The sequence below is a fragment of the Streptomyces sp. NPDC003284 genome (assembly GCF_053589675.1).
Map to the genome: position 1 here is coordinate 57,672 of NZ_JBSFSI010000026.1, position 47,454 is coordinate 105,125.

Annotated in this window: 41 protein-coding genes (1 of these 41 cut by a window edge); 17 read left to right on the forward strand and 24 right to left on the reverse strand. The window is 73.3% G+C overall.

Features of this window, described 5'->3' with window-relative positions:
• The 3 genes from ACWDYF_RS33805 to ACWDYF_RS33815 form a co-directional block, all read right to left on the reverse strand.
• On the reverse strand, positions 1–427 hold the 5' end (the start) of the coding sequence (locus ACWDYF_RS33805) for a hypothetical protein (protein ID WP_389473430.1). It extends 632 nt beyond the left edge of the window; the window shows 427 of its 1,059 coding nt (coding positions 1–427); its start codon is at positions 425–427; its stop codon lies beyond the left edge, outside the window.
• Positions 428–541: 114 nt separating this feature from the next.
• Positions 542–910 carry a darcynin family protein gene (locus ACWDYF_RS33810; RefSeq protein WP_389473428.1) on the reverse strand — a complete coding sequence of 123 codons (369 nt, stop codon included), beginning with the start codon at positions 908–910 and terminating at the stop codon, positions 542–544.
• A 76-nt stretch (positions 911–986) separates the two neighbouring features.
• A complete protein-coding gene (locus ACWDYF_RS33815; protein WP_389473426.1) occupies positions 987–1,880 on the reverse strand; it encodes an NAD(P)H-binding protein in 894 nt (297 codons plus the stop codon).
• A gap of 105 nt (positions 1,881–1,985) precedes the next feature.
• Between ACWDYF_RS33815 and ACWDYF_RS33820 the strand changes: the two genes are divergently transcribed.
• Positions 1,986–3,002: a LysR family transcriptional regulator gene (locus tag ACWDYF_RS33820; protein WP_389473424.1), complete on the forward strand. Its 1,017-nt coding sequence runs from the start codon at positions 1,986–1,988 to the stop codon at positions 3,000–3,002.
• Between the two features lie 207 nt (positions 3,003–3,209).
• Here the strand turns inward: ACWDYF_RS33820 and ACWDYF_RS33825 are convergent, their stop codons facing one another.
• Positions 3,210–3,908 carry an SDR family NAD(P)-dependent oxidoreductase gene (locus tag ACWDYF_RS33825; RefSeq protein ID WP_381741967.1) on the reverse strand — a complete coding sequence of 233 codons (699 nt, stop codon included), beginning with the start codon at positions 3,906–3,908 and terminating at the stop codon, positions 3,210–3,212.
• A gap of 116 nt (positions 3,909–4,024) precedes the next feature.
• Here ACWDYF_RS33825 and ACWDYF_RS33830 point away from each other — a divergent pair, with 116 nt between their 5' ends.
• The gene (locus ACWDYF_RS33830) at positions 4,025–4,903 is read left to right on the forward strand and encodes a helix-turn-helix transcriptional regulator (protein WP_381741966.1); all 879 of its coding nucleotides are present in this window, start codon (positions 4,025–4,027) and stop codon (positions 4,901–4,903) included.
• A gap of 66 nt (positions 4,904–4,969) precedes the next feature.
• On the opposite strand, the gene ACWDYF_RS33835 is transcribed toward ACWDYF_RS33830, so the two are convergent.
• Positions 4,970–5,569 (reverse strand): TetR/AcrR family transcriptional regulator, encoded by a 600-nt coding sequence (locus tag ACWDYF_RS33835; protein ID WP_389473421.1) that lies wholly within the window; start codon positions 5,567–5,569, stop codon positions 4,970–4,972.
• A gap of 133 nt (positions 5,570–5,702) precedes the next feature.
• Here ACWDYF_RS33835 and ACWDYF_RS33840 point away from each other — a divergent pair, with 133 nt between their 5' ends.
• From ACWDYF_RS33840 to ACWDYF_RS33855, 4 genes are all read left to right on the forward strand, one after another.
• Complete coding sequence (locus tag ACWDYF_RS33840; protein ID WP_389473419.1) at positions 5,703–6,443, forward strand: SDR family NAD(P)-dependent oxidoreductase; 741 nt, start codon at positions 5,703–5,705, stop codon at positions 6,441–6,443.
• A gap of 49 nt (positions 6,444–6,492) precedes the next feature.
• The gene (locus tag ACWDYF_RS33845; RefSeq protein WP_389473417.1) at positions 6,493–7,158 is read left to right on the forward strand and encodes an ArsR/SmtB family transcription factor; all 666 of its coding nucleotides are present in this window, start codon (positions 6,493–6,495) and stop codon (positions 7,156–7,158) included.
• Positions 7,155–8,453, forward strand: a complete 1,299-nt coding sequence (locus tag ACWDYF_RS33850) for an MFS transporter (protein WP_389473415.1) — start codon at positions 7,155–7,157, stop codon at positions 8,451–8,453. The genes ACWDYF_RS33845 and ACWDYF_RS33850 overlap by 4 nt, the downstream gene beginning before the upstream one ends.
• A 175-nt stretch (positions 8,454–8,628) precedes the next feature.
• Positions 8,629–11,463: an N-acetylmuramoyl-L-alanine amidase gene (locus ACWDYF_RS33855; RefSeq protein ID WP_389473413.1), complete on the forward strand. Its 2,835-nt coding sequence runs from the start codon at positions 8,629–8,631 to the stop codon at positions 11,461–11,463.
• Positions 11,464–11,740: 277 nt separating this feature from the next.
• On the opposite strand, the gene ACWDYF_RS33860 is transcribed toward ACWDYF_RS33855, so the two are convergent.
• Together ACWDYF_RS33860 and ACWDYF_RS33865 are read right to left on the reverse strand one after the other, a co-directional pair.
• Positions 11,741–12,589, reverse strand: a complete 849-nt coding sequence (locus tag ACWDYF_RS33860) for a maleylpyruvate isomerase family mycothiol-dependent enzyme (RefSeq protein WP_389473411.1) — start codon at positions 12,587–12,589, stop codon at positions 11,741–11,743.
• 165 nt (positions 12,590–12,754) lie between these two features.
• Entirely contained in the window at positions 12,755–13,579 is an 825-nt protein-coding gene (locus ACWDYF_RS33865; RefSeq protein WP_389473409.1) for an SAM-dependent methyltransferase, read from the reverse strand.
• 119 nt (positions 13,580–13,698) lie between these two features.
• Here ACWDYF_RS33865 and ACWDYF_RS33870 point away from each other — a divergent pair, with 119 nt between their 5' ends.
• Together ACWDYF_RS33870 and ACWDYF_RS33875 are read left to right on the forward strand one after the other, a co-directional pair.
• Positions 13,699–14,142: a MarR family winged helix-turn-helix transcriptional regulator gene (locus ACWDYF_RS33870; RefSeq protein WP_381741952.1), complete on the forward strand. Its 444-nt coding sequence runs from the start codon at positions 13,699–13,701 to the stop codon at positions 14,140–14,142.
• Positions 14,143–14,310: 168 nt separating this feature from the next.
• Positions 14,311–15,657: a ricin-type beta-trefoil lectin domain protein gene (locus tag ACWDYF_RS33875; protein ID WP_389473407.1), complete on the forward strand. Its 1,347-nt coding sequence runs from the start codon at positions 14,311–14,313 to the stop codon at positions 15,655–15,657.
• Between the two features lie 79 nt (positions 15,658–15,736).
• Here the strand turns inward: ACWDYF_RS33875 and ACWDYF_RS33880 are convergent, their stop codons facing one another.
• From ACWDYF_RS33880 to ACWDYF_RS33935, 12 genes are all read right to left on the reverse strand, one after another.
• Entirely contained in the window at positions 15,737–17,287 is a 1,551-nt protein-coding gene (locus ACWDYF_RS33880) for an MDR family MFS transporter (protein ID WP_381742355.1), read from the reverse strand.
• 65 nt (positions 17,288–17,352) lie between these two features.
• Complete coding sequence (locus tag ACWDYF_RS33885; RefSeq protein WP_381741948.1) at positions 17,353–17,880, reverse strand: MarR family winged helix-turn-helix transcriptional regulator; 528 nt, start codon at positions 17,878–17,880, stop codon at positions 17,353–17,355.
• A 150-nt stretch (positions 17,881–18,030) separates the two neighbouring features.
• Positions 18,031–18,810, reverse strand: coding sequence for an SDR family NAD(P)-dependent oxidoreductase (locus ACWDYF_RS33890; protein WP_381741946.1), 780 nt, complete (start codon positions 18,808–18,810; stop codon positions 18,031–18,033).
• Positions 18,803–19,462: a TetR/AcrR family transcriptional regulator gene (locus ACWDYF_RS33895; RefSeq protein WP_381741945.1), complete on the reverse strand. Its 660-nt coding sequence runs from the start codon at positions 19,460–19,462 to the stop codon at positions 18,803–18,805. The genes ACWDYF_RS33890 and ACWDYF_RS33895 overlap by 8 nt, the downstream gene beginning before the upstream one ends.
• A gap of 41 nt (positions 19,463–19,503) precedes the next feature.
• Entirely contained in the window at positions 19,504–20,232 is a 729-nt protein-coding gene (locus ACWDYF_RS33900) for an alpha/beta hydrolase (RefSeq protein ID WP_381741943.1), read from the reverse strand.
• A 223-nt stretch (positions 20,233–20,455) separates the two neighbouring features.
• Positions 20,456–21,700 carry an SGNH/GDSL hydrolase family protein gene (locus ACWDYF_RS33905; RefSeq protein WP_389473403.1) on the reverse strand — a complete coding sequence of 415 codons (1,245 nt, stop codon included), beginning with the start codon at positions 21,698–21,700 and terminating at the stop codon, positions 20,456–20,458.
• Positions 21,697–24,126 (reverse strand): glycosyl hydrolase family 95 catalytic domain-containing protein, encoded by a 2,430-nt coding sequence (locus ACWDYF_RS33910; RefSeq protein WP_389473401.1) that lies wholly within the window; start codon positions 24,124–24,126, stop codon positions 21,697–21,699. The genes ACWDYF_RS33905 and ACWDYF_RS33910 overlap by 4 nt, the downstream gene beginning before the upstream one ends.
• A gap of 120 nt (positions 24,127–24,246) precedes the next feature.
• The gene (locus ACWDYF_RS33915) at positions 24,247–26,106 is read right to left on the reverse strand and encodes an alpha-galactosidase D (RefSeq protein ID WP_389473399.1); all 1,860 of its coding nucleotides are present in this window, start codon (positions 26,104–26,106) and stop codon (positions 24,247–24,249) included.
• Between the two features lie 74 nt (positions 26,107–26,180).
• Entirely contained in the window at positions 26,181–27,113 is a 933-nt protein-coding gene (locus tag ACWDYF_RS33920; protein ID WP_389473397.1) for a carbohydrate ABC transporter permease, read from the reverse strand.
• Positions 27,110–28,081 carry a carbohydrate ABC transporter permease gene (locus tag ACWDYF_RS33925; protein WP_381741936.1) on the reverse strand — a complete coding sequence of 324 codons (972 nt, stop codon included), beginning with the start codon at positions 28,079–28,081 and terminating at the stop codon, positions 27,110–27,112. The genes ACWDYF_RS33920 and ACWDYF_RS33925 overlap by 4 nt, the downstream gene beginning before the upstream one ends.
• 22 nt (positions 28,082–28,103) lie before the next feature.
• The gene (locus ACWDYF_RS33930) at positions 28,104–29,417 is read right to left on the reverse strand and encodes an ABC transporter substrate-binding protein (protein WP_389473394.1); all 1,314 of its coding nucleotides are present in this window, start codon (positions 29,415–29,417) and stop codon (positions 28,104–28,106) included.
• A gap of 151 nt (positions 29,418–29,568) precedes the next feature.
• Entirely contained in the window at positions 29,569–30,819 is a 1,251-nt protein-coding gene (locus tag ACWDYF_RS33935; RefSeq protein ID WP_389473392.1) for an ROK family protein, read from the reverse strand.
• A 197-nt stretch (positions 30,820–31,016) separates the two neighbouring features.
• Between ACWDYF_RS33935 and ACWDYF_RS33940 the strand changes: the two genes are divergently transcribed.
• Positions 31,017–33,161 carry an alpha-galactosidase gene (locus tag ACWDYF_RS33940; RefSeq protein WP_389473390.1) on the forward strand — a complete coding sequence of 715 codons (2,145 nt, stop codon included), beginning with the start codon at positions 31,017–31,019 and terminating at the stop codon, positions 33,159–33,161.
• A 136-nt stretch (positions 33,162–33,297) separates the two neighbouring features.
• The gene (locus ACWDYF_RS33945) at positions 33,298–34,149 is read left to right on the forward strand and encodes an alpha/beta fold hydrolase (protein ID WP_389473388.1); all 852 of its coding nucleotides are present in this window, start codon (positions 33,298–33,300) and stop codon (positions 34,147–34,149) included.
• Positions 34,150–34,191: 42 nt separating this feature from the next.
• Here ACWDYF_RS33945 and ACWDYF_RS33950 read toward each other — a convergent pair whose 3' ends face one another.
• Both ACWDYF_RS33950 and ACWDYF_RS33955 read right to left on the reverse strand, forming a co-directional pair.
• The gene (locus ACWDYF_RS33950; protein ID WP_018570036.1) at positions 34,192–34,917 is read right to left on the reverse strand and encodes a response regulator transcription factor; all 726 of its coding nucleotides are present in this window, start codon (positions 34,915–34,917) and stop codon (positions 34,192–34,194) included.
• A complete protein-coding gene (locus tag ACWDYF_RS33955; protein ID WP_389473384.1) occupies positions 34,914–36,218 on the reverse strand; it encodes a sensor histidine kinase in 1,305 nt (434 codons plus the stop codon). The genes ACWDYF_RS33950 and ACWDYF_RS33955 overlap by 4 nt, the downstream gene beginning before the upstream one ends.
• Positions 36,219–36,491: 273 nt before the next feature.
• Between ACWDYF_RS33955 and ACWDYF_RS33960 the strand changes: the two genes are divergently transcribed.
• From ACWDYF_RS33960 to ACWDYF_RS33970, 3 genes are all read left to right on the forward strand, one after another.
• Positions 36,492–39,017 carry an FtsX-like permease family protein gene (locus tag ACWDYF_RS33960; RefSeq protein WP_389473382.1) on the forward strand — a complete coding sequence of 842 codons (2,526 nt, stop codon included), beginning with the start codon at positions 36,492–36,494 and terminating at the stop codon, positions 39,015–39,017.
• A 104-nt stretch (positions 39,018–39,121) separates the two neighbouring features.
• Entirely contained in the window at positions 39,122–39,727 is a 606-nt protein-coding gene (locus ACWDYF_RS33965) for a TetR/AcrR family transcriptional regulator (RefSeq protein WP_381741928.1), read from the forward strand.
• Positions 39,728–39,867: 140 nt separating this feature from the next.
• Positions 39,868–40,521, forward strand: coding sequence for a maleylpyruvate isomerase N-terminal domain-containing protein (locus tag ACWDYF_RS33970; protein ID WP_389473379.1), 654 nt, complete (start codon positions 39,868–39,870; stop codon positions 40,519–40,521).
• A gap of 52 nt (positions 40,522–40,573) precedes the next feature.
• On the opposite strand, the gene ACWDYF_RS33975 is transcribed toward ACWDYF_RS33970, so the two are convergent.
• The 3 genes from ACWDYF_RS33975 to ACWDYF_RS33985 all read right to left on the reverse strand — a co-directional run bounded on the left by ACWDYF_RS33975 (position 40,574) and on the right by ACWDYF_RS33985 (position 43,942).
• Positions 40,574–41,212 (reverse strand): class I SAM-dependent methyltransferase, encoded by a 639-nt coding sequence (locus tag ACWDYF_RS33975; RefSeq protein ID WP_389473377.1) that lies wholly within the window; start codon positions 41,210–41,212, stop codon positions 40,574–40,576.
• A gap of 64 nt (positions 41,213–41,276) precedes the next feature.
• Complete coding sequence (locus tag ACWDYF_RS33980; RefSeq protein WP_389473375.1) at positions 41,277–42,482, reverse strand: hypothetical protein; 1,206 nt, start codon at positions 42,480–42,482, stop codon at positions 41,277–41,279.
• A gap of 20 nt (positions 42,483–42,502) precedes the next feature.
• The gene (locus tag ACWDYF_RS33985) at positions 42,503–43,942 is read right to left on the reverse strand and encodes a pyridoxal phosphate-dependent decarboxylase family protein (RefSeq protein ID WP_389473373.1); all 1,440 of its coding nucleotides are present in this window, start codon (positions 43,940–43,942) and stop codon (positions 42,503–42,505) included.
• 298 nt (positions 43,943–44,240) lie between these two features.
• On the opposite strand from ACWDYF_RS33985, the gene ACWDYF_RS33990 reads away from it, so the two are divergent.
• The 4 genes from ACWDYF_RS33990 to ACWDYF_RS34005 form a co-directional block, all read left to right on the forward strand.
• Positions 44,241–45,317: an aldo/keto reductase gene (locus tag ACWDYF_RS33990; protein ID WP_389473371.1), complete on the forward strand. Its 1,077-nt coding sequence runs from the start codon at positions 44,241–44,243 to the stop codon at positions 45,315–45,317.
• A 60-nt stretch (positions 45,318–45,377) separates the two neighbouring features.
• Complete coding sequence (locus ACWDYF_RS33995; RefSeq protein WP_389473369.1) at positions 45,378–46,130, forward strand: SDR family NAD(P)-dependent oxidoreductase; 753 nt, start codon at positions 45,378–45,380, stop codon at positions 46,128–46,130.
• 70 nt (positions 46,131–46,200) lie between these two features.
• A complete protein-coding gene (locus tag ACWDYF_RS34000) occupies positions 46,201–47,019 on the forward strand; it encodes an oxidoreductase (RefSeq protein WP_389473367.1) in 819 nt (272 codons plus the stop codon).
• Between the two features lie 64 nt (positions 47,020–47,083).
• On the forward strand, positions 47,084–47,454 hold a 371-nt coding region (locus ACWDYF_RS34005; protein ID WP_389473365.1), incomplete at its 3' end, for a TetR family transcriptional regulator.

Below are 47,454 nucleotides of genomic sequence, written 5' to 3' on the forward strand. Positions count from 1 at the left end.
TCTGCTGCGCGGAGGGCGAGATGGTGGGATGCGGCGTGGGACCGGGTCCGGCCTCGTCGTCCTTGCCGCCGAGCACGGCGTAGCCGGTCACCCCCGCGGCGACCACGACGGCCGCCGCCGCGACGACGGCGACGAGTGCCGTGCGGTTGCGGCCGCCGCCCGGAGGACGCGGAGGTCCGGGCGGACCGGAGGGGCCCTGCGGTCCCTGAGGCGGCCCGCCCATCGGCCGCGTCGGGACGTCCCACGGCTGGGGCCCCTGCTGGTACGGGTTCGGCTGCTGGTAGGCATTCGGTTGGTGGTATCCGGGCTGCTGGTACGGGTTGGGCTGCTGCCCCGGTACCGGTTGCTGTCCCGGTCCCGGCTGCTGCCCCGGTACCGGTTGCTGCGGATGCTGCCCGCCCCCTGGCGGCTGTTCTCCTGGCCACATGGGCGGTAACCCTATGCGAGCGGCGGAGCGGGCCCGCAGGAGGGGCGGTGGCACCGGCCGCCCGCCGCGCCGGGGGTGCGCGGAGGGCGGCCGGGGTCCGGGTGACGCGGTGCGTCAGGTGGCGATGGTGGCCACGTCCTCGAATCCGTAGGTGCGCGCGTATCCGTTCTCGGTGCCGACGAGGAGGTCGACGATCTCGAAGTAGCGGTCCCAGAAGGGGGTTTCGCGCAGGGCGTCGATGAGGAGCTGGTAGGCCCGGTGGTCGTCGGCCTCCCAGACCCAGACGTCGGTGACGCGCGCGGAGTAGAACTCCGTGTCGTAGAAGCGGGACCGTACGCCGCTGGTCTTCGCCTCTATCGCGGGGACGATCTGGGTGGTGAAGGCTTCCAGACGCTCGCGGGGGGTCAGGGCCAGCCACTCGGGCGTGGTCTTGACGAGCAGGAACGCGGTGACCGGCGGGTCGGTGTTCTCGGTGGTGGTCATGGCGGGACGCCTTTCGGGAGAGGGGCGTTCGGGAAAGGGCGGCGGAGCGGCTTCAGGAGAGGACGGCGGAGCGGCTTCAGGAGAGGACGGCGGGCCCGAGGGTCCGGGCGCACCACTCCTCGAAGGTGGTGGGGGTCGCGGTGGCCGGGGTGCGGGTGACACCGGCGTCGAGGCCGTCGTCCTTGGCCCGCTTCATGTCGACGATGCCCTGGACGAACGACGCGTCGAGGCCGTAGCCGACCAGGGTGGCGTGGACCTCGTCGAGGGGCTGGTGCACGTAGCGGACGGGGCGGCCGAACTGCTCGGTCATGATGCGGGCCAGGTCGTCGGGCGACAGGTCGCGCGGGCCGAGGACCGGGACGTCGGCGTTGCCGGTCCAGGAGCGGTGCAGCAGCAGCCCGGCGGCGACGGCGGCGATGTCGGCGACGGCCACCATGGGAGCCCTGCGGCCGGGGTCGACGCAGTCGGTGAAGAAGCCCTGGTCGCGGATCGAGTCGGCCTCTTCGAGGAGATTCTCGAAGAAGGACGGGTTGGCCAGGGCGCGGTAGGCGGTGCCGGTGCCCGCTATGAGGTCGTCCATGGCGAAGGAGGCCGTGACGAGTCCGGCGCGGCCGGCGACCGGGGTGCCGCGGCCGAGCGCGGAGACGCCGACGACATGGCCGACGCCGTGGACGGCGAGCGCCTTCGCGGCGGGGCGGGTGAAGCCCCGGTAGGCGTCCTCCGGGGGCAGCGAGGAGTCCGGCGGGACGAGCCAGAAGACGGCGTCCGCGCCGTCGAAGGCGCGGTCGACCACCTCGGGGTCGCCGTGCGAGCCGGTGATCACCTCGACGCGCTCGCGGACGTCCTCGGGCAGGCGGGCGGGGTCGCGCACGATCACGCGCAGTTCCTCGCCGAGGGTGGGGGCGGACTCCAGGAGCAGCGGCAGCAGGTGGCGGCCGATGTTCCCGGTGGGGGCAGTGATGACGATCATGCAAACCTCGTGGATCGTGCCGGATTCGGTACGTCCCTCATCCTGCGGAGGCAGCAGGTGTTGCCACAATGGGAACTTCAGCACGGAATCCTTGCCTGAAATGGAATGACGCCGTTGAACAGCGCGCACAGCACAGAACCCGTGATCGACGCCCAGCTCGCCGTCGCCCTGGACGCGCTGCTGGCCGAGCAGAGCGTGACCCGGGCCGCCGCCCGTCTGCACACGTCGCCCGCCGCCATGAGCCGCACCCTCGCCCGGCTGCGCCGCGTCCTCCAGGACCCGCTGCTGGTGCGGGCCGGGCAGACGATGGTCCCCACGCCCCGCGCCCAGGCCCTGCGCGACGAGGCCGCGACCGTCGTACGGCGGCTCGGGGCGCTGCTCACCCCCGGCGCAGGCGCCGACCCCGCCACCCTGCACACCACCTTCACCCTCCAGACCGCCGACGTGATCGGCGCGGCGCTGGCTCCCGGGCTGCTGCGGCTGACCCGGCGGGAGGCGCCGGGGATCTCCTTGCGGTTCCGGGCCGAGGAGCTGGAGGCCGGACCGGCGCTCCGCGACGGCCGGATCGACCTGGAGGTCGGGCCCATCGACCACGTCGACCCCGAGACCCAGGTCGAGGAGCTGGTCACCCTGAAGATGGCGGCGGCCGTGCGGCCGGGGCACCCCCTCACCGAGGGGACGCTGACCCCGGCCCGGCTCGCGGCGGCCGAGCATGTGGCGGTCAGCCGCCGGGGCCGGTTCAGCGGCCCCCTCGACACCGCGCTGGCCGAGCAGGGGCTCAGGCGGCGGGTGACGGTGGTCCTGCCCAGCCATCTCGCCGCGATGACGCTCGCCGCGCGCAGCGACGTCGTCTGTCTCCTTCCGGCCGCGCTCCCCGGCACGGCCCCCTCACCGCTCACCGAGGCCGCCGCCGTGCTCGGTCTGCGGCTCCTCGGCATCCCCCTCCCGCTCCCGCCCCTGACCATCGGCATGGCCTGGCACCCCCGCCACGCCGCCGACGGCGCCCACCACTGGCTGCGCGGCGCGGTACGCCGCACGCTCACCGCACCAGAGGAAACGGACCGCGGACCGGACTCTTCGTCACCGTGCTCGCCGGGGTCCTGGAGTTCCAGCGCGACCTGATCCCGGAGAACACCGGAGAAGGCGTCGCCGCCCCCTCGACGCCGCAGGCGCCCGCGGCCCGCCCGCCGCCCCCGGGCCGGGCCGCGCCCCGCCGCCGAGCAGCACCGGCCCGAACCGAACACCACGGTCACGGGACCTCGGCGTTCGATCCGCCGGTGACACCGGCGATCCGCCGGTGACACCGGTGAGACCTCGGCGCGGCTGGTCTCACGACCAGGCGATCTCGCCATGCCGGTCGACGAAGCGTCCGCTGCCGGCGCCGGGCCCCTCGGTGGCGAGGGCGACGATCGCGTCCGTGCCCTCGGTGACGGTCTGGGGGCCACTGTGACCGTTGATGTCGGTCGCGGTGTAGCCGGGGTCGGCGGCGTTGACGCGGATGTCCTTGAGCCCCTTGGCGTACTGCGTGGTCAACATCGTCAGCGCTGCCTTCGAGGAGGTGTACAGCGGCGCGACGACACGCGACTCGGACCGGGCGGGGTCGTGAGTGAGGGCGAGGGAGCCCATGCCGCTGCTGACGTTGATGATCACGGGGTCGTCCGAGCGGCGCAGCAGCGGCAGGAACGCGGTGGTGGTGCGGACGACGCCGATGACGTTGACGTCGAGGACGGCGTGGGCGTCGGCGGCGGTGAGGTCGCCGGGATCGCCGAGGGGACCCTGGACCCCCGCGTTGTTGATCAGGACGTCGATCCTGCCCTCGTGCTCGGCGACGTCCGCGGCGGCGGCGGCCACGGACGCGTCGTCGGTCACGTCGATGGGGACGAAGCGTGCGCCCAGCGCGGCGGCTGCCTCCTCACCCCGCGCACGGTCGCGGGCTCCCAGGAGAACGGTGTGACCGCACGCGATGAGGCGGCGGGCGGTCTCGCGGCCGATGCCCTTGTTGGCTCCGGTGATGAAAGTGATCGTCATGCCTTCGATGGTCGCCTGGACGAGGGAGCCGGACCAGGGACGCTTCGACGGTGGGAAGACCAGTACCACCCTCGCGTCCCCGCGTGTGATCGGGGACGCGGGAGGATGGCGGGAGGATGGAGAGCATGACGACGACACCCCCCGGAGCTGGACTGGGCGCGATGATCCGCGCGTGGCGTAACCGGCTGCCCCCGTCGGCCGCCGGGCTGCCGGTCGTCCGCAAGCGCCGGGCTGTCGGGCTGCGGCGTGAGGAACTGGCCGACCTGGCCGGAGTGTCGGTCGACTACGTCGTGCGTCTGGAGCAGGGGCGGGCCACGACGCCCTCGGCGTCGGTGGTGGCGTCCCTGGCGCGCGCCCTCCAGCTGTCCACCGCCGAGCGGGACCACCTCTACCGGCTGGCCCGGCTCGTGCCGCCGGCGGACGGCACGATCTGCGACCATCTCCCGCCCGGTATGCAGCGGGTCCTCGTGCGCCTCGGAGACGTACCGGTGGCCGTGTTCGCGGCGGACTGGCAACTGGTGTGGTGGAACCACGGGTGGGCCGCCCTGCTGGGAGACCCCCTGGCCTCGCCGCCGCGGATGCGCAACTTCGCCCGCGCCAGGTTCCCGGTGGACGCCGGTCACACCCCCCTCGTGCTGTGGCCGGTCACCGATACGGACCCCGGCACCACCGACGCCGCCCTCGTCTCCGATCTACGCCGCGCCACCGGCCGCTTCCCCCGGGACGGTCGCCTGGCCGCGCTGGTCCGCGACCTGGACGCAGGCAACGAGAGGTTCGCCGAGCTGTGGGCGAAGGGAGAGGTGACCGCGAACCGCGAGGTCCGCAAGACGGTCGACCACCCGTCGGTGGGTCCGGTCACGGTGGACTGCGACGTCCTGAGCGACGGCGACTCCGAGCTCAAGATCGTCATCATGACCGCCGAGCCCGGCAGCGAGGACGAGACCAAACTCCGGCTCACCGCCGTCGCCGGCCCACTGGCCGCCACGCGCGACTGATCCGGCCTGCGCGTCGGTCGACCGGCCGCGTGTGCGTGGCGAGCACGGAACCACCCGATGCCGGGTTCAGCCCGCGGCCGGTCTCAGTACGGCGTCCACCAGGGCGTCCACCAGGTCGCCCGGCAACTCCGCCCCCGTCAGGGCGCGGTAGACGAGCGGGCCGATCAGGGCGTCGAGCGCGGCCTCGGGGGCGAGCCGGGGCGCGAGGGCGCCGGTGGCGATGCCGCGGGCGAGCATGGCGCGTTCGCGCGCCCGGCGCGGTTCCAGGTAGCGCTCCTGGAAGCCCTTGGCCGTGGCGGGGTCGTGCTGCGCCTGGGCGAGCAGGGCGAGCAGGACCGCGCCCGCGGTGTCATCGGTGAGGAAGTGCGCGTAGCCGCGCAGGTAGTCGCGGACCGTCCCGGCCGTGATCTCGTCCGCCGGGACGGGCAGGCGCTTCGCGCTGTCCTCGATGAGGGTGTCGAGGAGGATGTCCGTCTTCGAGGACCACCAGCGGTAGATCGTCTGCTTGGCGACGCCGGCCCGCCGCGCGATGGCCTCCACGGTGAGCGCGCCGAAGCCGTGCTCGACGAGCAGATCGTCCGCGGCGTGCAGTACGGCGAGGCGCGCGGCCTCGTCGCGCCGGTTGCCGGAGCGCGGCCGACGGGGTGGGGAACTGGCGGCGGACATGCGGCACACATTACCGGCCCTTCGTCCCGGCCCCGCGGAACACCATTGATTAGACGCGACGTCGCGTCTAATCTGAGTCGAGCCCCACCGCCGACCGAGCCCGCCTCGCGTCCCGCCACCAGAAGGAGCACCCATGTCCCCCTCGCCTCCCTCACCTTCCTCACCCCCCTCGTCCGCCGAGTCCCCCGCCCCCCGCCGCCTGGCCCTCGTCATCGGCGCCTCGCGCGGCCTCGGACTCGTCCTCGTCGACGAACTCGCCCGGCGCGGCTGGCAGGTCGTCGCCACCGCCCGCGGCGGCGACGGCGAGCTGCGCGGCCGGGCCGCCGCGCACGACGGCCGGCTGGAGATCGAGTCCCTGGAGATGACCAGCCCGGAGCAACTGGCCGCGCTGCGCGAGCGCCTGGCCGGCCGACGGCTCGACCTGCTCTTCGTCAACGCCGCCATCGACCGGGGCGACCTCACCATCGACGAGGTCCCCACCGAGATGTTCACCGAGGTGATGATCACCAACGCGCTCGGTCCGCTGCGCGCCCTGGAGGCCCTGCGCGGGCTCGTCGCCCCCGGCGGCACCGTCGCCGTGATGTCCTCCGAGCAGGGCAGCGTCTCGCTCAACACCGAGGGCGGCTACGAGCTGTACAAGGCGAGCAAGGCCGCGCTCAACCAGCTGATGCGCAGTCACGCCACCCGGCACGCCGACGACGGCCTGACCAAGCTGCTCATCGACCCCGGCCACAACCGGACGCGCCTCGGCGGCCCCGACGCGCCGCTCGATCCCGGCGAGAGCGTGCCCGCCGTCGTCGACGTCCTGGAGGCCCAGGCGGGCGTCCCCGGCCTGCGGTTCCTGGACCGGCACGGCGAGACCGTCCCCTGGTGAGTCACAACAACTCTTTCAAAAGAGTTGTTGTGAGCCTACGCTCGGCCCCATGACCGATCCCTCGACCACTCCGCCCGCCCAACCCTCCGCGCCCGAGATCGAGTTGGACACCGCCGCGCTGCGCGTGCTGGCCCATCCCGTACGCATCGACGTGCTCGGGCTGCTGCGTCGGCGCGGTCCGTCGACCGCCACCCGGCTCGCCGCGGAACTGCGCGTCAACCCGGGCGCCGCCAGCTACCATCTGCGGCGCCTGGCGGCCGGGGGCCTGATCGAGGAGGAACCGGGGCGCGGCAAGGGGCGGGAGCGGTGGTGGCGGGCCTGCCACCACCGCTCGGTCCACGATCCGGCGGCGGGATCCCCCGAACAGCGGGAGGCCGGGCGCGCGTACACGCACGCGGTGGCCCTCGCCGCCGCCGAACGCCTGCGGGCCGCCGCCGCCGAGGTGCCGCTGCTGCCCGAGCCCTGGACCGGGGTCAGTGCCTACGGCGACTTCGTGCTGCGGCTGCGCCCGGCCGAACTCGCCGAACTGCGCGACGAGTTGTTCGCGGTGATAGCCCGCCACGGACAGCCGCGCACCCCGCTCCCGGCGGCGGCCCGGGCACCGGCGGAGGAGCAGCCACCGGCACCCGTCGCCGCGGACCTCGCCCCGGTCATGGTGCAGGTGCAGGCGTTCCCCGTGCCCGGCGCGGTCGCGCTGCGGGACGCCGGCTCATGACGGTCCGGGAGGCGGAGACGGCCGTCGCGCGACCGGCGTACCGGGACGGCAACGTGTTGCGCTGGCTCGCGGCGCACACCGCCTCCGTCACCGGTGACGTGGTCTACTTCCTCGCCCTGTCCTGGTCGGCCGCCCGTGCCGCGGGCCCGTCCCAGGCGGGCCTGGCCGTCGCGGCGGGCGCGCTGCCCCGCGCGGTGTTCATGCTCGCCGGAGGCGTGGTCGCGGACCGGTTCGGCCCGCGCCGGGTCGCCGCGGTCAGCGACGCGACCCGCTGCCTGGTGATCCTGCTGACGGCCGCCGTGCTGGTGTCGGCGGCGCCGGACATGCGGCTGCTGATACCGCTCGCCCTCCTCTTCGGTGTGGTGGACGCGGTGTTCATGCCGGCGGTGGGCGCGTTCCCGCCCCGGATCACCACCCGGGAGCAGCTCGCGCGGGTCCAGGGCATGCGGGGCCTGTCGCTGCGGCTGAGCAACGCCGCGGGGCCCGCCGTGGGCGGCGTCGTGCTGGCGGCGGGCGGGGCGGCCGGGGCGTTCACCGCGGCGGGGGCGCTGTTCGCCGTGTCGCTCGCCCTGCTCCTCACCGTCCGGGTCACTTCCGCTCCCGCCCCGGTCCCCGTCCGCGCCCCCGCCGCCGCTTCCCGCTCCGCCGCCCCGGCCGTCCCCGTACGCCGGGGCTCCCTGGGGGAGTTGGCCGACGGGCTGCGGTACGTCCGGCGGCACCGGCTCCTCGGACCGCTCACCGCTGTGATCGGGCTGAGCGAGATGTGCTTCAGCGGCCCGGTCGCCCTGGGCCTGGTGCTGCTGGCGGACGAGCGGGGCTGGGGCGCGGCGGGCACGGGCTGGCTGGCGAGCGCCTTCAGCGTCGGCGCGGCGGGCGCCGCCCTGTGGATCACCGTGTCCCCCCGGATCCCGTACGCCGGTCCGGGCGTCGCCGCCGCGCTGCTGGTCACCGCGGCGGCCACCGCCGCCCTCGGACACGTGCCGTCCCTGGGTGCCGCCGTCGCCCTCACGGCCCTGGCCGGCCTCGCCAGCGGTACGACGGTGACGCTCACCGGCGCGCTGGTGCAGGCGACGGCCGACCCGCGCTACCTCGGCCGGGTCACCTCCGTCAGCACGCTGTGCACCCTGGGTCCGGCGCCCCTCCTCTTCCCCCTGGCGGGCCTGACCGCGCAGCACTGGGGAACCGCCGCCTTCTTCACCGGCTGCGGCACCGTCAGCCTGCTGGCGGCGGTACCGGCGCTCGCGGTTCCGGCGCTGCGCCGGGCCCGGTTGCGGGGTGCGGGCGCCCCGGACTGACGCCGCACCGCCGGGCCCGGTGCAACACCCCGGTCGTACCGGGCGATTGTGCCCCGGCCCGCCGGGTGAACCCCGCCCCGGTGCCGGGAACATGATCTTCGTTGGTAGCGTCCACCCCGAAGTGTGCAATGCAACGATGTCATGTTGCGTATCCAGCACTGATCAGGGGTGGAATGTGAGCGCGGACCATCGCAGAGGCCGCAACAAGAAGAGACTGCTCGCCTGCACCGTGGCCTCGGCCGTCGCCGTCGTCGCCGCGGCCGGCACGCCGGTCATGGCGGCGCCCGGACCGGGGGGAACGGAGGGCCTCGCGGCCGCCCGTCCCGGTGCCCGGTTGCAGACCGAGTTCGAGAAGGCGGCCGAGGAGTTCGGCGTCCCGCTGAGTGTGCTGATGGCGGTCTCGTACCGGCAGACGCTGTGGGAGGACCACGACGGGCTGCCCAGCACCACCGGTGCGTACAACGTCATGGGGCTCACGGACGTGGATCCGGGCAGCCTCGCGGGCGGCCCGGACGCGCGCGCCCAGCAGCTCGACCGGATGAACCGCAGCGGCGATCCGGCCGTGGCGAAGCACTTCGACGCCGCCAAGGCCCTCAAGGGTCTGGGCAAGGCGTCCGTCGACACGAGCGACCCGCGGCTGCACACGCTCGACGAGGCCGCCTCCCTCATCGGCGTCGCCCCGGACAAGGTGCGCGCCGACACCCGGCAGAGCATCCGGGCGGGAGCCGCCCTGCTCGCCAAGTACCAAAAGGACGCCGCCGGTTCGCTGCCGAAGGACCCGGGCGCCTGGTACGCGGCCGTGGCCCGCGCCAGTCAGGCCACGCAGACCCAGGGGGCGCGGCTCTTCGCCGACCGCGTCTACGACTCGGTCCGCACCGGCGAGCGGCGGGTCACCGCGGACGGCCAGTCCCTGACGCTGCCCGCCGATCCGGCCGTGCGGCCCGCGCGGCAGTCGGCCCTCAAGCTCGCCGGGCCGGCCGTCGCCACGGTCGGCGCCAACGCCACCGCCGACTGTCCGTCGGCCCTGAAGTGCGACTTCAAGCCCGCCGCCTACCAGCAGAACAGCGGTCCGGACGACTGGGGCAACTACAACATCGCCAACCGGCCCACGGCCGGCGGTGACATCAACTCCATCGTCATCCACGACACCGAGGGCACCTACGACTCGGCGCTGAACGTCTTCCAGAACCCGGCGTCCTACGCCAGCACGAACTACCTGATCCGGGCCTCGGACGGCCAGGTCACGCAGGTCGTCGAGAACAAGAACGAGTCCTGGCACGCCGGGAACAAGAGTGTCAACATGCACTCGATCGGCGTGGAGCACGAGGGCTACGCGGTCAAGAAGGGCAGCTGGTACACCGAGCCCGAGTACGAGTCCTCGGCGACCCTGGTCAAGTACCTGGCCGCCGAGTACGGCATCCCGCTGGACCGTGAGCACATCCTCGGCCACGACGAGATCCCGGGCGTCCTGGACGCCAACGTGAAGTCGCAGCACTGGGACCCGGGCCCGTTCTGGGACTGGAACCACTACATGCAGCTGCTGGGCGCCCCGACCGGGGCGAGCGGCTCCGGCGGCCTGTACCAGCCCGGACAGGTGATCCGGGTGGTGCCGCCGTTCACCACGGCCAACCAGCCGACCGTCACCAACGGCGGTGCCGCGGTCGACAAGCAGCCCGCGAACTTCGCCTACCTGTACACCTCGCCGTCCACCGGCTCGGCGCCGCTGTCGGACCCGTACCTGGGCAGCCAGACCGCCACCGAGGCCCCGAACTGGGCCAACAAGGTGGTGGCCGGGGGCGAGTACGTGGTCGCGGAGGCGCAGCGGGACTGGACGGCCATCTGGTACGGCGGCCAGAAGGCGTGGTTCTACAACCAGGGCGGCCAGTTCGCGACCGCCGTGGGCACACCGGACACCGTCACGCCCAAGGCGGGGGCCGCTTCGATCCCCGTGTACGGGCGGACGTACCCCGAGGACGCCGCGTACAGCGGCACCGGCGTGCCGGTGCAGAACCAGAACGGCGCGTCGCTGACCAAGTACAGCGTCCCGGCCGGGCAGAAGTACGCGCTGGCGGGTGCCGCCATCAAGGGCTCCTACTACAACAGCGGTCTGATCGACGGCTCCGGAACCGGGTCGCGCGTGACGGTCGTGGGCAGCAACACCTTCTACCCGATCCGCTACAACCACCGGATCGCCTGGGTGCGTGCCGAGGACGTCCAGGTCGTCAAGGGCACCGCTCCCGACGCGGCCACCGACCGGTACAACGTGCTGGGCCGGGACGCCTCGGGTGTGCTGTGGCAGTACCAGGGCAGCGGCAGCGCCTCCGGTCCTTTCCTGCTCCGCTACCGCGTCGGCGGCGGCTGGGACACGTACGACCTGGTGACGCCGCTGACCGCGCTGCGCGCCGACGGCACCGGCGACATGGTCGCCCGCGACAAGAGCGGGGTGCTCTGGTACTACAAGGGCACCGGCAAGCCGTCGGCGCCCTTCGCCGGGCGGACCAAGGTCGGTTCGGGCTGGAACACGTACAACGCCCTGACCGGTGCGCGGGACGTCACCGGTGACGGTGTCCCGGACCTCATCGGCCGGGACGGCTCCGGTGTGCTGTGGCTCTACCGGGGCACCGGCGACGCCACCGCGCCGTTCGCCGCCCGGACCCGTGTCGGGCCCAGCTGGAACACGTACGACAACCTGACGTCCACGGGTGATGTGACCGGCGACGGCAAGGCGGACCTGATCGCCCGGGACACCTCGGGTGTGCTGTGGCTCTACCAGGGCACCGGCGACGCCACCGCGCCCTACGCCACCAAGTCGCGTGTGGGACCCGGCTGGAACACGTACAACGTGCTGGTCGGACCGAGCGACCTGGACAAGGACGGCAAGCCCGACCTCATCGCCCGGGACGCCTCGGGCGGGCTCTGGTTCTACAAGGGCACCGGTGACGCCGCCGCGCCGTTCGCCACCAAGTCCAGCGTCGGCGGCGGCTGGAACACCTACGACACCATCATCTGACGCCCGCGGCCGCAGCGGCTGAACCCCGCGACGGCCGCACGGCGGTATGGCCTCCCGTCCGCCCGCGGCGCCGCGACCGTCCCGATCCCGGGGCGCGCCGCGGCGCCGCGGGCGGACGCATGCCGTCCAGGGGACGGAACGGGTCTGAACGGGCCTGCCGGAACAGGCGGGCGGCACCACCACCGCGGCCCCCGGGAGTTCCTTCCGACCGTCGTCCCCACCCCGCACCCCGCACCCCGGCCCCGGCCCCGGCCCCCGGGGCACCGCTCGCCGGGTGTCAGGTGGCCACGGCGCGCAGGCGCGCGAGCTTCTCCACGGCGGCGGGGTCGGAGCCGGTGAGCACGGCGGCGACCTCGGGACCGCGCCCGGCGAGGCTGTCCAGCACCTCTTCGCAGACACCGGACAGATCGCTCGGCCCGGACGTGGACCAGCCGGTCACCCGGATCGCCCCGTCCTGCTGCGCCACGCTGTAGCGGGCGTCCGGGCCGCCCTTCAGCTCCAGTGACGTGACCACGTGCTCGCCCGACCAGGCCGAGGGCGCCGCGGCGGCCATCAGCCCGTAGCGGGCGACCACGCGCAGCTCGCTCTCGGGGCATGCGGGTGAGACGCCGCGCGGCAGCAGGATGTCCCGCTCGTGCATCCAGGCGTCCCACAGGATGTGCACCGCCGCCACGGACCAGTGCAGGCGTCGGCGCAGCGGCCCCGGGACCGTCTCCTGCGAGCCGGCCTCCGCCTTCTGGCGCAGCAGCGTGTCCTCCAGCTCCACGACGCGGGCGAGGGCGCGGACGGTGTCCTCGGGGGACTCCGCCGAGGAGAACTCCAGCCACTGCGCCGGTGTCCGCGCCGGATGGAAGCGGAACCGTTCGGAGACCAGGAAGTCCGGTCGCGGGCCGCCGAGCTGGTGGACACCCATGGCGGCGACGTCGCGCACATGGCGCACCACGTCGTGCACGTTCCATCCCGCGCACCGGGTGTCCGCGTGCCAGGTGTCGGCGGGGAGGTCCGACACCTGGGCGAGGAAGCGTCCGCGCTGGGAGCGGATCGCCTCGACGGCCTCGGCCGCCCCGCCGTCGAATCCCTGCTTCTCGTCGAGCACCTGGTACGCCGCACGGCTCGGGCGCGTCATCGTTCCCCTCCTCGGGCAGCTCCGGAAGTGTGCCGGAGCGGCTGTTCGTCCGCTGTGGGAGTGTGTCCGCCTGCCCGGCGCAGACACACTACACGGCACATGTCTCGCCACCCGGGTGGGCCTCAGGTGTGCGCGGGAGGGGCCGTACGGGCGGGTGGCGGGGAGTCAGCCGGTACGTTCCGCGGTGAGGAAGCCGGAGGCGGAGGCGGCCGCCGGGCCGGACGGCCTGCCGTATCCGGCGGACACGGCGGCCAGGTCGCTGATACCGACCGACCAGCCGTCGCGGGCGAGCCAGCGATCGGTCCCGGGGCCGAGGCCGCCCTTCCACAGGTCGGTCATGGGGGTCAGTGTGTCCTCCCGGGGTGTGGTGGTGACATCCCGGCCCTGTTCCAGCAGGAGCAGGCTGCCGGGGGCGGAGAGGCTGCCCACGGCCGACAGCAGGTGTGCGGCCTCCCGCGCGGTGAGGTAGACGAGCAGTCCCTCGGCCAGCCAGGCGGTGGGCCGTTCCGGGTCGAGACCGGCCCGGACCAGTCCCCCGGCCCAGTCGTCGCGCACCAGGTCCGCCGCGACGGTGGCGCGTTCGCAGCGGGGGACGGCGCCCTGCTCGTCCAGCACCCGCTGTTTGAACGCCAGCACGGGTGCGAGGTCGACCTCGAAGAGGCGGGTGCCCGGCGGCCACGGGAGCCGGTGGGCGCGGGTGTCCAGGCCCGCGCCGAGCACGACGACCTGGGTGCGCCCGGCCCGGCCGCCCGTGGCCTCGACGAGCCGGTCGTCGTAGAAGCGGGTCCGGATCACGCCCTGGAGGACCAGCCTTCGGGCGAAGTCCCCGGCCGGGCCGGACGTCGGCAGCGGCATGCCGGACGCCCGCACGAAGGCCATGGCGTACGGGTCCTGGAAGAGCGGGTCGGGGCGGCTGCTCTCGTAGGCGCGGACCAGGGCGACGGACAGGGCCGTGCGGGAGACCGGGCTGAGCGGTTCTGGAGTGGTCATGGCGCCAAAGTAGATCGGCGCAGATGCATCTGTAAAGATGTATCGGCGAAGATGCATCACTGGCGATGTATCGATCGTGATGCATCACCGGCGATGGGGATTCGCTATATGGTGTCGGCATGGATGGCGTCCAACTCCTGAGACTCGGCAAACGCCTCACCGACCTCGGGCGGGACGTGGTGGCCGATCCCTCCGGCGGCACCCTCACCCCGGGCGAACTGGCGGTGATCGGGGACGTGTTCAAGCACCCGGGCGCCTCGGTCCAGGACATCCGCGCCCGTACGGGCTTCGCGCAGAGCCATGTCTCCACCTCCGTCCAGCGGCTGCGCGACCGCGGGATCCTGCTGGCCGCGCCGGACCCCGCCGACGGGCGCCGCACCCTGCTCACCCTGGCCGACCAGGTGCGCCGCGTCGTGCACCAGCGGGCCGCCATGCCCGCTGAACAGGTCCTCTCCGCCGCCCTGTCCGACCCCGGACAGACGGCGCGGGCCGTCGCGCTGATCGGGGAACTCGCCCGGCTGCTGGGCATTCCGCCCACGGAGCCACCGGCCGCCGAAAGGTGAGAACCGGCTGAACTTTGCGGGGGGCCGCCTCCGTTACCAGTGTGCGGGGTCTGTGTCCGGCCGCCCGCGGCCCCATCGGGCCACGGGGGCGCGTACCCCCGCTCCCGGTCCGGCGACCCGCGCGGTGCCGGACCGGCGCATGCCGCAGCGCCCTCCGAAAGGAACTCCATGAAGTCCCCGCACCCGCCGCCGGACCGCGAGGTCCCCCGGGAGGTTCCCGTGGCCGCGCCACCCGGCGAACCGGCACCGGATGCCCTGTCGAGCCGGACGGAGGTCCTGCCCATCAGGTCCCGCACGGACCGGCGGACGGGCGCCGACGGCCCGGTCACGGGCGGCGGCCTGCCGAAACGCCGCAGGGGCGCGCCGGACGACAGGTTCGGGAGCGGACCCGCGGGCGGTGGCAACGAAAGCGGCGACCATCGCAACAACAGCGACAACGGCGACAACAGCGACAACAGTGCCGACAGCAGCAATAGCGCCGACGACTCCGGGCGGGCGGGCGCAGGCCCGGCCCGTGAGCGGGGCACCCTGCCCCGGCTGACGCAGTTCTCGTCCCTGGGCCGGGTGCGCGGCTCCGCCGCCCGGGGCACCGCGGCCTTCGACCGCCTCGGGGCCCCCGAACCCGCCGGACACGACGGGGGCGAAGCGCCGGGCGGGCGCCGCGGCGGGGCGGACCCAGCCGGACCGTCCGGTCCGGCACCGGGCGGCTTCGGCCCGCGTACGCCGCCGCGCGGCAAGCGCCGGGGCCTCCTGATCGCCGCCGCGGCAGTCGCTGTGGCCCTGATCGCGGGCACCGCCGTCACGCTGGCCAGGGGCGGCGGCGACTCCCCCGAGCGCGGCTCGACGGGCGGGGCCTACGGCGCACACCGCCCGGACGTCGAGGATCTGCTGCCGGATCTGCCCGGGAGCTCCTCCCCGTCCGCGTCCTTCGGCGGACCGTCGAAGGGCACGGCGTCCGCCTCCCCCTCGGACGGGAAGCCCCGCCCCACGTCGAGCGGCAGCGCGACGGCGAAGGACGGCGGTTCCGCACCGGACGCCTCCGGCGCGGCGACCGCTCCCGCCGCCTCCGGTGACCCCGGGGCCGGCCCCGGGGCCGGGGGATCCGGCCCCGGCCCGGACGCCGGGGCGGGGGCCGTGCGCCTCCGCAGTCACTCGGCGAGCGGCCGCTGCATCAGCGTCGCGGGCGGCCAGGGCAAGGACGGTGCCCCGCTGGACATCCGGGACTGCTCGGGCGCGGCCGCGCAGCAGTGGACGTTCGCCCCGGACGGAACCGTACGGTCGATGGGCCTGTGCATGGACGCCGCCGGGGCCCGGACGTCGGACGGCACGACGGTCCAGCTCGCGAACTGCAACGGCAACCCGGCCCAGCGGTTCGCGCTCAACTCGCACCACGACCTGGTCAGCGGCCTGGCCGACAAGTGCGTGGACATCCGGGACAACCGGACCGCCAACGGCAGCAGGCTCCAGCTGTGGACCTGCGCAGGCACCCCCAACCAGAAGTGGTCCAGCGCCTGACGCGGTACGCGGCCGGGGGCCGGGCGGTTGCCCGGCCCCCGGTGCCGTTCCGCGCTCCCGCGCGGTGGCTCCAGCGGGACTACTGCCCGCTCTCCCCGGTTCCTTCGGCCTGGGCCGCCTGGGCGAGGCCGCTGGAGGCGCGCAGCGGGACCTCCTTGATGAACAGGGTCACCAGGAACGCGAGCAGGGCGACCGGCGCGATGTAGAGGAAGATGTCGCCGATGCCGTGGCCGTAGGCGCTCTCCAGCCAGGTGCGGACCGGGACCGGCAGCATGTGCAGGTCCGGCAGACTGCCGCCGCCGGACGCCTGGGCGGCGGCCGCCCGGTCCTGCGGGCCGAGGGCGCCGATGGTCTCGCGGGCGTAGTGGCCGATCCGGGTCGTCATCACCGAGCCGAGCACGGAGACACCCACCGCACCGCCGAGGGAGCGGAAGAAGGTCACCACGGAGGACGCGGCGCCCAGGTCGCCGGGGTCCACCTGGTTCTGGGTGCACAGCACCAGGTTCTGGAGGGTCATGCCGACGCCGAGGCCCATCAGGGCCATGCAGAGGGCGATCTCCCAGTACGGGGTGTCGTGGCGGAGCATGCCCAGCAGGGCGACGCCCGCGGTGAGCAGCACACCGCCGGACAGCAGCCAGCCCTTCCACTTGCCGGTGGTGGTGATGACGCGTCCGGAGACCGTGGAGGAGATGAACAGGCCGCCGATGAACGGGATCGTCATGACGCCCGAGCGGGTCGGGGAGTCGCCGCGGGCCAGCTGGAAGTACTGGCTGAAGAAGACGGTGCCCGCGAAGAGCGCGATGCCGACCAGCAGCGAGGCGAGCGAGGCGAGGGTGATGGTGCGGTTGCGGAACAGGCGCAGCGGGATGATGGGTTCGGCGGCCCTGGTCTCGACGAACAGGAAGACGAGCGTCAGCAGCGCGGAGGCGCCGACCAGTGTGTACGTCTGCCAGGACAGCCAGGCGTACTTGTCGTCGGCGAAGGTGACCCAGATCAGCAGCAGACAGACGGCGGCGGTGACGAAGAACGCCCCGGCCCAGTCGACCTTGACCCGGCGCTTGACCAGCGGCAGGTTCAGCGTGCGCTGGAGCACGAACAGGGCCACGAGGGCGAACGGGATGCCGATGAAGAGGCACCAGCGCCAGCCGAGCCAGCTGGTGTCGGTGATGACACCGCCGAGCAGCGGGCCGCCGACGGTGGCGACGGCGAAGGTGGCGCCCAGATAGCCGGAGTACCGGCCGCGTTCGCGCGGGGAGATCATCGCGGCCAGCACGACCTGCGAGAGCGCGGAGAGGCCGCCGCCGCCCAGGCCCTGGATGACGCGGGCGGTGATCAGGGTGGCGGGGTCCTGCGCCAGACCGGCCACCAGGGAACCGGCGACGTAGATGACGAGCGCGGCCTGGACGAGGATCTTCTTGCTGAACAGGTCCGCGAGCTTGCCCCACAGCGGGGTCGACGCCGTGACCGCGAGGAGCGAGGCGGTGACCACCCAGGTGTAGGCGCTCTGTCCGCCGCCGAGGTCGCTGATGATCCGCGGCAGGGCGTTGGTGACGACGGTCGAGGAGAGGATGGCGGCGAACAGTCCGAGCAGCAGCCCGGACAGGGCCTCCATGATCTGCCGGTGGGTCATTCCCCCGGCGGCGGGGTCCTCGCCGGGGCCTGGATGCGCCCGTACACCGTCCGGTGTGGTCGTGGTCATGGTCTTCCTTCGTCTGTGCGTCGGTCTGAGGCGTACGGGTGGCTGGGCGAGGGCGTACGGTGCGCCGTCACGGCGGTGAGCCCGGCCGGTTCGCATCCGGTGCTGTCGAAGCTGGACCGGAGCCGCGCCATGAGCCCGATGAGCCGGCCGACCTCGTCGTCGGTCCAGTCGCTCAGCCGGTCGGCCAGCAGCCGGGTGGTCCGTTCGGACAGCTCGTCGAGCTGGTCGCGGCCCTCGGGGGTCAGGCGCAGGATGCGTGAGCGGCGGTCCGCCGGGTCCGGGGACCGGTCGATCCAGCCCTGTGCGGCCATGTGCGCGACCTGGCGGCTGATGACGGACATGTCCACCGCCAGCAGCTCGGCGAGCTTGCCCATACGTATGTCGCCGTACCGGCTCAGCAGGGCCAGTACGGCGGCGGACGCGTGAGAGCAGCCGTCCGGCAGGATGCGGCCCAACTCGCGCTTGACCAGGCCGAAGGCACTGAACTGGCGTACCAGTTCCTCGTACTGAGCCCGTTCGGCCACATCCGCCTCCCATGTCATTGCTTGAAGCAACTATATTTGCTTGGTTGCCACAGGCAAATAGATATGTGTGTTTGAGTGGCAAAGATTCGACAAAGACATGTTTCTTCTCTGCCGCTGCACACATATCTCACCCGCCGACGTACCGGTCCGTCACCGCTGCACGGCGATCCACCCTCCGTCGACGCTGAGGATCTGCCCGGTGACGAAGGAGCTGGCCGGTGAGGCGAAGAAGAGCACCGCCTCGGCGATGTCCTCCGGCCGTCCCATCCGGCCCAGCGCGTACTGCGCGGTCAGCGCCCGCTCCAGATCGGGGTCGGCGAAGACGGCGGCGGACATGTCGGTGTCCGTCACCGCGGGGCGTACGGCGTTGACGCGGACGCCCCGCTCGCCCCACTCGGCGGCCAGGGAGCGGGTGGCCCCGTCGACGGCGCCCTTGGTCGCCGCGTACAGGCTCTGGTTCGGGATGCTGCGCACGCTGCCGACGTCGGAGGAGATGTTGACGATGCTGCCGCCGCCGCGGGCGGCCATGTGCGCGGCGGCGAGGCCGCCCAGCAGCAGCGGGGTGCGCGCGTTGAGCCCCCAGAGCTGGTCCGCCTCGGCGGGGGTGAGTTCATGACTGGCGGTGAAGTTCTCCGCCGCGGCGTTGTTGACGAGGACGTCCACCCGGCCGAAGCGGGCAAGGACCGCCTCCAGTACCTGGGCCGGTGCCTCGGGCAGACTCAGGTCCGCCACCACGACCGCACTCTCCGCGGGGAGTTCACGGGCGGTGCGGGCCAGGGTCTCCTCGGTGCGGCCGACCAGGGCGAGCCGGGCGCCGGCACGGGCCAGCAGGACCGCGACGGCGGCGCCGATGCCCCGGCCGCCGCCGGTCACGACCGCCACCTTGCCCTCCAGCGGGCGGGTGGGCAGGCCCTCGGGCTGTTCACTCATGGGGTATGTCGTCCTTCTGTGTCGGCAGTGGCGGGCGCCGGTAGGCGCCGTACCACCAGATCTGTCCCAGTTCGTGCGCGAACGCGGCGTCACCGCTGCCGTCGTCCACGCGGATGTGATGGGCGATCGCCTGCGCGCCGCCCCACACGATGACCCGGCTCGCCGCCCCGGGATCGAGGCCGGGCGTGGTCGCCCGTCCCCGCTGCTGCTCGACGAGCGTGGTGTGCACGGCCTGTTCGAACTCCTCCAGGTCCGCGGTGTAGAAGTCGCCGACGGTCGCGTCGTACGCCGCCAGTTCCCGCAGCGCGGCGAGAACGGCGCCGTGGTCCCGGTGGATGGCGATGACCTGGCGGAAGAAACGTGTGAACCGCTCCGCGCCGTCCTCGCCCGCGGCCGGGTCCCAGTCCCGGGCCAGCCCCAGCAGCCGCTCGCGCAGCCCGTCGGTCAGGGCGACCAGCAGATCCGCCTTGTCGCCGAAGTAGTTGTAGAAGGTGGCGCGTGCGACGCCCGCCTCCTCGATGATCTCCCGGACGCTGATCTCGGTGAAGACCCGTCCGGACCGCAGGAGCCGCTCCAGGGCCCGGGTGAGCTGCTCGACGGCCGTGGACCGGCCGGCGGCCCCGGTCCTGCTCGGCCGGGTGATGGATGCCATGGCCGTGTCTCTCTTCCCGCGTGCCTCTCCTCCCGTGCGGCTCAGCGGGCCGTGGCCTGCTCGCCGATCTCCATGAGTTCCCGGGCGAACTCCTCGGGGTGCGAGTAGAAGGGCGCGTGGTGCCCGGGGACCCGGCGGACGAAGTCGGCGCGGGCCGCCATCCGCTCCGCGACCGTCCCGGTGAGGGACACGTCGTCGTCGGGGACGACGTAGGTGGTGGGGACGGTGTGCCAGCCGGCCCGGGTGACCGTCTCGTAGTCGGCGCGCACGGTCTGCGGCACCAGGCGGGCCACCGCCTCCTTGGTCTCCGGGCTGTCCGGGTCGCCGTCGTAGAAGGCGGCGGGCAGGTTGAGGTCCGGGTTCTCCGGGGGCCGCAGGCCCGCCAGGGAGTCGGGCACCGGCACACCGTGGGTCTGGAACATGCCCTCGCCCGCCTCCAGCAGATAGGCCGCCACGTACACGGCGTGCACCACGCCGGACGCGTCGGCCAGGGCCTCGGTGAGCGGGACGCCGCCGTAGGAGTGGGCCACCGCGACCACCGGTCCGGGGATCTCGGCGAGGGCGGCGCGGATCACCTCGGCGTCGTCGTACATGCCCGGCAGCGGCTCGGCCGCCTCGCTCTCCCGCACCGCGCTGCGCAGGGTCACCGTGCGGCTCTGCCATCCGTGGGCGTCGAGGACCGCGCGGAGCCGGTCGTAGACCCAGGGACCGTGGTGGCCGCCGGGGACGAGAAGGAACGTGGGACGGGACTGCTCGGCTGTCTCCGGCAAGGGAACTCCTGGAATCGGGTACGCACACGGGCCGGCACACCTGCCGGGCGCGGGATCGGCGCTCTCGGCGCCCTGTGGACATCCGGCCCGCTCGAAGGGGGCCGACCGCGCCAGCATACATGTTGTCTGGACACCTTGTTCAGACACATCTGCGCACTCTGACACACATATCGCTATGTGTGTCAGAGTGCACAGAAGAGGGCGGCGGTGCCGGGGCCGTCCGTCAGCCGGTGGTGTGCGGGCCGCCCGCACAGTCCAGGGCGGTGAGGTCCACCGCGTCGGCCATCGCCTGCATGCCCTTGTCGTCGGGGTGCAGATGGTCGCCGCCGTCCAGGGCGGGCAGGATGCGCTCGGGGTCGTAGGGGCTGCGCAGGATCCGGTCGAAGTCGGTGACCGCGTCGAACGCCCCGCCGGTGCGCACGAAGGTGTTGACCTCCTGGCGCACGGACTCGGCGGCGGCGTCCCACTCGCCCCAGCCCTTGAACGGCCCCACGGTGGCTCCGACCACGCACAGGCCGGCGGCGTGCGCCCGCGCGACGACCTCGCGGTACCCGGCGATCAGGTCGGCGGCCGTGACCCCGGTGTGCGCCTTGAGGTCGTTGACGCCCTCGAAGAGGAACACGGTGCGCACACCCGGCTGGGACAGCACGTCCCGGTCCAGGCGGTGCAGGGCGCTCTGCCCGGCGCCGTCGGCGAGCACCTTGTTGCCGGAGATCCCCTCGTTCGCCACGCCCTGGACGCCGGTGCCGGCCTGCCGCAGACGGCGTGCCAGGTAGTCGGGCCAGCGCCGGTCGAGGTCGGCGCTGGAGTGCCAGCCGTCGGTGATGGAGTCGCCGAGCGCGACCACGGCCCCGGTGCGCGGGGCGGCGGTGCGCACGGAGACGGCGTCCAGGTAGAACCAGGAACCGGTGGTGGCCGTCCAGTGGTCCGCGCCCTCCTCGGCGGTGTGGTCGCCCTGGGTGGTGTACGAGGTCTGGAGGGCCATGCCGTGGCCGGTCGCCGGGCCCGCGGCGTCCGGGCTGTGCAGGCTGACGACCAGGTCGGTGGCGGCGGGCAGCGGGCCGGGCAGCGGATCGCTGAGCACGGTGTGCCCTGCGGGTACGGTGACGGCGGCGGCGCCGCCGAAGGTCAGCCGCCGGTTGCTGCCGGGGCGCAGCGCGGCGCCCGACTCCCGGATCCCGGCGTAGACGCTGTCGAGGGTCAGCGGGCGGTCGCCGAAGGCGTTGCTCAGCCGGACCCGCGCGGCGCTCCCGGCGACGCTGGTGTGCACGACCAGCCGGTAGGCGCGGTCGGGGACACCGGTTCCGGCCCGGTCGGCGCTCGCCGCCCAGGTGACCACCTGGTGCGGCCGGGCGCTGCCGGAGGCCGCCCGCGCGGGGGCGGGGGCGGCGGTGTGCACGGCGGTGGCGGCCAGGAACACGGCGGCCAGGGCGGCGACACGGGTGGGCCGGTTCCGCGTCTTCCTCATCGGTGGAATCCCTTCAGCGTGACGGACGTCCCCGGTGCGAGGGAGACCGTGCGGGAGGTGTCGCCGTGGGTCACCGTAGTGGTGCGGCCGCCGGTGCTGTGGATCCTGGCCGCCACCGGCGTGCCGTCGCGCCAGCTCAGGTCGACGGTGAACCCGCCGCGCACCGGCACACCGGTGACCGAGCCCGACCCGGCCCAGGCGGCGGGCAGCGCGGGCAGCAGCTCGATGTGGCCGGGGCGCGCGTACAGCAGCATCTCGACGACCGCCGCCGGGGTGCCGAAGTTGGCGTCGATCTGGAAGATGCCCCGGCCGGGTCCGGTCTCGTAGATGTCGAAGAGGTTGAAGGCCGTGCCGTTGCCGCCGTCGGTGGAGGGGCGCAGGTTGCCGACGACGAGCCGGTACGCCTGCTCGGCGTTCTTCAGGCGGGCCCAGCACAGCGCGCGCCAGGCGTTGGCCCAGCCGAAGCTCTCCGTGCCGCGCGCGGTGAGCAGGGCGGTGGCTCCGGCGACGATGTCCTCCGGGGTGGAGGTGTCGGGGCGGATCCGGTCGCCGGGGAAGAGGCCGACCAGCGGGGAGAGATGGCGGTGGGTGGTCTCGCCGAGGTTGTCCGGCGACATCCACTCCTCCAGCCAGCCTGTCCTCGGACTCACCCGGGGCAGGTACAGCCGCTCGCGCAGCGCGCCGATCCGCTCCGCGTGGGCGGTGTCCTTCTTCAGCTCCTGGCAGCATGCCTGGTAGTTGCCGAACAGCGCCCACACCAGTTCCTGGGCGTAGGTGATGCCCTTGGCGTCCAGCGGTCCGTGTTCGGGCGACCAGTCGCTGTCGGCGATCAGCACCTCGCCGGGGGTGCCGGGCACGGTGGTGGCGACCAGCCGGGCCTCCCAGAATGCACAGGCGCCCTTGAGCAGCGGGTGGATCTTCTCCAGGTGGGCGCGGGAGAGGGTGTACTCGTAGTGCTCGAAGAGGGTGATGCACAGCCAGGCGTTGCCCGCCGGGTGCCACCACCAGCCGCCTCCGCCATGGGGGTTGGTGGAGATGGCGACGGTCCAGCCGGCGGTGCGGCCGCTGCTGTTGCGGTAGCGGTTGCGCGGGTCGCCGAAGAGCCGCCCGGTGGTGTCGGTCCAGGCCGGGAGCTGGGCGAGGCAGTAGTCGGTGAGGGCGTCGAAGCACGGGGACAGCGCGGTCCGGTCGGCCATCCAGTAGTTCATCTGGACGTTGATGTCGGTGTGGTAGTCGCCCATCCAGTCCGGGTCGTTGCCGTCCAGCCAGAGGCCCTGGAGGCCCAGCGGGAGGCTGCCGCGCGATCCGGAGATCATCAGGTGGCGGCCGAACTGCACGTAGGCGGCCTCCAGTTCGGGGTCGGGTACGCCGCTCTCGGCGCGGTACCGGACGCGCTCCCAGGTGTCCAGGGCGCGCTGCTGCGGGGTCGAGGTGCCCAGGTCGAGGGCGAAGGTGCCGTACAGGGCGCGGTGGTCGGCGACGTGGGTGCGGCGCAGGGCGGCGACCGGGTGGCCGGCCGCCGCGCGGGCCTTGGTCCGGGCGAGGTGTTCGGGGTCGAGGGCGGGATCGCGGTAGCCGGTGCGGGCGTCGGGGGCGTAGTTCGTGCCGCCGCTGAGCACGACGGTGAGTTCCGGGCAGCCGTCGAAGTCGATCCGGGTGTCCCGCACGCGCACCCGGCCGCCGCCGTCCGCGTGGACGGTGACGGCGGCGCCGTAGCGCAGTCCGCCCGGCAGGGCGCCGCCGAAGGAGGGCGCCGGGGCCTCGCCGTGGGTGCCCTCCAGGGTGACGGTGCCGGTGTGGCGTCCGCCGCCGCTCTGGGTGAGGTGTACGACGATGACGTCGTCGGGGCGGCTGGCGAAGATCTCCCGGCGGTGGACGACGTTCCCGCGGGTGTAGGTGGTGGTGAGGACGCCCTGTGCCAGGTCGAGGGTGCGGCGGTAGCCGTGGACGGCGGACAGGTCGTGGCCGGGGAGGTCGACGGTGAGACGGGCCAGCAGGGTGAGGGAGCCGAAGTCGTCGCGGCCGTACGGGAACTGGCCGTCGGCGTCGAGGGTGTCGTTGCGGCCGCCGGTCCACATCGTGGCGTCGGTGACGAGGAGGAGTTCGCGGCCGGGGTCGTTGCTCGCGAGGGCGCCGAGCCGCCCGTTGCCGACGGGCAGGCCCTGGCTGATCATCGAGTGTTCACCGGCGGGCGCCTGCCACCACAGGGTGTGGCGGGGGTCGGCGGGTGTGTCCTCGGTGGCGGGCGGGCGCCGGGGGGCGGCCGAGGCGGTGAAGGCGGGCAGCGCGCCGAGGGCGCCGGTGAGGGATGCGGTGGCGGCCAGGGAGAGGAGTGTTCTTCTGCCGGGCCCGCCGGGTGCGGGTGAACTGCCCTGCGATGAGGGGGCGTCGGCGGCCTCGGACGACTCGGGGCGGTCTGCGGTCATGGCGGCTCCTGGGTTCGGGGACGGCCCGGCCGGCACTGGGGACGGGTGCCGGCCGGGCCTTGCGGGGTTCAGGAACGTGCTCGCGGTGCGGTGGGTCTTCTTCAGAGGGTGCGGGCCGGGTCAGGACGGGCGCGGTACGTCGACGCGGTCGATGTCGGGCGCGTAGTCGGAACCGCTGTCGAAGGTGAGCGTATTGCCGCCCGCCTTGAGGACGACCGGGACGGTGACCGTGCCGGGGGTGCCCCAGTCGCCGGTGGAGGGGAACCGGTGCCGGACCGCGCCGCCGCCGTTGGCCGAGACCTGGACGGAGCGGGCGTCGCCGCTGACGTAGGCCACCTTCACCTGGTAGGTGCCCGGCCGGTCCACGACGACGTCGTTCACGGTGAGCCTGCCGCCCAGGTAGAGGTTGCCGACCTTCTTGCCGCCGGAGCAGGCGGCGCAGTCGGCGACGGAGGCGCTGCCGGACAGGGTGTTGGCGCTCGCCTCGGCCTCGTGGGCGGTGGAGGTGACGGCGGTGGTGCCGCGCGGGGTGAGGGTGAACAGCCGGGAGCCGTGCGCGGGCAGGGCCTCGGTGATCTTGTCACGGTGGGTGCCGAGGTCCTGGTGGTTCCACAGGTCGCGGACGGCGGCCCGGCCGGTGAAGCCGAGGGCGGCGAAGTCGGCGGTGACGGCGGCGGGGGCGTCGGCGAGGTTGAACAGGGCGACGGTGTAGGTGCCGTCGGGGTTCTCGGCCGCCCACACCTGCTGCGGGTCCAGGGCGGTCACGGGGTGCGCGGGCGGGCCGTCACCCTGGTCGACGGCGATGACCTCGCGGTTGGTGAGCAGCGAGAGGCCGTAGGAGTCGAGGCGGGTGAGGTCGTCGCCGGTGTAGAGCGGGGACTTGGCGACGGCCCACAGGGTGGCGTAGGTCTGCCGCTCGGCGTCGGTCAGGCCGTCCATAGGGCCGTTGCCGACGTCGAGGGAGTCGAGGTCGCTCCAGCCGCCGGGGCCCGCGTGGCGGGTCCAGGCGGGCGCGTCGTCGAAGCGGTCGTCGACGGAGTTCTCCCAGCTGACCAGGGTGTTGCAGTAGCACTCGACGTCGGTGTCGATGCGCCAGCCGTCCGTGTACTTCTTCCAGTCGGCGGCGTGGCCGATGTCCAGGGACCAGGACACCTCCAGGTGCACCGGGCGTCCGGTGGCGGCGAGCGCCCGGTGCCAGGCGGCCACGTCGGCAACGTTGTCGTACTGGTCGCCGCCCTTGCCCGAGCCGGGTCCGACGCCGTCCAGCTTGAGGAAGTCGTAGCCCCAGTCGGCGAGCAGCCGGGCCTGGGAGTCGATGTACTTCTGCGCGCAGGGGCGGGAGAGGTCGAGCTTGTACGCGCTGTCCCAGCCGTTGGTGGTGCGCAGGTCGGCGTAGACGATGTCGGCGGTGGTGCAGCCGTCGGCGTGCCAGACGGGTGCCCGGCCGCCGTCGTACGCCTCCTTCTCCAGGCCGACGGGCAGATAGATGCCCGCCTTGAGGCCCTTGGCGTGGACGGCGTCGGCGACGGCCTTCATGCCGTGCGGGAAGCGGACCGGGTCGGCCTGCTGGCGTGCGTACCGGTCGAACCCGGGCTTCCAGGCGTTGTCGCGCCACCAGCCCGCGTCGATGTTCACGTACGTGTAGCCGTACTTCTTGAGCTTGGCGGCGAGGGCGTTCGTCTGCTTGAGGACGTTGGCCTCGGTGAGATAGCTGTAGTCGCCGTCCGGGTTGAGGCCGGGGTACTTCGAGGACTGCATGCTCCAACTGGACCAGCCCATGAAGGGCTTGGCGGCGAGGGCGGGGGCCGTTGCGGCTGCGGCTGCGACTGCGGTGTGGTGCGCGGGGGCGGCCGGTTGGGCCGGTGCGGAGTGCGCGCGGGCCGCCGTCTGGGTGGTCGTCGCGAGGCCCGCGGCGAGGGCCAGGACGACCACGGCTCTCAGGCCGCGCGCGGGCAGGGCGGAGTACGAGGGTGACCGCATGGGTCGTGCCTCCTGGAGTGCGGTGGGGTGGGCCGGAGCGGCTCGGGGGCTTTCCTGGGCGTTCCGGGGGCGGTTCAGCCCTTGCCCGAGCCGATGGTGAGTCCGCTGACGAACTGGCGCTGGAGCGCGAAGTACACCAGCAGTGTGGGGACGGCGGTCATCAGCGCGCCCGCCGCGATCAGGTTGGGGTTGGTGAAGTACTGGCCCTGGAGATTGGCCAGCGCGGAGGTGACGGGGCGCTTGTCGCCGGTCTCGATGAGGGTGAGCGGCCAGAAGAAGTCGTTGTAGATCCAGATGGATTCGAGCGTGGCCAGCGCGGCGAACGCGGGGCGGCACAGCGGCAGGATGATCTGGAGGAACTGCCGCCACACGGGCGCGCCGTCGACGAGGGCGGCCTCGGAGATCTCCTTGGGGATCGTCTTCATGTAGTTGCTGAGGACGAAGGTGCAGAAGCCGCACTGGTAGGCGATGTGGATGACGATGAGGCCCCAGGCGGAGTTGTACAGCAGCAGCGAGTCGCTCATCCAGGCGGGCAGCGGGACCTGGAGGTAGAGCCGGTACAGCGGGGTGATGAGCACCTGGGCGGGCAGCAGGTTGCCCGCGGTGAACAGCATCAGCAGGGCCAGGTTGAGCCGGAAGTCGAAGCGGGTGACGAAGAAGGCGACGGCGGCGGAGAAGAGCAGGGTGCCCAGGACGGCGGGGACGGTGATGAGCACGGAGTTGAGGAAGAAGTGCGGCATGCCGGACCGGGTCCAGGCATCGGTGAAGTTGCCCGGTCCGAAGCTGTGCGGCAGCGAGAAGTAGCCGTGGCGCGCGGTGTCGTCGTAGGAGCGCAGCGAGGTGTAGACGGCCCACAGCAGCGGGACGAGCCACAGCACGGAGACGGTGCCGAGCAGCAGGTGGCGGCCGGTGTGCCGGGGCGGGCGGCGGGCGCCGCGGGCCGGGGCGGGCCGCCGGGCGGCGCGGACGCGGGTGCGGGTGTCCGGGCGGGACGCGGTCGTCGTCATGTGTCCTCCTTGCGGAAGGTCTGCACGAGGAACGCGCCGATCGCGGCCAGGGAGACCAGCAGCAGTACGACGGCGAGCGCGGAGCCGTAGCCGATGTGGCCGGACTCGCCGATGATGTTGTCGGTGATGAGCAGGGACAGCAGTTCCATGCCGGGTTTGCTGCCGGTGCCGCCGCCGAGCACGTAGACGATGTCGAAGGCGCGCAGCGACTCCATGGCGGTGACGACGACGATGATGACGTTGACCGGCTTGAGCGCGGGCAGCACGATGCGGAAGAAGGTCTGCCGGCCGTTCGCCCCGTCGAGGGCGGCGGCCTCCTTGAGGGCCGGGTCGAAGCTCTTCAGACCGGCCAGGTAGAGGATCATGATGTAGCCGGTGTGCCGCCAGCCGGAGGCGACCAGGACGGCCCACAGGTTGAGGGAGGGGTCGCCGAGCCAGTCGATGTGGTGGGCCGGACCGGCCGCGCTCAGCAGGCTGTTGAGCAGTCCGGTGTCCGGGTTGTAGATGATCTCCCAGATGAAGCCGACGACGGCCAGCGAGAGCACCATCGGCAGGAAGACCGCGGTCTGGTAGAAGCGGGTGAACCGGATCTTCTGGTCGAGCTGGTAGGCGAGGAAGACCCCGAAGGGGGTGGGCAGCAGGGCCGTGAAGAGCAGCCAGAGCACGTTGTGCCGGACGGCGGGCCAGAACGGCGGGTAGTTGGTGAGGATCTGGGTGTAGTTGTCGAGGCCGGTCCAGTGGATACCGGACAGGTCCAGGCCGTCCCAGGTGGTGAAGGACAGGGCGACCGAGGCGAGCGCGGGCAGCCAGACGAGGACCAGCAGGGCGGCCAGCGGCAGCCCGATGACGGCGGCCAGGAAGAGGCGGTCGCCGCGGCCGAGCCGGGAGGCCGGGGCGGTGCGGGTCCGGCCGGTGGCCGGGGTCTTCGGCGCGAGAGGCGAGCGGGAGGCGCGGGAGGCGAGGGACACGGCGGGAGCCTTTCCGTCCCGGTCAGGCCGCGAAGAAGCGGGAGCGCTGGGACTCGATCCGCTTCAGCGTGCCGGAGCCGTCGTCGGGGTGGCCGAGCCAGGCGGTCAGGCCGGGCAGCAGGACGGTGGAGACGAAGCCGGGGTCGCTGTCGCGGTCGGCGAACTGGCTGATGTGCTTGGCCGAGGCGATCAGTTCGGCGGACTTCTTCTGGAGCGCGTTGTACGCGCTGGTGTCGGCCTGCTCGTGGACGGCGAGGTTGCTCGGGTCGACGCCCATGTAGGTGTGTTCGGCCCGCGCGCCGCCCAGGAACTCCAGGAACTTCCGCGCGCCGTCGGCGTTCTTCGGCTTGCGGCTGAGCATGAAGCCGTCGGTGGGCGCCTCCACGGTGTCCTGGCCGTGGGCCGGGTCGACCTCGGGGAACGGGAAGAAGTCGAGGTCCGAGCGGAGGGACTCGTCGGTGATCTGCTGGCCGACGAAGAGCCCGATGACCGCCATGCCGGACTTCTTGTCGAACAGCGACTGCGCGGCGTCCTGCCAGGACCGGCCGCCACCGCTCGCCTGGTGATACGGCGTCAGTTCGCGCCACAGGTCCAGGACGCGGGCGGCGCGCGGGTCGGTCCAGGACACCTGGCCGCGCAGCAGGGAGGTGTGGAACTCGTAGCCGTTGGCGCGCAGGTTCAGATAGTCGAAGGCACCGAGGACCGACCAGCTGTCGCCGCCGCCGTAGCCGGCGGCCACGGGCGCCAGGCCGTCCTTCTTCATCCGCTTCGCCAGTGCGATGAACTCGTCCCACTTCCTGGGGACCTGGTAGCCGCGCTCCGCGAAGAGGCTCTTGCGGTAGAACACGGCCCACGGGTAGTTGTACAGCGGCACGAAGTAGTACGTGCCGTCCGCGCCGCGCGCCAGTTGCCGGGTCGCCTCGCTGAAGCCGCCGCCTATCCGCTTCCACACGTCGTCGAGGGGGCTGCACAGGCCCTTCTCGGCGAAGTACTCCATGCGGTACCCGGCGAACCAGGTGAACACGTCGTCCGGGGTGCCCTGGAGGTAGCTGGTGATGGACTTCTGGAACGTGTCGTGGTCGACGGTGTTCGTCCTCACCTTCAGCCCCGAGTCCGCGGTGAACGCCTTGGTGAGGGCGGCGTAGGCGGACTTCGGGGTGGCGTCGGCGCCGTTGGAGCCGAAGGTGACCGTCTTCGGGTCGGCGCCCGCTCCCCCGCCGCAGGCGGTGAGGACGGGGGCGGCCAGGGCGGTGGCGCCCAGACCGAACAGTCCGCCGACGAGGGTGCGCCGACCCGGGCCGGGCGCAGCCAGGGGTGTGCGGCTCTGCTGCGTCATGGTTGCTCCTCATACGTGCGTGTGGGACCGATCGGTCAAGTGTGAGGGGGGCGAGAGCGCGGTGGGTGTTCCGGACGATCAGTAGGTGTGCTGGGCGATCAGCGGGTGTGCCGGGTGATCAGTGGGTGAGGGCCAGTGGGTGTGCTGGGGATCAGTGGGTGTGCTGGGCGGTGAAGGACTGGATGGCGGTGGCCGCCGCGCCGCGGGCCCACTCCTCGAAGGACAGCGGACGGGTCTGTACGTCGCACCGGGCGGCGGAGCCGAAGGCCGCCTCGGTGAACGCCTCGCGGATCTGCTCGGCGAACAGGTCGTAGGCGGCCAGCCCCTCACCGGAGATGATCACCCGCTCGGGGCCGAGCAGATTGGCCACGGTGGCGATGCCCCGGCCGATGGCGGCACCGGCGCGCGCGTAGGCGTCCCGGGCCCCGGCGTCGCCCCGGTGGGCCAGGGCCGCGGCCGCGGCGGCGTCGGCGACCTCCGCTCCGGTGGTCTCCCGGATCCGGCGCACGATGGCGTCGTCCCCGGCGATGGCCTCCACGCAGCCGCGGTTGCCGCAGCGGCACAGCGGTCCCGCCGGATCCACGGTGACATGCCCGATCTCACCGGCCACACCGTGCGCCCCGGCGACCACCCGGCCGTGCACGACCAGCCCGCAGCCGATGCCCGCGCCGACCGTCACCACGGCGAAGTCGGAGAGCCCGACACCCGCGCCGAACCACTGCTCGGCGACGGTGAGGGCGCGCACGTCGTTGTCGACGGTCACCGGCAACCCCGTGGTCATCCCGGCGAGTTCGGCGAGCGGCACCTCCCGCCAGTCCAGGAACGGCGAGTACCGTACGACGCCCTCGGCCCGGTCCACGTCACCGGAGACGGCGATGCCGAGCCCCATGACGCGCACCCCGAACCCGTCGGCCTCGGTGAGGAGTTCACCGACCAGCGCGGCCGCGGAGGCCAGGACCGCCTTGGGCGCCCGGTCGGCGAGGGGCAGATGCCGGGCGAGCAGGACGCGGCAGCACAGGTCGGTCAGCACGCCGATGATCTCGTCGCCGGTGACCTTGACCCCGATGAACAGGGCGCGTCCGCCGTCCACCCGGACCAGGTTCGCGGGCCGGCCCAGCGCGGGGCGGGCCTCCTCGTCCGCGTCCTCCACCAGGTAGCCCGCCTCGATCAGGGGCCGTACCGCCTTGGTGACGGCCGCGGCGGACAGCCCGGCCCGCCGACCGGCCTCGGCGCGGGTGAGCGGCCCCTGCGACAGCAGCGTGGTGAAGATCTGCGCGGCGGCGGGGGTGCCCGCCGGGAACGTCCCGGCGGGCGGCGCGGCGGCGGGCCGGGGGGCGGGCGAGGAAGGCGGGACGGGCGAGAGGCGTGGAAGCGGCGGGAGGGGCGGGAGCGGCGAGGGCATGGCCGGGAACCTAGGTCTCTTATTTTCCGCTGTCAATGAAAGAAGCAGGAATGCTCCGAAGACTGCCCAGGAGCGGTGATCGTCTTTCAATGGCAGGCGATATCGGGGGTGTTGACATGTGACCGAAGGTGGCGCTTGGCTCTTGCGCACGCGCCGCCCTCTGCCGCCGTCACCCCTTCTCGTGAACGTGAGGCCCGATGCCGATGATCTCCCATGCCCCGGACTCCGGGGTCTGGCTGCTGACCACGCCCCGTACGTCCTACGTCCTGCGTGTCGACGGCACGGGCGCGCCCTGCCATGTCGCCTGGGGGCCGCGGCTGACCCTGCGGGAGGCGGCGGATCTCGCCGTCCCGGCCCCGGCGGCGGCCAGCAGCTTCGAGGGACGGCCACCGGTCGGCGAGGAACTCCCGGTGGACGGCGGCCCCCGGTACGGGCCGCCGTCCCTCCAGGTGCGCTACGCGGACGGCACCCGCGGCTTCGAGTGGGAACCCGTCGGGCACCGCGTCCTCGCACCGGCGCCCGGCCGCGCCGAACTGGTCCTGGAGTTCCGCGACCGCCTGCACCCCCTGCATGTGGCGCTGCACTACACGGTGCGCGAGGACACCGACGTCATCGAGCGCCGCGCGGTGCTGCGCAACGCGGGCGAGCGGCCGCTGACCCTGCTGCGGGCCGACTCGGCCGCCTGGTCGCTGCCGCCGCTGCCCGGCTGGCGGCTCAGCCATGTCACCGGCCAGTGGTCGGCGGAGAACCAGCTCGCCCGCGAGCCGCTGCCGCGCGGCGAGACGGTGCTGACCAGCAGGCGCGGCATCACCAGCCATCACGCGGGACCGTGGCTGATGCTGGACGGTGGCGAGGCGTCCGAGGAGCACGGCAGGGTATGGAGCGCGGCCCTGGCCTGGAGCGGCAGTTGGCGCATCACCGTGCAGCGCACCCCGGACGGTCGCGCCGGGTTCACCGGGGGCGCCGGGCACGAGGGCACCTGTGTGCCGCTGGCACCGGGCGAGGAGTTCCGCACCCCGGTGTTCGCCGGTCTCTTCACCGAGGGCGGCTTCGGCGCGGCGAGCCGGGCCTGGCACACCTATGTCCGCCGCCATGTGCTGGCGCACGCCGACGAGGTGGCGCCCGTGCTCTACAACTCCTGGGAGGCCACCGGTTTCGACGTCGACGAGGCGGGTCAGAAGGCGCTCGCCGAGCGGGCCGCCGCGCTGGGTGTCGAGCTGTACGTCGTCGACGACGGCTGGTTCGGCGCGCGGCGCAGCGACCGGGCGGGCCTGGGCGACTGGACCCCGGCCCCGGACCGCTTCCCCGCCGGGCTCGGACCGCTGGCCGACACGGTGCACGGACTCGGTATGCGCTTCGGCCTCTGGGTGGAGCCGGAGATGGTCAATCCGGACAGCGACCTGTACCGCGCCCACCCGGACTGGGTGCTGCACCTGCCCGGCCGCACCCGCACGGAGCTGCGCCACCAGCTGGTGCTGGACTTCGCCCGCGACGATGTCGCCGAGTGGGCGTACGGCTGGCTGACGCGGCTGGTGGGCGAGTACGGCGTCGACTTCCTCAAGTGGGACATGAACCGCCCCTTCAGCGAGGCCGGCCGACCGGGGGCCCGGGGCGAGGCGGAGCAGGGGCCGGACGGCGGCGACCGGCTGTGGACGGCGTACGTGGAGCGGCTGTACGGCGTCCTCGACCGGCTGCGGGCCGATCACCCGGGGCTGCGGGTGGAGACGTGCAGCGGCGGCGGCGGCCGTGTCGACCTGGGGATTCTCGCCCGTACCGATCAGGCGTGGGTGTCGGACAACACCGACGCGGTGGACCGGCTGGTGATCCAGCACGGCTTCGGCCAGCTCCATCCGGCGCGTGTGCTGTCCGCCTGGGTGACGGATGTGCCGAACCAGCTCACCGCGCGCACGGTGCCGCTGCGCTTCCGCTTCCATGCCGCGATGTCCGGGCTGCTGGGCATCGGCGGCGACCTGGCCCGCTGGTCGCCGGCCGAGCTGGCGGAGGGCGCCGAGCTGGTGGCCGCGTACAAGAAGGTGCGGCATCTGGTGCAGCAGGGTGACCTGTACCGGCTGTCCGGTCCGCACGGCGAGGGCGCGACGGTCGTGCAGTACGCGGCCGCGGACGGCGCCGAGACCTTGGTGCTGGCCTGGCGGCGCGGGCCGCGCCACGGGGTGCCGCAGCTTCCGGTGCGGCTGCGCGGGCTCACCGCCGGGGCCCGCTACCGCGACACCGGCACGGGCGAGGTGCACCATGCCGCGGTGCTCACCGAGTACGGCTTCCGCCCCGGCCTGGCGCCGGGCGACTGGGCGAGCTGCGCGGTGCACCTGGTCCGGGTGGCCTGACGGGCACCCTCCCCATTCGTCACTGGCTTGACAGGTGACGGCACCCATGGAACATTAATCACCAGTTAGAGCGGTGACGGGCGCCGAGGTGCCGGTCTCGATTCCCGAATCGAATCTCCGTGAAGGGTGATTTCTCATGGTCGGTATCAAGAATCTGCGGGGCCGGCGGTTCGTGACGGCGGTCGCGGCCACGCTCACGGCGGGCATCGCGGGTACCGCGTTCGCCGTGAACGCGAGCAGCACACCCCAGCACACGGACACCGCCGGCCGGCACGCCAGGCCGACGATCGTCCTGGAACACGGCGCGTTCGCCGACGCCTCCAGCTGGAACGGCGTGATCACACGACTGCGCGCCGACGGCTACCCCGTCGTCGCCGCCGCCAACCCCCTGCGCAGCCCCAGCGGCGACGCCACCGCCCTGCGCAGCCTCCTCGACCACATCAAGGGCCCCAAGATCCTCGTCGGCCACTCCTACGGCGGCTCCGTCATCAGCCAGGCCGCCACCGGCAACCACGACATCAAGGCCCTCGTCTACGTCGCCGCCTTCCTCCCCGCCCCCGGCGAGACCGCCCTCGGCCTCACGAACAAGTACCCCGGCTCCACCCTCCCCGACGCCCTCGACCCCGTCCCCTACAAGAACGCCGACGGCACCACCGGCACCGACCTCTACATCCAGCAGGACAAGTTCCGCCACCAGTTCGCCGCCGACGTCCCCCGCGACCAGGCCGCCCTCGCCGCCGCCGGCCAACGCCCCATCGCCCAGGCCGCCCTGGAGGAGAAGGCCACCACCGCCGCCTGGAAGACCATCCCCAGCTGGGACATCGTCACCACCCAGGACCTCAACATCCCCGCCGCCGCACAGCGCTTCATGGCCCAGCGCGCCCACGCCCACACCACCGAGATCGCCGCCTCCCACTCCGTCGCCGTCTCCCACCCCGGCCTCGTCACCAACGTCATCGAGAAGGCCGTACACGCCACCGCCAGGTGAGTGAGGCGAGGGAACCGCTCTCCGGGACGAGCAGGACAGGCCCTACGGCCGGTCCTGCTCGTCCCGTGCCGTGCACACGCCGTTCTCCCAGGCCCAGGCCGCGATCTCGACCCGGTTGCGGGCGGCGAGCTTGCGCTGCACGCTGCCCAGATGCGTCTTCACCGTGGAGAGCGAGACGTGCAGGTCGGCCGCCAGTTCCTCGTTGGTGCGCCCCCGGGCGACCAGGCGTACGACGTCCATCTCGCGGGCGGTCAGCGGGAGTTCGGGTGCCGTGCGCGCGGCGGGGGCGGCGGGCGGCGCGGGCGGGGCGGGCCGGGGGCGCGCGGCGGCGTCGGAGGCGGCGTCCGTCATGTGCTTCAGCAGCCGGACGGTGATCGACGGCGAGATGAGGGCGTTGTCGGCGGCGACGGCCCGTACCGCCTCCACGAGCAGCGCGGGCGAGCCGTCCTTGAGCAGGAAGCCGCACGCGCCGTTGCGCAGCGCCCGGTACACGTACTCGTCCACGTCGAAGGTGGTCGCGATGAGCACGTTCAGCGGCTCGGCCGCGTCCGGGCCCGCCAGCAGCCGGGTCGCCTCCAGACCGTCGAGTCCGGGCATCCGGATGTCCAGCAGGCACACGTCGGGGCGCAGCCGCCTGGCCTCCTGGACCGCGGTGGCGCCGTCCGCCACCGACGCGACGATCTCCATGTCGGGCTGCGAGCCGAGGATCATGCCGTAGGCCGAGCGGATCATCTGCTGGTCGTCGGCGAGGAGAATTCTGATCGTCATGGGTCCAGGGTGTCAGCCGCCCCGGACTCGTCCGTGCCGTGGGGCGGCGCTCCGGACGTCGGACCTTCGAGCGGGCCGGGCAGCGGGATGTCCGCCTCCACGACCCAGCCGACGCCGGTGCGCGGGCCCGCGGTGACGGTGCCGCCGACCAGGGCGGCGCGTTCCGCGAGCCCGACCAGGCCGTAGCCGCTCCCGGCCCCGGTCCCGGCGCGCCGGGCGGGCGCGGGCGACCGGGCCGGGGCGTCGGCGGCGGTTCCGGCCGCCGCCTCCGCGTCGTCGCACACCGACACCCGTACGACGGGCCGGGCGGTGTCACCGGCCACGCGGACGTCCACGGTGACCCTGTGCGCACCGTGCGCGTGCTTGCGTACGTTGGTCAGCGCCTCGCGCACGACCTGGTGCACGGTGGTGGCGATGCCGGGCGGCAGCCCGCCCGTGGTCAGGCGCGGGTCGAGGGTGAGGGCGGTGCGCGGGCCGGAGGCGGAGAACCGCTCGGTGAGGGTGCGCAGTCCGGCCAGGCCGCCACCGGGCCCCGTCGCCGCTCCGCCGCCCCGCGGGTCCCGCAGCACGGCCACCATGCTCCGCATCGACTGCATGGCCTGCGAACCGGCCTCCTCGACGGCCGCGAGCATGCCGTCCAGTTCCTCGGGGCCGGGCGGCCGCCCGGCGGCGGTGGCGAACCGTACGGCCTTGGTCTGGGCGATGATCGCGGTCACGTGGTGGCCGACGAAGTCGTGCAACTCCCTTGCGTAATCAATGCGTTGTTCTTGCAGTGCGGCCTCGTGCTCGCGCTCGCGGAACCGGTCGAGCAGCCGCAGGTACAGGCCGAGCACCGCAGCGAGGGCCGCCGCGCACCACAGCACCGGGACCGTGAACGAGCCCGCCCGGCTGTACTCCGCCGACGGCAGCCGCAGGAAGATCACGGTGAGCGCGGCCACCGCTCCCGAGGCCACGGCGACGGCCCGCAGCGGCGGACCCAGGCGCAGCGCGCGGGCGACGACCAGGAGCAGCGCGCACGACTCGACGACGCCGAAGGTGTGTTCGGCGCGGACATCGGTCAGGACGGCGAGCAGGGTCACCAGGCCGGAGGCGACGACGGCGGCGAGGGCCACCGGGCCGAAGCGGTCGCGGGGGACGGCGACGGCGGCCAGGGCCAGGGCGCCGGACAGCGTCCAGGCCACGGCCGACCACACGGACCCCGCGTCGGTGCTCTCGGCCACCACCGCGGACAGCGACAGCACCGCCGCGCAGCGCGCCGCGCTGCGCCGGCCGCTCACCGGGACGTCGAAGAACTGCTTCATGTCTGTGCAGGTTACGGGCCGGTGGCGGGCGGCGCCTCGACCGTTCGGCCGAGGCGCGGCGCGCACCGGAGCGCCGGATTCGGTCCTCCGGCCGATCCGCCGCCGCCCCGCGCCGGGCGATGATCGGGACACCGGGCCGCCCCGCCCCCTCCGCACACACACGCTCCCACACATGTCACGTGTCTCCTCACGTTTCTCCCCCCTCCCTGCCCACGTTCCTCTCCTTGCCCCCGTCCCTCTCCTTGCCCCCGTCCGGCAGCCCTGGAAGGCGTCATGTTCCGTACCGTCCTGCGCTCCGTCCACCGCGATCTGCGGCGCTTCGTGCTGCCCGCGCTGGCCGTGCTGATCGGTGTCGCGTGTGTCAGCGGCTCGTTGCTGTACAGCCGGTCGCTGGCCGAGGGCGCCGACCGGCTCCAGCGGGCGTCACGGCCCGATGTGTCGGTGGAGGTGCGCGCGACCGGCGCCCCGGCGGCGGGCGGCGCCCCGGCGGTGCCGGACGAGGCGCTGCGGCGGCGGCTGGCCGCGCTGCCGGGGGTGGCCGCGGCGCGCGGCACCCTGGTGGGCCGGGCGTTCCTGGTGGCGCGCGACGGCACGCTGGTGGGACCGGCGTCCGGCGCGGCCGGGGTGGACTTCACACCGGACCGGCACGGGTCCGACCCCCGCTACGCCCTGACCGGCGGGCGCGGCCCGCAGGGTCCCGGCGAGGCCGCCGTCGACCGGTGGTCGGCCGCCCGCGCCGGCTACCGGGTCGGGGACCGGGTGCGGGTCGTCGTGTCCGGCGAGGTCCGCTCGGTGCGGCTCACCGGGGTGTTCACCGTGGACGACCCCGTCGTCGCGGCGGGCGGCACGGTCACCGCGTTCGACCGGGCCACCGCGCGCACCCTGTTCGCGCCCGCGCCGGGCGCCTACGCGTCGGTGACGCTCGCGGCCGCTCCCGGCACCGCCCCCTCAGTGCTCGCGGAGCGTGCGGCACGGGTGCTGCCCGCCGGTCTGGAGGCGGTCTCCCGCCCGGAACTCGACGCCGAGGCCGCGGCGGCGCCCGACCGTGCGAAGCTCGGCACGCTGCTGCTGGTGTTCGCGGGGATCGCGCTGTTCGTCTCGGCGTTCCTGGTGGGCAACACCTTCACGATGCTCAGCGCCGCGCGGGCCCGGGAACACGCCCTGCTGCGCGCGGTGGGCGCGAGCCGGGGCCGGGTGCTGCGGACGGTGCTCGGCGAGGCGGCCCTGGTCGGCGCCGTCGCGGCGCTGGCCGGATATGTGACCGGCATCGGGGTGGCCGCCGCGCTGGGCACGCTGTTCGGCCCCGGCGCGGGCCCGGGGGCCGCGGCCCCGCTGCGGCCGCTGGCTCCCGTGCCGCTGCTGACCGCACTGGCGGTCGGTGTCGCCGTCACGGCCGCCGCCGCGTACGTGCCCGCGCTGCGCGCCTCGGCCGTCGCTCCGGTCGCCGCGCTCCGTACCGACCTGCCCGCCCCCGCCCCGTCGCTGCGCCGCCGCACTCTCGCCGGGGCTCTGGCCACGGGCGCGGGCGCACTGCTGCTGGCCGTCGCGGGCGGCGAGCTGGCGGTGCTCGCGGCGGGGCTGCCGGTGCTGCTCGCCGGTCTGGTGCTGCTCACCCCGGTGATCGCGCCGCCGCTGACCCGGGTGCTGCGCGCACCGCTGCGGCGGGCGACCGGCGTACGCGGTGTGCTGGCGCTGGCCAATGTGCGCCGCAACCCGCGGCGCACCGCGGCGACCGCCGGGGCGCTCACCGTGTGCGTGGCGCTGGTCAGCGCGGTCACCGTGGCGCTGTCCTCGCTGAGCGCCACGGCGGCCCGGAAGGCCGGGGCGGAACTGCCGACGGACCTGCGGATCGGCGCGGTCGACTTCGCCGAGGTCGGCGCGGACACGGCGGGCCGGGTCGCGCGGCTGCCGCACGTGGCGGCGGTCACCGCGGTCCGGGAAAGCTCCTTCGGGCTGCGCGACGGCTCGACGCTGTGGGCGGCCGTCGTCGACCCGGACGCCGTGGGCCGCGGGCGCCTGGGCGGCCTCACGGTGCGCGCCGGTTCCCTGGACGGCCTGGCGCGGGGTGTCGCCGTCACGACCGGGCTGGCCGCGGCGCACGGCTGGAAGCCGGGCGACCGTCTCACCGGCCGGGAGCTGTCCGCCGCCGGGGTCCCGGACGGCCCGGCCCTGGACCGGCCGATCGTCGCGGTCTACGACGGCCCCGAGGCGCTGGGCCCGGCCCTGCTGCCCGAGAGCGCGCTCGCGGGGGCCGGGGCGGCGCGCGGCGGCCCGGTCACCTCGGTCCTCGTACGGGCCGAGCCGGGCCGTACCGAGGAGCTGAAGGAGGAGGTCCGCCGCGCCCTGGACAACCCGCTGCTGGTGGTCCAGGACCGGGCGGACGCGCAGCGGGACGCGGCCGAGTCGTTCGGTCCGCTGCTGTCCGTGCTGTACGCGATGCTCAGTGTCACCGTCGCCATCGGGGCGCTGGGGGTCGCCAACACCATGGGCATGGCGGTGTTCGAACGGGTGCGGGAGATCGGCCTGCTGCGCGCCGTCGGCCTCGACCGCGCCGGGGTGCGGTCCATGCTGCGGGTCGAGTCCGTCGTGGTGTCCCTGCTGGGCTCCGGTCTTGGCGTCCTGGCGGGCGGCGCGGCGGGGGTGGCGGCGGTGTCCGGCCAGCCGGGCGCGGTGATCTCCCTGCCCTGGCTCTCCCTGGCGGCCTTCTTCGCCGGTGCCGCCGCGATCGGCCTGCTGGCCGCCCTCGGCCCGGGGGCGCGGGCGGCGGCACTGCCCATCACGCGGGCGGTGGAGGTCTAGGGTCGCCCGTCGGACCGGGGGGCGGGCGGGCGTCCTCCTGTCCGTGGCCGGTGGCGGCGGCGGTCGTAGAATGGACCACCGGTCCGGTGAAGGGGAGCTGGAGTATGGTCCACGTTCTGACCCCCAAGGGGCAGGCGACACGCAAGCGCATCGTCGCCGGGGCCTCCGAGGTCCTGCGCGAGGAGGGCCTGACGGCCACGCTGGACGACATCCGCGAGCGGACCCGGACCAGCAAGAGCCAGTTGTTCCACTACTTTCCCGGCGGCCGGGACCAACTCCTGCTGGAGGTGGCCAACTTCGAGGCCGGCCAGGTCCTGGAGGACCAGCAGCCGTATCTGGGGAACCTGGACAGCTGGGAGGCGTGGGACCGGTGGCGCGACTCGGTCGTCGCGCGGTACCGGGACCAGGGCGACACCTGTTCGCTGGGCTCCCTGCTCCGCCAGGTCGGCCCCGCCTCCCCCGGTGCGCAGGCGGTGGTCGTCGAGCTGATGCGCAAGTGGCAGGAGCACATCGCCGAGGGCATCAGGGCGCTCAGGAGCAGGGGGCTGCTGCCGGACACCTTCGACGTCGACACGGCCGCGGCGGCGCTGCTGGCCGGTATCCAGGGCGGGGTGGCACTGCTGCTCGCCACGGGCCGGATCAGCCATCTGGAGGCCGCTCTGGACTGGGGGATCGCGCAGTTGCGCGCGGCGGAACCGAAGGCCACCTGAACCGGGCGCCGTGCCCTGCCCGTTGGCCGTGCCCTGCCCGTTGCGGGAGCACGGCGGCGGGAGCCGGGGCCGCGCCGCGTCCGGGCCGGGGCCGCGCAATGCCGTCGCGCCGCCCGTGCGACCGGTGCTAGCTTGCGGACGTGGATCTCTTCACGCGCTCCTGGACGGCGCTGCTGTCGGCGGTCGCCGAGCTGGCCGACGAGGACTTCGCGCGCCCGTCGGGCTGTGCGGGCTGGCTGGTGCGGGACCTGGTGTGCCATCTGATCATCGACGCGCAGGACGTCCTGATCACCCTGGTCACTCCCACCGACGCGGAACCGACCCGGGACGCGGTGACCTACTGGGACATCGTGGAGCCACCGTCCGGCGACGATCCGCTGGACGCGCTGATCGTCCGCCTGGCCGCCGCCTACGAGCAGCCGGGGCTGCTCACGTTCCACCTGGACGACGTCGGTTCGGCCGCCGGACGCGCCGCGCTGCTCGCCGACCGCGGGCTGCGGGTCACCACCCAGGGGCAGGTCCTCACCGCGGGCGACTACCTCGACGCGTACGTCCTGGAGTGGACGCTGCACCATCTCGACCTCGTGGCACGTCTGTCCGGCGCGGCGCGGCCGCCCGCCGAGTCGCTGGCGCGCTCGCGGGAGCTGCTGGAGAAGATCGCCGGGCTCGTGTTCCCGCCGTCGTTCTCCGACCGGGACGTCCTGCTCGTCGGGACCGGACGGCGGCAGCCGACCCCGGCGGAACGGACCGCGCTGGGCGCTTCGGCCGCGCGGCTGCCGTTCCCTGTCAGCTGACCGACCGGCTTCCCCGTCGGCCGGCCGATGGGCTTCTCCGTCGGCCGGCGGGTCAGCCCAGGCGCATCAGCAGGTGGCCGCGGCGGAAGCGCTCCTCCTCGCCGGGCTCGCGCAGCATGCGGCCGATCTCGGTGAACCCGGCACCGGCGGCGATCCGGGCCAGCTCGTCGACCGGCCACCGGTAGGCGGTGGTCACCTTGTGGTCGAACGCCGTGACGGGGCCGCCCTCCGCCTCGAAGAAACCGAGCAGCAGCCGGCCGCCGGGGGCCAGCACCCGCCGGAACTCGGCGATGTACGCGGGCACGTCCCGCGGCGGGGTGTGGATCAGCGAGTACCAGGAGACGACACCGGCGAGACTCCCGTCCGCGAGGTCCAGAGCGTCCATGGAGCCGACGTCGAACCGCAGGTCCGGGTACGCCTCGCGGGCCAGGCCGACCATCACCGGTGACAGGTCGATGCCGCGCACGTCCAGCCCCAGGTCTCTGAGGTGTGCGGTCAGATACCCGGGTCCGCAGCCGAGTTCGGCGACCGGACCGGCACCGGCGGCGCGTACGGAGTCGGCGAACGCCGCGATCACCGCACGGTCCAGCGGCAGCCCGGCCAGCGAGTCGCGGACCAGATCGGCGTAGCGGACCGCGACGGCGTCGTAGGCGTCGGCGGTGGTGGTCAGGTGCGGCGCGGGTTCGGTCACAGGCGAGGACCCTAGCCGCTGCCCGGCCTTCGCCGTAAGGGGCCGCAGGCCCGCCATGACCTCGTCACTCGTCAGGGGACAGCGGCATGGTGGCCGGGAAGGAGACGGTCCGCCGGAGGTGCCGCCGGGCGGGCCGTGGGACATGGCCGGCCGTCGGGCGGATGGCGGCCACCGGGTGGACGGGGAAGCGGAAGTACGTGGTCAGGTCCGCGCGCTGCCCGACCACGCGGTAGCTGACCAGTTCCTGGAGACCGACGAAGGCTTCGAGCGGCCGGGGTGCGAGCGCGTCGACCAGCTTCCGGTACGGACCGGCGGGGATGCCCTCGCTCGCCATGAGCGCCGCCACCCGCTCGGTCGTGTCCCGTTCGCACCGGGACAGGCTCGCCACGCGCAGATACGTGGTCGCCTCCTCGGCCCGGTCGCAGCCCTTGCGGAAGGCCAGACAGGTCAGAGGGGCCTCGCCGGCGTCCCCGTGTTCCCCTCCGACAAGGACGGAGTAGGCCCGGCCGGCCCGGGCCGCGTCGTGCGATCCGGCCAGCCCGGCGAGGGAGTTCAGCTCCTCCACCGTGGCGGCGGCACCGCGGTAGTAGACCTTCGCCCTGCTCTGCGGTGCGTCGGAGAGGTCGAGGGCGAAGAATTCCAGCTCATGCTTTCCGGTGTTCACTCCGGAAGATGCCGCGGCCCATGCCGCGCCCATTTCCAGGATTTCCATGGCGGCCCCGACCGCTGCCTCGCGTTCGTCCGTCCCCCAGCGGTACAGGCCGAAGTACGCCTTCAGGGAGACGGGTTCGCCGGGGCGCAGGACGAGGGAATGCCACAGGGGAGCCGGCGGTCCCGGACGGCCGGCGAAGAAAACGCCACCCACTCGTTCGAAATGATCGAGTGCGGCACCCAGTCGCACGGCCAGCCGATCCGTGGCAGCCAATGCCACCAAATCGGGCCGCACGGCGGCGAATCCGATGTCGAAGAGAACCCGGAGTTCCGGACCGGAACCCGTCCACTTCACAGAGATTTCGGCCGGGAACCCGTCCTCTGCCACGTACGACGGGTGACGGCACTCCCGGCCGATCTCGATGGCGAACCACGGATCAAGGACTTCCCTGAGCAGATCACTCGACGCCGCGGCCTCGCCGGGCGGAAGGTCCAGAGCGTCACACGCTCTCTCCCATTGTGTGCACAGAAACTCACCCACAGTTTCGTCGCACACATCATAAAGACCGAAACGAGCCATCACGCTTCCCTGTTGCTTTTTCAGTGTTTCGTTCTGCATCACTTCATCGGCCAGCCGGATCAGAGCGCGGCGACGGCAGCCGCTATCTCGTCCAGCGCCTCGTCCACGTGCTCCCTGTGTGTCGCGTACGCCACGACGCACATCCGGATGGCCTGGCGGCCTTCGATGACGGTGCTGTAGATGAGGACGCGGCCACTCGCGTTGATGTGCTGAGGGAGCTTCCGCGTGGCCTCGTCGGCCTTCTCGACGGCTTCGGGGCTCGCGTCACGCGGACGGATACGAAAGGTCACGGTGCTCAGTTCCGGGCGCCAGGGGACGTCGAGCGCAGGCATGCCGGTGAGCTGTTCGTAGGCGTGCTCGGCGAGGTCGAGTTTCTCGTCGAGTGCTGTGCGGAAGGCCGCGACACCGTGCAGATGCAGGGGTAGCCACACGCGTGTCCCCCGGTTCTCCCGGCTCAACTCGATGCCCCGGTAGGCGTAGTCGGGAAGCGCGTCGGACGAACCGACGTCCTGGAGGACGCTGCCGGTGCCCTGGTGCGCGGCGGCCAGCGCGCCAGGGTCACGTACGACGAGCGCTCCGGTGCCGAACGGCAGGAACAGGGTCTTGTGCGGATCGAGGGTGACCGAGTCCGCCCGTTCGACACCGGCCAGCCGACGGCGCCCGCGCTCCGTCAGCCGGAAGAAGCCTCCGTAGGCCGCGTCCACATGGAACCAGAGGTTCTCCTCCTCGGCCAGATCGGCAAGGGCCGGCAGCGGGTCGATGGTCCCGGCGTCGGTGGTCCCCGCGGTGGCCACCAGGAGGAAGGGACGCAATCCGTCGCGCCGGTCGCGCCGTATCGTTTCCGCCGTAGCCGCGACATCCAGGTGCAGTCGGCCGGTGGTGGGTACGACGCGGATGTTGCGCTCCCGGATGCCCGCGATCCGGGCGGCCTTCGCCACCGAGTGATGGGTCTGCGCGCCGACGTAGAGGGCCCCGTTCTCCAGGGACTCACCCAGCCGGATGTGCCGCGCCGTGACCACCGCGGAGAGGTTTGCCGTCGAGCCGCCCGTGGTGAGGATCCCGGAACTGCCCGCGGGGAGCCCGCACACGTCCTGGGCCATCCACCGCAGCACGCTCTCCTCCATGGCGGTCAGCGCGGGGGCGGCGGCGGCCAGCCCGCCGAAGCGGTTGACCGTGCGGGTGAAGAACTCGGCCAGCGCGGAGGTGTAGATGCCGCCGCCCGGGATCGCGGCCAGCACACGCGGCCCGGCGGTCTCCATCGCCAGGTCGGCGGCCCGGCACAGCCGGTCGAGCAGCACGGACAGGTCACCTCCCTCCTCCGGCGGCGCCGCCGTGAACGGTGCGACCAGCTCCCCGACGGCCGCCATGTCCGGTGCGGAGCTGGCCGGGCGCCGCGGTACCGCCGCCACGAACTCAGCGAGCCGGGAGACCACGGCCGCGCCCAGCTCCCGCACCTCTTCGGGGGACACCTCTAGCGGAAGGTGAGGGGGGATGCCCATGCACTGTCCTTTCTCGGATGACCGGAGGTCACCCTCGCACTCACACATGCTTCCGAGACGGCAACGGATTGCGCGCGGACCAGGTTCACAGGACAGCGCAGTGACCCGCCAGAGCCAGGTGTCTTTCCAGACAGCCGTCCACGGAACGGCAGATCAGCCGCACCTCGACCGGCCAGGCTGGACAAGAGGCCAGCGGCCTCTTATAGTCGTGACCCGTAAAGGTCCACTGGCCTCTTATCTACCGGGCCACTGTGCCGAGACACCGAGACACCGAGACGATGGACAGGAGCGGTCGGCCATGAGCGACGACACCGCGCACATGTATGAAGAGGCCGGAGCACCGCATCCGGCACGGGTGCCGCTGGGCGGCTCGGGCCTGTCCGTGCGGCCCGTCGGCCTCGGCCTCATGGGGATGTCGCAGTTCTACGGTGCGGCAGACCCGGACACCTCGGCCGCGACGATCCGGGCCGCCGTGGACCTGGGGGTGGACTTCTTCGACACCTCGGACTACTACGGCGCGAGCAGCGCCGCACCCGGGAGCCCGGTGGCAGGCTTCGGGCACAACGAGGAACTGCTGGGACGTGCCCTGAAGGGTCTGCGGGACCGGGCTGTCGTGGCGACCAAGTTCTCCGCCCGCCCGACCCCCGAGGGCCGCAGCTTCTTCGACGGCCGCCCGGAGTACGTACGCACCGCCTGCGAGGCCAGCCTGCGGCGGCTGGGCACCGACCGGATCGACCTGTACTACTACCACCGCCTCGACCCGGCCGTCCCGGTCGAGGACACCGTGGGCGCCATGGCGGAACTCGTCGCCGAGGGCAAGGTCCGGGCGATCGGCCTGAGTGAGGTCACCCCGGAGATCCTGCGGCGGGCGAACGCGGTCCACCCCGTGTCCGCCCTCCAGAGCGAGTACTCCCTGTGGGAGCGCGGGGTCGAGGCGGCGGTGCTGCCGGAGTGCCGCCGGCTGGGCGTCACCCTGGTCCCCTACAGCCCGCTGGGCCGTGGCATGCTCGCGGGCGGCTTCCGCCCCGGCATCGTCTTCGGCCGCGAGGACTTCCGCTCCACCCTGCCCAAGTTCCAGGGCGCGAACTTCGACCACAACATGCGACTGGTCGACGCGCTCCGGGAGTTCGCCGCCGGCCGGGGCCACACCCCGGGGCAGGTCGCGCTCGCCTGGCTGCTCTCCCAGCCGCACGACATCGCACCGATCCCGGGCGCCAAGCGCATGGCCTACGTCCGTGAGAACTCCGCGGCGACCTCGGTCCCCCTCAGCGCCGACGACGTCGCCCGCCTGAGCGCGCTGTTCGACCCCGCGCGGGTCAGGGGCGGCCAGTACGGCGCTCTGAACACCGCCGTGCGCGACGCGGACGAGAAGTAGCGAGAAGCACAGAAGGACCAAGACAGCGAAGAAGCCTCAGCACAGCGAGGAACGAGACACATGAACTTCAGCGATCAGTTCACCGGCCGGACCGCCTTCGTCACGGGCGCGGGCAGCGGCATCGGCTCCGACATCGCCCGGGTGCTCGCCGAACGCGGCGCCGCCGTGGCCCTGGTGGGACGCCGGGAAGCACCGCTGCGGCAGGTCGCCGACGAGATCACCGCGGCGGGCGGCAAGGCCCTGGTCCTGGCCACGGACGTCAGCGACGCGCACGCCGTCGAGCACGCCGTCGCCGAGACGGTCCGCCACTTCGGCGCCCTGCATCTGGCCGTGAACAACGCGGGCACCTCCAGCGTCCACCACGACGTCCCCGACCTGCCCGAGGACGAGTGGAACGCCACCATCGGGATCAACCTCTCCGGTGTCTTCCACGGACTGAAGTACCAGATCCCGGCGATCAAGGAGGCCGGTGGCGGCGCCATCGTCAACATCTCCAGCGTCTTCGCCGACCGGGGCCTGTCCCACCGTGCCGCCTACAGCGCGAGCAAGCACGGCATCCGGGGCCTGACCCGTTCGGCCGCCGCCGACTGGGCGCGGCACGGCATCCGGATCAACGAACTCCAGCCCGGTGTCATCCCGGTCCCGCGCCAGCAGGGCAACCCCGAGGAAGTCGCCCGGATCGCCGAGGGCATCCCGGCCCGCCGGCTCGGCACCGGCCGCGAGATCGCCAAGGCCGTCTGCTTCCTGCTCTCCGACGAGGCCGCTTACGTCACCGGCGCCCATCTCGCCGTGGACGGCGGCTTCCTCGTCTGAGCCCCCGCGACACACCCCCCGTACACCCCCAGAGACACATCACACCACGGAAAGAAACCGAGGCACTCTCATGAGCAAGACATGGCTGATCACCGGCAGTTCCCGCGGTCTGGGCCGCGCCCTGGCCGAGGCGGTGCTCGACGCGGGGCACAACCTGGTGGCCACCGCCCGGCGCACCGAGTCCCTCAGGGACCTCGCCGACACGTACGGCGACCGCGTCCGCCTGGTCACCCTGGACGTGACCGACGCCGAGGCCGCACGGCGGGCCGTCTCCGCAGCGGTCGAGACCTTCGGCCGCCTGGACGTGGTCGTGAACAACGCGGGCTACGCGGACATGGCCTCGATCGAGGACATGCCCGAGGCGGAGTTCCGCGCCCAGATCGACGCCAACCTCTACGGCGTCGTCAACGTCACCCGCGCCGCGCTCCCCGTCCTGCGCGAGCAGGGATCCGGCCACATCATCCAGGTCTCCTCCGTCGGCGGACGCGTGGGCGGCCCCGGCCTGGGCGCCTACCAGACGGCCAAGTGGGCGGTCGGCGGCTTCTCCGAGGTGCTCGCCAAGGAAGTGGCACACCTCGGTATCAAGGTGACCGTGGCCGAGCCCGGCGCCATGCGCACCGACTGGGCCGGATCCTCCATGAGCACGCCGCCCGTCAGCGAGCCGTACAAGGAGGTCATCGAGCCCGCCATCGCCCGGCAGCGCCAGTCGGACGGCAAGCAGCCCGGCGACCCGGCTCGCATCGCGCGGATCCTGCTGGACATCGCGGAGGCCCCGGAGCCGCCGCTGCGGCTGCTGCTCGGCAAGGACGCTTCCGCAGTGGGCCGGTTCGTGTCCGAGAATCGTGCCGCCGAGGACGCCAAGTGGCGCCACGTGAGCGAGTCCGTGTGACCGGAGTCAGCGGCCGGGGGGCGTCCCAGCGACGCCCCCCGGCCCCGCCTTCGGAGATGCGGCGGTGACCGGCGACCGGCAGCCCGGCTTCCGGCGGGCGCGCAGTGCGGAGCAGCGTGAGGCGCGCAGGCGGGCGATCCTGGCGGCCGCGGCGGAGTCGCTGGAGGAGATGCCGGTCGGGGACGTCAGCCTGCGGGAACTGGCCCGCCGTGTGGGCCTGTCCAAGACCAACGTCGTGCGGTACTTCGAGACCCGCGAGGCCGTGTTCTTCGCCCTGCTCAACCAGTCCTTCGACCAGTGGCTGGACGGGCTGCCCGCCGACCTCGCCGCGGCCGCCCCGTCCGGACCGGCGTCGCCCGCGTCCGTGACCGACGCCCTGGCCCGCTCCCTCGCCCGCCGCCGCCTGCTGTGCGAACTCCTCAGCTCCCTGGGCAC

Bases quoted from the DNA above. Each gene is read 5' to 3' on its own strand.
- ACWDYF_RS33810 (WP_389473428.1), bottom strand. From the start codon at position 910: ATGACCACCACCGAGAACACCGACCCGCCGGTCACCGCGTTCCTGCTC.
- ACWDYF_RS33815 (WP_389473426.1), bottom strand. From the start codon at position 1,880: ATGATCGTCATCACTGCCCCCACCGGGAACATCGGCCGCCACCTGCTG.
- ACWDYF_RS33820 (WP_389473424.1), top strand. From the start codon at position 1,986: ATGACGCCGTTGAACAGCGCGCACAGCACAGAACCCGTGATCGACGCC.
- ACWDYF_RS33825 (WP_381741967.1), bottom strand. From the start codon at position 3,908: ATGACGATCACTTTCATCACCGGAGCCAACAAGGGCATCGGCCGCGAG.
- ACWDYF_RS33830 (WP_381741966.1), top strand. From the start codon at position 4,025: ATGGAGAGCATGACGACGACACCCCCCGGAGCTGGACTGGGCGCGATG.
- ACWDYF_RS33835 (WP_389473421.1), bottom strand. From the start codon at position 5,569: ATGTCCGCCGCCAGTTCCCCACCCCGTCGGCCGCGCTCCGGCAACCGG.
- ACWDYF_RS33840 (WP_389473419.1), top strand. From the start codon at position 5,703: ATGTCCCCCTCGCCTCCCTCACCTTCCTCACCCCCCTCGTCCGCCGAG.
- ACWDYF_RS33845 (WP_389473417.1), top strand. From the start codon at position 6,493: ATGACCGATCCCTCGACCACTCCGCCCGCCCAACCCTCCGCGCCCGAG.
- ACWDYF_RS33850 (WP_389473415.1), top strand. From the start codon at position 7,155: ATGACGGTCCGGGAGGCGGAGACGGCCGTCGCGCGACCGGCGTACCGG.
- ACWDYF_RS33860 (WP_389473411.1), bottom strand. From the start codon at position 12,589: ATGACGCGCCCGAGCCGTGCGGCGTACCAGGTGCTCGACGAGAAGCAG.
- ACWDYF_RS33865 (WP_389473409.1), bottom strand. From the start codon at position 13,579: ATGACCACTCCAGAACCGCTCAGCCCGGTCTCCCGCACGGCCCTGTCC.
- ACWDYF_RS33870 (WP_381741952.1), top strand. From the start codon at position 13,699: ATGGATGGCGTCCAACTCCTGAGACTCGGCAAACGCCTCACCGACCTC.
- ACWDYF_RS33875 (WP_389473407.1), top strand. From the start codon at position 14,311: ATGAAGTCCCCGCACCCGCCGCCGGACCGCGAGGTCCCCCGGGAGGTT.
- ACWDYF_RS33880 (WP_381742355.1), bottom strand. From the start codon at position 17,287: ATGACCCACCGGCAGATCATGGAGGCCCTGTCCGGGCTGCTGCTCGGA.
- ACWDYF_RS33890 (WP_381741946.1), bottom strand. From the start codon at position 18,810: ATGAGTGAACAGCCCGAGGGCCTGCCCACCCGCCCGCTGGAGGGCAAG.
- ACWDYF_RS33895 (WP_381741945.1), bottom strand. From the start codon at position 19,462: ATGGCATCCATCACCCGGCCGAGCAGGACCGGGGCCGCCGGCCGGTCC.
- ACWDYF_RS33905 (WP_389473403.1), bottom strand. From the start codon at position 21,700: ATGAGGAAGACGCGGAACCGGCCCACCCGTGTCGCCGCCCTGGCCGCC.
- ACWDYF_RS33910 (WP_389473401.1), bottom strand. From the start codon at position 24,126: ATGACCGCAGACCGCCCCGAGTCGTCCGAGGCCGCCGACGCCCCCTCA.
- ACWDYF_RS33915 (WP_389473399.1), bottom strand. From the start codon at position 26,106: ATGCGGTCACCCTCGTACTCCGCCCTGCCCGCGCGCGGCCTGAGAGCC.
- ACWDYF_RS33920 (WP_389473397.1), bottom strand. From the start codon at position 27,113: ATGACGACGACCGCGTCCCGCCCGGACACCCGCACCCGCGTCCGCGCC.
- ACWDYF_RS33930 (WP_389473394.1), bottom strand. From the start codon at position 29,417: ATGACGCAGCAGAGCCGCACACCCCTGGCTGCGCCCGGCCCGGGTCGG.
- ACWDYF_RS33935 (WP_389473392.1), bottom strand. From the start codon at position 30,819: ATGCCCTCGCCGCTCCCGCCCCTCCCGCCGCTTCCACGCCTCTCGCCC.
- ACWDYF_RS33940 (WP_389473390.1), top strand. From the start codon at position 31,017: ATGCCGATGATCTCCCATGCCCCGGACTCCGGGGTCTGGCTGCTGACC.
- ACWDYF_RS33945 (WP_389473388.1), top strand. From the start codon at position 33,298: ATGGTCGGTATCAAGAATCTGCGGGGCCGGCGGTTCGTGACGGCGGTC.
- ACWDYF_RS33950 (WP_018570036.1), bottom strand. From the start codon at position 34,917: ATGACGATCAGAATTCTCCTCGCCGACGACCAGCAGATGATCCGCTCG.
- ACWDYF_RS33955 (WP_389473384.1), bottom strand. From the start codon at position 36,218: ATGAAGCAGTTCTTCGACGTCCCGGTGAGCGGCCGGCGCAGCGCGGCG.
- ACWDYF_RS33960 (WP_389473382.1), top strand. From the start codon at position 36,492: ATGTTCCGTACCGTCCTGCGCTCCGTCCACCGCGATCTGCGGCGCTTC.
- ACWDYF_RS33965 (WP_381741928.1), top strand. From the start codon at position 39,122: ATGGTCCACGTTCTGACCCCCAAGGGGCAGGCGACACGCAAGCGCATC.
- ACWDYF_RS33980 (WP_389473375.1), bottom strand. From the start codon at position 42,482: ATGCAGAACGAAACACTGAAAAAGCAACAGGGAAGCGTGATGGCTCGT.
- ACWDYF_RS33985 (WP_389473373.1), bottom strand. From the start codon at position 43,942: ATGGGCATCCCCCCTCACCTTCCGCTAGAGGTGTCCCCCGAAGAGGTG.
- ACWDYF_RS33990 (WP_389473371.1), top strand. From the start codon at position 44,241: ATGAGCGACGACACCGCGCACATGTATGAAGAGGCCGGAGCACCGCAT.
- ACWDYF_RS33995 (WP_389473369.1), top strand. From the start codon at position 45,378: ATGAACTTCAGCGATCAGTTCACCGGCCGGACCGCCTTCGTCACGGGC.
- ACWDYF_RS34000 (WP_389473367.1), top strand. From the start codon at position 46,201: ATGAGCAAGACATGGCTGATCACCGGCAGTTCCCGCGGTCTGGGCCGC.